Source organism: Pedobacter mendelii (assembly GCF_014635725.1).
Classification (GTDB): Bacteria; Bacteroidota; Bacteroidia; order Sphingobacteriales; family Sphingobacteriaceae; genus Pedobacter; species Pedobacter mendelii.
Genome location: NZ_BMDJ01000012.1, coordinates 57,672 through 115,342 on the forward strand (window position 1 = coordinate 57,672; position 57,671 = coordinate 115,342).

Annotated in this window: 57 protein-coding genes (2 of these 57 cut by a window edge); 40 read left to right on the forward strand and 17 right to left on the reverse strand. The window is 34.3% G+C overall.

Going from position 1 to position 57,671, the window contains the following annotated elements; all coding sequences use genetic code 11:
* Positions 1 to 867: the 3' portion of a DNA replication/repair protein RecF gene (recF, locus tag IEV50_RS17430; protein ID WP_188416812.1), read on the forward strand. It extends 237 nt beyond the left edge of the window; 867 of the gene's 1,104 nt are visible here — the last part of the coding sequence; its start codon lies beyond the left edge, outside the window; it ends in the stop codon at positions 865 to 867.
* Positions 860 to 1,150: a DciA family protein gene (locus tag IEV50_RS17435; RefSeq protein ID WP_188416814.1), complete on the forward strand. Its 291-nt coding sequence runs from the start codon at positions 860 to 862 to the stop codon at positions 1,148 to 1,150. The genes recF and IEV50_RS17435 overlap by 8 nt, the downstream gene beginning before the upstream one ends.
* A 61-nt stretch (positions 1,151 to 1,211) precedes the next feature.
* On the opposite strand, the gene IEV50_RS17440 is transcribed toward IEV50_RS17435, so the two are convergent.
* The 3 genes from IEV50_RS17440 to IEV50_RS17450 all read right to left on the reverse strand — a co-directional run bounded on the left by IEV50_RS17440 (position 1,212) and on the right by IEV50_RS17450 (position 2,725).
* The gene (locus IEV50_RS17440) at positions 1,212 to 1,391 is read right to left on the reverse strand and encodes a hypothetical protein (RefSeq protein ID WP_188416816.1); all 180 of its coding nucleotides are present in this window, start codon (positions 1,389 to 1,391) and stop codon (positions 1,212 to 1,214) included.
* 57 nt (positions 1,392 to 1,448) lie between these two features.
* Positions 1,449 to 2,177, reverse strand: coding sequence for a BamJ family beta-barrel-assembly machinery protein (gene bamJ, locus IEV50_RS17445; protein ID WP_188416817.1), 729 nt, complete (start codon positions 2,175 to 2,177; stop codon positions 1,449 to 1,451).
* Between the two features lie 128 nt (positions 2,178 to 2,305).
* The gene (locus tag IEV50_RS17450) at positions 2,306 to 2,725 is read right to left on the reverse strand and encodes a nucleoside-diphosphate kinase (RefSeq protein WP_188416819.1); all 420 of its coding nucleotides are present in this window, start codon (positions 2,723 to 2,725) and stop codon (positions 2,306 to 2,308) included.
* A 281-nt stretch (positions 2,726 to 3,006) separates the two neighbouring features.
* Here IEV50_RS17450 and IEV50_RS17455 point away from each other — a divergent pair, with 281 nt between their 5' ends.
* From IEV50_RS17455 to IEV50_RS17485, 7 genes are all read left to right on the forward strand, one after another.
* The gene (locus tag IEV50_RS17455; protein WP_188416821.1) at positions 3,007 to 5,403 is read left to right on the forward strand and encodes a TonB-dependent receptor; all 2,397 of its coding nucleotides are present in this window, start codon (positions 3,007 to 3,009) and stop codon (positions 5,401 to 5,403) included.
* Positions 5,404 to 5,552: 149 nt separating this feature from the next.
* Positions 5,553 to 6,563, forward strand: a complete 1,011-nt coding sequence (locus IEV50_RS17460) for a DHH family phosphoesterase (RefSeq protein ID WP_188416823.1) — start codon at positions 5,553 to 5,555, stop codon at positions 6,561 to 6,563.
* A gap of 58 nt (positions 6,564 to 6,621) precedes the next feature.
* On the forward strand, positions 6,622 to 7,617 hold the full coding sequence (locus IEV50_RS17465; RefSeq protein WP_188416825.1) for an FKBP-type peptidyl-prolyl cis-trans isomerase: 996 nt from the start codon (positions 6,622 to 6,624) through the stop codon (positions 7,615 to 7,617).
* Between the two features lie 101 nt (positions 7,618 to 7,718).
* Positions 7,719 to 8,486 carry a TatD family hydrolase gene (locus IEV50_RS17470; RefSeq protein WP_188416828.1) on the forward strand — a complete coding sequence of 256 codons (768 nt, stop codon included), beginning with the start codon at positions 7,719 to 7,721 and terminating at the stop codon, positions 8,484 to 8,486.
* Positions 8,487 to 8,584: 98 nt separating this feature from the next.
* Positions 8,585 to 9,610 carry an asparaginase gene (locus IEV50_RS17475; RefSeq protein WP_188416830.1) on the forward strand — a complete coding sequence of 342 codons (1,026 nt, stop codon included), beginning with the start codon at positions 8,585 to 8,587 and terminating at the stop codon, positions 9,608 to 9,610.
* Positions 9,611 to 9,776: 166 nt separating this feature from the next.
* Entirely contained in the window at positions 9,777 to 11,189 is a 1,413-nt protein-coding gene (locus IEV50_RS17480; RefSeq protein WP_188416832.1) for an MBL fold metallo-hydrolase, read from the forward strand.
* Between the two features lie 79 nt (positions 11,190 to 11,268).
* Complete coding sequence (locus IEV50_RS17485; protein ID WP_188416834.1) at positions 11,269 to 12,234, forward strand: YpdA family putative bacillithiol disulfide reductase; 966 nt, start codon at positions 11,269 to 11,271, stop codon at positions 12,232 to 12,234.
* A gap of 51 nt (positions 12,235 to 12,285) precedes the next feature.
* Here IEV50_RS17485 and IEV50_RS17490 read toward each other — a convergent pair whose 3' ends face one another.
* Together IEV50_RS17490 and IEV50_RS17495 are read right to left on the reverse strand one after the other, a co-directional pair.
* Positions 12,286 to 13,107 (reverse strand): alpha/beta hydrolase, encoded by an 822-nt coding sequence (locus IEV50_RS17490; protein WP_188416836.1) that lies wholly within the window; start codon positions 13,105 to 13,107, stop codon positions 12,286 to 12,288.
* 59 nt (positions 13,108 to 13,166) lie between these two features.
* Complete coding sequence (locus IEV50_RS17495; protein WP_188416837.1) at positions 13,167 to 14,162, reverse strand: alpha/beta hydrolase; 996 nt, start codon at positions 14,160 to 14,162, stop codon at positions 13,167 to 13,169.
* Positions 14,163 to 14,234: 72 nt separating this feature from the next.
* On the opposite strand from IEV50_RS17495, the gene IEV50_RS17500 reads away from it, so the two are divergent.
* From IEV50_RS17500 to IEV50_RS17510, 3 genes are all read left to right on the forward strand, one after another.
* Positions 14,235 to 15,206, forward strand: a complete 972-nt coding sequence (locus tag IEV50_RS17500; protein WP_188416840.1) for a polyprenyl synthetase family protein — start codon at positions 14,235 to 14,237, stop codon at positions 15,204 to 15,206.
* Positions 15,206 to 16,261, forward strand: a complete 1,056-nt coding sequence (locus tag IEV50_RS17505) for a TerC/Alx family metal homeostasis membrane protein (RefSeq protein ID WP_188416845.1) — start codon at positions 15,206 to 15,208, stop codon at positions 16,259 to 16,261. The genes IEV50_RS17500 and IEV50_RS17505 overlap by 1 nt, the downstream gene beginning before the upstream one ends.
* A 251-nt stretch (positions 16,262 to 16,512) precedes the next feature.
* Positions 16,513 to 17,961 carry a M20/M25/M40 family metallo-hydrolase gene (locus IEV50_RS17510; protein ID WP_188416846.1) on the forward strand — a complete coding sequence of 483 codons (1,449 nt, stop codon included), beginning with the start codon at positions 16,513 to 16,515 and terminating at the stop codon, positions 17,959 to 17,961.
* A gap of 174 nt (positions 17,962 to 18,135) precedes the next feature.
* Here IEV50_RS17510 and IEV50_RS17515 read toward each other — a convergent pair whose 3' ends face one another.
* Complete coding sequence (locus IEV50_RS17515; protein ID WP_188416847.1) at positions 18,136 to 18,564, reverse strand: CBS domain-containing protein; 429 nt, start codon at positions 18,562 to 18,564, stop codon at positions 18,136 to 18,138.
* Between the two features lie 341 nt (positions 18,565 to 18,905).
* Between IEV50_RS17515 and ahcY the strand changes: the two genes are divergently transcribed.
* Positions 18,906 to 20,222 carry an adenosylhomocysteinase gene (gene ahcY, locus IEV50_RS17520; RefSeq protein ID WP_188416848.1) on the forward strand — a complete coding sequence of 439 codons (1,317 nt, stop codon included), beginning with the start codon at positions 18,906 to 18,908 and terminating at the stop codon, positions 20,220 to 20,222.
* 326 nt (positions 20,223 to 20,548) lie between these two features.
* Complete coding sequence (locus IEV50_RS17525) at positions 20,549 to 20,890, forward strand: DUF6370 family protein (protein WP_188416850.1); 342 nt, start codon at positions 20,549 to 20,551, stop codon at positions 20,888 to 20,890.
* 314 nt (positions 20,891 to 21,204) lie between these two features.
* Here IEV50_RS17525 and IEV50_RS17530 read toward each other — a convergent pair whose 3' ends face one another.
* Positions 21,205 to 21,591: a GtrA family protein gene (locus IEV50_RS17530; protein WP_188416852.1), complete on the reverse strand. Its 387-nt coding sequence runs from the start codon at positions 21,589 to 21,591 to the stop codon at positions 21,205 to 21,207.
* Between the two features lie 4 nt (positions 21,592 to 21,595).
* Positions 21,596 to 23,236, reverse strand: a complete 1,641-nt coding sequence (locus IEV50_RS17535) for an ArnT family glycosyltransferase (protein ID WP_188416854.1) — start codon at positions 23,234 to 23,236, stop codon at positions 21,596 to 21,598.
* Positions 23,237 to 23,319: 83 nt separating this feature from the next.
* Between IEV50_RS17535 and IEV50_RS17540 the strand changes: the two genes are divergently transcribed.
* The 3 genes from IEV50_RS17540 (at position 23,320) to IEV50_RS17550 (ending at position 25,916) form a co-directional block, all read left to right on the forward strand.
* A complete protein-coding gene (locus IEV50_RS17540; protein WP_123206577.1) occupies positions 23,320 to 24,036 on the forward strand; it encodes a pyridoxine 5'-phosphate synthase in 717 nt (238 codons plus the stop codon).
* Between the two features lie 126 nt (positions 24,037 to 24,162).
* Positions 24,163 to 25,059, forward strand: a complete 897-nt coding sequence (locus IEV50_RS17545) for an EamA family transporter (RefSeq protein WP_188416856.1) — start codon at positions 24,163 to 24,165, stop codon at positions 25,057 to 25,059.
* A gap of 293 nt (positions 25,060 to 25,352) precedes the next feature.
* On the forward strand, positions 25,353 to 25,916 hold the full coding sequence (locus IEV50_RS17550) for a hypothetical protein (RefSeq protein ID WP_188416858.1): 564 nt from the start codon (positions 25,353 to 25,355) through the stop codon (positions 25,914 to 25,916).
* Between the two features lie 38 nt (positions 25,917 to 25,954).
* On the opposite strand, the gene IEV50_RS17555 is transcribed toward IEV50_RS17550, so the two are convergent.
* A complete protein-coding gene (locus IEV50_RS17555) occupies positions 25,955 to 26,806 on the reverse strand; it encodes a hypothetical protein (protein ID WP_188416860.1) in 852 nt (283 codons plus the stop codon).
* Between the two features lie 344 nt (positions 26,807 to 27,150).
* Between IEV50_RS17555 and gcvP the strand changes: the two genes are divergently transcribed.
* Both gcvP and IEV50_RS17565 read left to right on the forward strand, forming a co-directional pair.
* A complete protein-coding gene (gene gcvP / locus IEV50_RS17560) occupies positions 27,151 to 30,027 on the forward strand; it encodes an aminomethyl-transferring glycine dehydrogenase (protein WP_188416863.1) in 2,877 nt (958 codons plus the stop codon).
* A 125-nt stretch (positions 30,028 to 30,152) separates the two neighbouring features.
* Positions 30,153 to 30,800 carry a carboxypeptidase-like regulatory domain-containing protein gene (locus IEV50_RS17565; protein ID WP_188416865.1) on the forward strand — a complete coding sequence of 216 codons (648 nt, stop codon included), beginning with the start codon at positions 30,153 to 30,155 and terminating at the stop codon, positions 30,798 to 30,800.
* Between the two features lie 644 nt (positions 30,801 to 31,444).
* Here IEV50_RS17565 and IEV50_RS17570 read toward each other — a convergent pair.
* Complete coding sequence (locus IEV50_RS17570) at positions 31,445 to 31,804, reverse strand: VOC family protein (protein WP_188416867.1); 360 nt, start codon at positions 31,802 to 31,804, stop codon at positions 31,445 to 31,447.
* A gap of 371 nt (positions 31,805 to 32,175) precedes the next feature.
* On the opposite strand from IEV50_RS17570, the gene IEV50_RS17575 reads away from it, so the two are divergent.
* Positions 32,176 to 32,760: a YceI family protein gene (locus IEV50_RS17575; protein ID WP_188416868.1), complete on the forward strand. Its 585-nt coding sequence runs from the start codon at positions 32,176 to 32,178 to the stop codon at positions 32,758 to 32,760.
* A gap of 434 nt (positions 32,761 to 33,194) precedes the next feature.
* Here the strand turns inward: IEV50_RS17575 and IEV50_RS17580 are convergent, their stop codons facing one another.
* The gene (locus tag IEV50_RS17580; protein ID WP_188416870.1) at positions 33,195 to 33,959 is read right to left on the reverse strand and encodes an MBL fold metallo-hydrolase; all 765 of its coding nucleotides are present in this window, start codon (positions 33,957 to 33,959) and stop codon (positions 33,195 to 33,197) included.
* Between the two features lie 241 nt (positions 33,960 to 34,200).
* Here IEV50_RS17580 and recJ point away from each other — a divergent pair, with 241 nt between their 5' ends.
* The 7 genes from recJ to IEV50_RS17615 all read left to right on the forward strand — a co-directional run bounded on the left by recJ (position 34,201) and on the right by IEV50_RS17615 (position 40,044).
* Positions 34,201 to 35,901: a single-stranded-DNA-specific exonuclease RecJ gene (gene recJ / locus IEV50_RS17585; protein WP_188416872.1), complete on the forward strand. Its 1,701-nt coding sequence runs from the start codon at positions 34,201 to 34,203 to the stop codon at positions 35,899 to 35,901.
* Between the two features lie 120 nt (positions 35,902 to 36,021).
* Entirely contained in the window at positions 36,022 to 36,762 is a 741-nt protein-coding gene (gene lptB, locus IEV50_RS17590; protein WP_188416874.1) for an LPS export ABC transporter ATP-binding protein, read from the forward strand.
* A 9-nt stretch (positions 36,763 to 36,771) separates the two neighbouring features.
* Positions 36,772 to 38,292, forward strand: coding sequence for a GH3 auxin-responsive promoter family protein (locus IEV50_RS17595; protein ID WP_188416876.1), 1,521 nt, complete (start codon positions 36,772 to 36,774; stop codon positions 38,290 to 38,292).
* Positions 38,293 to 38,335: 43 nt separating this feature from the next.
* Positions 38,336 to 38,767 carry a YkvA family protein gene (locus tag IEV50_RS17600; protein ID WP_188416878.1) on the forward strand — a complete coding sequence of 144 codons (432 nt, stop codon included), beginning with the start codon at positions 38,336 to 38,338 and terminating at the stop codon, positions 38,765 to 38,767.
* On the forward strand, positions 38,745 to 39,071 hold the full coding sequence (locus tag IEV50_RS17605; RefSeq protein ID WP_188416880.1) for a DUF2752 domain-containing protein: 327 nt from the start codon (positions 38,745 to 38,747) through the stop codon (positions 39,069 to 39,071). Before IEV50_RS17600 ends, IEV50_RS17605 begins: the two co-directional genes overlap by 23 nt.
* A 10-nt stretch (positions 39,072 to 39,081) precedes the next feature.
* A complete protein-coding gene (locus IEV50_RS17610; RefSeq protein ID WP_229746785.1) occupies positions 39,082 to 39,531 on the forward strand; it encodes a CCC motif membrane protein in 450 nt (149 codons plus the stop codon).
* 102 nt (positions 39,532 to 39,633) lie between these two features.
* Positions 39,634 to 40,044: a BrxA/BrxB family bacilliredoxin gene (locus IEV50_RS17615; protein WP_056088318.1), complete on the forward strand. Its 411-nt coding sequence runs from the start codon at positions 39,634 to 39,636 to the stop codon at positions 40,042 to 40,044.
* Between the two features lie 54 nt (positions 40,045 to 40,098).
* On the opposite strand, the gene cdaA is transcribed toward IEV50_RS17615, so the two are convergent.
* The gene (gene cdaA, locus IEV50_RS17620; RefSeq protein WP_188416882.1) at positions 40,099 to 40,890 is read right to left on the reverse strand and encodes a diadenylate cyclase CdaA; all 792 of its coding nucleotides are present in this window, start codon (positions 40,888 to 40,890) and stop codon (positions 40,099 to 40,101) included.
* A 723-nt stretch (positions 40,891 to 41,613) separates the two neighbouring features.
* On the reverse strand, positions 41,614 to 42,468 hold the full coding sequence (folP, locus tag IEV50_RS17630; protein ID WP_188416884.1) for a dihydropteroate synthase: 855 nt from the start codon (positions 42,466 to 42,468) through the stop codon (positions 41,614 to 41,616).
* A 98-nt stretch (positions 42,469 to 42,566) separates the two neighbouring features.
* Here folP and IEV50_RS17635 point away from each other — a divergent pair, with 98 nt between their 5' ends.
* From IEV50_RS17635 to IEV50_RS17650, 4 genes are read left to right on the forward strand one after another with little or no spacing between them, the layout of a single operon-like run.
* Positions 42,567 to 43,112, forward strand: coding sequence for a DUF1599 domain-containing protein (locus IEV50_RS17635; RefSeq protein WP_188416886.1), 546 nt, complete (start codon positions 42,567 to 42,569; stop codon positions 43,110 to 43,112).
* Entirely contained in the window at positions 43,113 to 44,264 is a 1,152-nt protein-coding gene (locus IEV50_RS17640; RefSeq protein WP_188416888.1) for a BT_3928 family protein, read from the forward strand.
* 1 nt (position 44,265) lies between these two features.
* Positions 44,266 to 45,321, forward strand: coding sequence for an ABC transporter permease (locus IEV50_RS17645; protein WP_188416890.1), 1,056 nt, complete (start codon positions 44,266 to 44,268; stop codon positions 45,319 to 45,321).
* Between the two features lie 49 nt (positions 45,322 to 45,370).
* Positions 45,371 to 45,868 carry a shikimate kinase gene (locus IEV50_RS17650; protein ID WP_188416892.1) on the forward strand — a complete coding sequence of 166 codons (498 nt, stop codon included), beginning with the start codon at positions 45,371 to 45,373 and terminating at the stop codon, positions 45,866 to 45,868.
* Here IEV50_RS17650 and IEV50_RS17655 read toward each other — a convergent pair.
* From IEV50_RS17655 to IEV50_RS17665, 3 genes are all read right to left on the reverse strand, one after another.
* On the reverse strand, positions 45,865 to 46,272 hold the full coding sequence (locus IEV50_RS17655; protein ID WP_188416895.1) for an acyl-CoA thioesterase: 408 nt from the start codon (positions 46,270 to 46,272) through the stop codon (positions 45,865 to 45,867). The two genes, IEV50_RS17650 and IEV50_RS17655, sit on opposite strands and share 4 nt — an antisense overlap.
* A gap of 82 nt (positions 46,273 to 46,354) precedes the next feature.
* On the reverse strand, positions 46,355 to 47,842 hold the full coding sequence (crtD, locus tag IEV50_RS17660; protein ID WP_188416897.1) for a 1-hydroxycarotenoid 3,4-desaturase CrtD: 1,488 nt from the start codon (positions 47,840 to 47,842) through the stop codon (positions 46,355 to 46,357).
* 5 nt (positions 47,843 to 47,847) lie between these two features.
* Positions 47,848 to 49,551, reverse strand: a complete 1,704-nt coding sequence (locus IEV50_RS17665; protein WP_188416899.1) for a M28 family peptidase — start codon at positions 49,549 to 49,551, stop codon at positions 47,848 to 47,850.
* Positions 49,552 to 50,156: 605 nt separating this feature from the next.
* On the opposite strand from IEV50_RS17665, the gene IEV50_RS17670 reads away from it, so the two are divergent.
* The 3 genes from IEV50_RS17670 (at position 50,157) to IEV50_RS17680 (ending at position 52,359) form a co-directional block, all read left to right on the forward strand.
* A complete protein-coding gene (locus IEV50_RS17670; RefSeq protein WP_090502133.1) occupies positions 50,157 to 50,267 on the forward strand; it encodes a phenylalanyl-tRNA synthetase subunit alpha in 111 nt (36 codons plus the stop codon).
* A gap of 190 nt (positions 50,268 to 50,457) precedes the next feature.
* Positions 50,458 to 51,867 carry a 23S rRNA (uracil(1939)-C(5))-methyltransferase RlmD gene (gene rlmD / locus IEV50_RS17675; protein ID WP_188416901.1) on the forward strand — a complete coding sequence of 470 codons (1,410 nt, stop codon included), beginning with the start codon at positions 50,458 to 50,460 and terminating at the stop codon, positions 51,865 to 51,867.
* Positions 51,868 to 51,954: 87 nt separating this feature from the next.
* Positions 51,955 to 52,359 (forward strand): hypothetical protein, encoded by a 405-nt coding sequence (locus IEV50_RS17680; protein ID WP_188416903.1) that lies wholly within the window; start codon positions 51,955 to 51,957, stop codon positions 52,357 to 52,359.
* Between the two features lie 106 nt (positions 52,360 to 52,465).
* Here IEV50_RS17680 and IEV50_RS17685 read toward each other — a convergent pair whose 3' ends face one another.
* On the reverse strand, positions 52,466 to 53,173 hold the full coding sequence (locus IEV50_RS17685) for a head GIN domain-containing protein (protein WP_188416905.1): 708 nt from the start codon (positions 53,171 to 53,173) through the stop codon (positions 52,466 to 52,468).
* Positions 53,174 to 53,353: 180 nt separating this feature from the next.
* Between IEV50_RS17685 and IEV50_RS17690 the strand changes: the two genes are divergently transcribed.
* The 6 genes from IEV50_RS17690 to IEV50_RS17715 all read left to right on the forward strand — a co-directional run.
* Positions 53,354 to 53,863, forward strand: coding sequence for a phosphoribosyltransferase family protein (locus tag IEV50_RS17690; RefSeq protein WP_188416907.1), 510 nt, complete (start codon positions 53,354 to 53,356; stop codon positions 53,861 to 53,863).
* Between the two features lie 250 nt (positions 53,864 to 54,113).
* A complete protein-coding gene (locus tag IEV50_RS17695; RefSeq protein WP_188416913.1) occupies positions 54,114 to 54,737 on the forward strand; it encodes a 1-acyl-sn-glycerol-3-phosphate acyltransferase in 624 nt (207 codons plus the stop codon).
* The gene (locus IEV50_RS17700; protein WP_188416914.1) at positions 54,734 to 55,831 is read left to right on the forward strand and encodes a glycosyltransferase family 2 protein; all 1,098 of its coding nucleotides are present in this window, start codon (positions 54,734 to 54,736) and stop codon (positions 55,829 to 55,831) included. The genes IEV50_RS17695 and IEV50_RS17700 overlap by 4 nt, the downstream gene beginning before the upstream one ends.
* Entirely contained in the window at positions 55,801 to 56,457 is a 657-nt protein-coding gene (locus tag IEV50_RS17705) for a carotenoid biosynthesis protein (protein ID WP_188416916.1), read from the forward strand. The genes IEV50_RS17700 and IEV50_RS17705 overlap by 31 nt, the downstream gene beginning before the upstream one ends.
* A 30-nt stretch (positions 56,458 to 56,487) precedes the next feature.
* Positions 56,488 to 57,336: a 4-hydroxy-3-methylbut-2-enyl diphosphate reductase gene (locus IEV50_RS17710; RefSeq protein ID WP_188416918.1), complete on the forward strand. Its 849-nt coding sequence runs from the start codon at positions 56,488 to 56,490 to the stop codon at positions 57,334 to 57,336.
* Between the two features lie 54 nt (positions 57,337 to 57,390).
* Positions 57,391 to 57,671, forward strand: partial view of a fatty acid desaturase gene (locus IEV50_RS17715; RefSeq protein WP_188416920.1) — the start only. Its footprint extends 394 nt past the window's final position; 281 of the gene's 675 nt are visible here — the first part of the coding sequence; it begins with the start codon at positions 57,391 to 57,393; the stop codon falls past the right edge of the window.

Genomic DNA, 57,671 nt, shown 5'->3' on the forward strand with positions numbered 1-57,671 from the left:
AACGAAAAAATTAGCTGTGGTGTAAAGCGAAATCAGAAAAAGCAGTTTAAAAGAAATAAAAAAGAATACGATAAACTTGCTGATCATATTGGCTTATTTCCTGTTGTTATGGTTTCGCCTTATGATGTAAATCTGATTATGGAAGGAAGTGAAGAACGAAGGAAATTTATTGATAATGTTATCTCTCAAACAGATGCTCATTACTTAGATCAGCTGATTGTTTATAACCGTATTTTGGCTAATAGAAATGCTTTTTTAAAGCAAATTGCAATAACTAGAAGATATGATGCAACGCTGCTTCAAATTTTGGATGAGCAGCTAATTGCTTCTGGTAATAAAATATTTACCATTCGCAAGGCATTTATGGATGAGTTTATTCCATTATTCAACCAATATTATAGCTACATTACCGACAATGGGGAAACAGTTGAACTGAACTATCAATCTCAGTTGAGTGAAATACCATTTGAAGATTTGCTTCAAAAATCTGTTGAAAAAGACAGGATTTTAGAACGAACAACAGCTGGAATACATAAAGATGAACTTGCATTTGTGATAAGCAAAATGCCCTTGAAAAAATTTGGGTCTCAAGGTCAGCAAAAGTCTTTTTTAATTGCTCTTAAACTTGCACAATACGCGTATCTTGCAAAAAATAAGGGCTTTAAGCCTTTGCTCCTGCTAGATGATATTTTTGATAAACTGGATGATAATCGGGTGCAAAAGTTAATGCAAATGGTGTCGCACCACGATTTTGGGCAAATATTTATAACAGATACCGGAATAGAAAGAGTAAAATCGATTTTTAAAAATATAGAAGTTGACGTAACTTTATTTGAAGTAGATAGCGGACGAATACAATATGCGTAAACCTAATGATGTTACCCTTAAAGATGCCATAAGTAAAATGCTTGATGTGTATCGGTTGCGCCGTAAATTCGACGAAACCGCTATATTGGCAATTTGGCCAGAAATAATGGGTACAGCGATTGCCAATAGAACCAAACAAATTTACATTCACGATAAAAAACTATTTATCAGGATAGAATCATCCGTTATAAAAAATGAATTAGTAATGGTTAGGGAGGGAATTATACAAAAACTGAACGCTCACGCAGGTAGCCAGGTAATTACCGAAATGATTTTTTTATAGCATAAAAAAAGGTTGAAGATTTTGTTCTTCAACCTGATATTAATTTGTAGAATAAAATAATTTATCCCTTGCTCCCGCCACCAAATACTTTGGCTAAAATCCATATTAGCAGCGCTACAACAACAACTATAACAATTACGCCTGTCCAAACGCCAGCTTTAAATATACCTCCTATAAGTTCACAACTGCTAAGGGTACTGCATAAAAATGCAATTAGTACTAAGGGGAAAGTTCTTCTCATGATGTTAATTTTTGTTTTACCTAACATCAAAAAGCGAAATAATGTTTTACGATGTTGTTATTTACCATTAATTTTTAATAATTCTATATCAAAAATTAAAGTGCTGTATGGTGGAATATCAGGGCCGTAACCACGTTCGCCATAAGCTAAATTGTATGGAACAAATAATTTATATTTAGAACCTGTATTCATCAATTGTAACCCTTCAGTCCATCCTTTTATTACCTGGTTTAAGGTTAAGGTAATAGGTTCGCCACGGTCGTAAGAACTATCGAACTGTTTACCACTCAATAAAGTTCCTTTGTAATGCACTAAAACTGAATCTGTAACTGCAGTTGGTTTAGCGCCGTTTCCCTGAGTTAAAACTTCATACTGTAAACCACTTTCGGTTGTTTTTACACCCGCTCGTTTTTTATTCTGCTCTAAAAATGTTTTTCCTTCAGTAATATTACCTGTAAACTTACTTTTGTTGGCACCTGATAAAGCTTCGCTAATGCATTGCTGAGCCTGTTGTTGATCTAAAATTAATTTGTTTCCTGTAAAAGCATCTTTCAAGCCTTTTAATAAAACTTCGTAGTTCATTGTTGATAAGCCTGTTGTTTTTAAGCTTGAACCAATTGATGAGCCAAAAGCGTAGCTTACAGAATCTAGTGCAGATTTTAAATTAACCGGCGCTACTGCTTTTTTAGTTGGTGCAACAGTTTTTTTAGCGATAGGTTTTTTAGTTTGTGCAAAAGATGCAATAGCGATACCTGAAATAAATATTGTTAAGAAAACTTTTTTCATTTATTTAATTTTGATTGTTTTTAAATTTTTAAGATATGGTTATTAATAAGGAGCGAAAGATACAAAACTTATAAAACAATAAAACCCCGAAAATTCGAGGTTTTAATAAAAAATGTTGTCATTAAGATTTAGAAACGCTCATCTGCTTTGAAGAAGAAGTTACCCTCAATTTCTGCATTCTCATCAGAATCTGAACCGTGAACTGCATTGGCATCGATAGATTTAGCATATTTCTGACGGATTGTACCTTCTGCCGCTTCAGCAGGATTAGTTGCACCAATTAACTTTCTGAAATCTTCAATCGCATTATCTTTTTCTAAAATAGCTGCAACAATTGGTCCTGAAGACATAAAGCCAACTAAATCTTTATAGAAAGGACGTTCAGCGTGTACTGCGTAAAACTGACCAGCAGTTTCTTCAGTTAGCTTAGTATATTTTAATGCTATGATTTTGAATCCTGCATTGGTGATATCATTTAAGATTGATCCGATGTGGCCATTTGCAACTGCATCTGGCTTAATCATGGTAAAAGTTCTGTTAGTGCTCATTGTGCTTTAATATCAAATTTTTGTGCAAAAGTACGTTTTAATTAATGAAAGAGAAATGATTATTAATTCTTTAAACAGGGTAGTTAATTACGCATTGAACTTAATATTTGCAAAATAATAATTAGCGATTCTTAACCAAATTATATAATAATTCAAAAATAAACCCAATTTAATATGCTTTAAGGCAAGATTAAATTATTATTTAAATTAAGTCTAAATAAATTTTGTATTTTAAATTCTGACTGTATCTTTGCGGCTGTTTAGAATCAATCCAAATAATTATGACTAAAAAATTTATTATACTTTTGAATCTTATTGCTTTATCACTGTTTTTCTCCATAAATCTGAATGCCCAAACAAAAACAGGCAGTATAAATGGCCAAGTAAAAACCAGCGATGGTAAACCAGCAACTTATGTTAGTGTTGGTTTAAAAAATTCAAATAAAACAACGCAAACAGATGAGTTGGGTAATTTCATTGTTAAAAATGTAACAGCAGGGAATTACATCATTAAAATCTCGGCAGTTGGCATTAAAGTACAAGAAAAACAAATCTCTGTTGCAGAAGGTGAAACAACTGCAGTAACATTTTCAATTGCTGAGTCTGCATCTCAACTAGATGAGGTTTCAGTTAATGGCTACAAAACGCCAAATAAGAAACCGGTTAATTTAGGAAAGATAGCAATCGCACCTAAAGACCTGCCACAATCAGTTCAGATTGTTGGAGCGCAGGTAATCAGAGATCAGCAAGCAAATACTTTAGGAGATGTAATGAAAAACATAAATGGTGTTGCTTTGGGAGCAAACAGAGGTTCTGTAGGTGAAAACTTTTTCGCCAGAGGTTACAGTTTAGGTGCAAATAATGTATTTAAAAATGGTGCAAGAACAACTATCGGCGGAAGCCCGGAAGCAAGTACATTAGAATCTGTTGAAGTTTTAAAAGGTAGTGCTGCATTATTGTATGGAGGTGTTAGCGGCGGTGCGGTTGTTAACATGGTTACTAAAAAGCCAAAATTCGAATACGGTGGCGAGGTATCAATGCGTGTTGGTAGTTACGATTTGTATAAGCCTATTGTAGATTTTTACGGACCGATTTCTAAAAAACTTGCTTTCAGAGTAATTGGCACTTATGAATCAGCTGGAAGTTACAGAGATAATGTTGAGTCGAAAAGATTTTATATAAATCCATCTTTGCTTTATAAAATAAATGATAATACTGAAATCATTCTTCAGGGAGATTATTTAAAAAGCGACTTTACTCCGGATTTTGGTATCGGTACCGTTGGTAATAAACTATCACCACTTGGCAGAAATGTTTTTGTAAATACAAACTGGGCCTATAATAAAACAAATACATCGACAGCTCAAGCCGTTTTAAACCATAAGTTTAATGATGACTGGAAATTGAATGTAATTGCTGCTGTGCAATCTTATAATAGAGATTATTTTTCAGCAGAGCGACCTGCAGCTAATCCAGCTGGTATATGGAATAGGGCATTAACGCGTTCTGATATCGAGGAGTTTACTTTTAACCAACAGCTTAATTTAACTGGTAATTTTAACACAGTAGGCATTAAACATACTTTATTGGTTGGCGCAGATGCAGATCAGGCTAAAACTAAAACTGGTGGATTTGCATCAACAAACGTTTTACCAACAACAACACCTACATATTACGACAGCGTAAACTTATTAGACCCATCATCATTTAATAAACCAAGTAATTTTAACATGCCAATAACCACCTTACTTACAAATACAGATGCAACAGTATTTAGGATGGGCGGTTTTATACAGGATTTAGTATCCATAACAGAACAATTTAAAGTATTAGCAGGCGTTCGATGGTCTTTCCAGAAAACACCAACAACAACTATTAATACTGTTGCCAGTGGCATAGAAACTAAAGGTACAGCTGTAGATAAAATAGATAAAGCGTTTTCACCAAAATTTGGTTTGATTTATCAACCAATTCCTACAACCTCAATTTATGCAAGTTATTCTAATAATTTTACATCCAACTCAGGCATTGATATAGCAACAAATGGCCCAATGGGTCCATCTATAATCGACCAATACGAAGCTGGTGTTAAAAATGATTTCATAAAAGGTAAGCTAACAGCAAACTTAACGGTATATAAAATTAAAAATGATAAGTTTGCTCAAACTGCTTTGGCAGATCCAACAAAGCGGGAATTTTCTGGAGCAACTGCCAGTGATGGACTAGAAATTGACTTATCAGGTGCTATTGTACCTGGTTTAAATTTTATAGCTGGATATTCTTATAACTATATGCGTTACACATCTACATTAGCAGTTACCGGAATTGTAGAAGGAGAGCGTGTTGTAGGTACAACTAAAAATACTGCAAATGGTACATTATTTTATACTTTTCAGGATGGCAGCATTAAAGGATTAAAATTAGGCACCTCGGTTTTTTATACAGGAGATAGAAATGGTGGAAGAAATACGACTAAAAACAATTCATCAACAGGTATTATTCCATTAACTGCATTTACAACAGTAGATTTTTCTGCTGGTTATACCTGGAAGAAGTTATCTTTATTAGCAAAGCTATCTAACATTACAAATGAGTTGAACTATTTTGTTCACGAAAACTATAGCGTAAACCCAATTCCTCCACGCCAGTTTGTTACCACTTTGGCATATAAGTTCTAGTAACTCTTAAAAAAATGGGAATGAGGTTAGTCTGTAAGCAGGCTAACCTTTTTTATTTATAAAAATTACGTGTTTTAGCCTGTTACGATTAAAGCATTAAATAAGAGCAACTAATAGTAAAATTCCTTAGCTTTGCAGCGCAAAAAAATATGCTTACATTAACAGAATTAAAATCTTTACTGGTCACACCCCAAAAAATTGTTATTACCACGCATCATAAACCAGATGGTGATGCGATGGGTTCGTCTTTAGGGTTATATGGGTATTTAGTTCAAAAGGGACATCATGTTAAAGTGATTACCCCAACCGATTACCCAAGTTTTCTGCATTGGATGCCAAATAATGGTGATGTTTTAATTTTTACCGATGAGAAAGAGAACGCAGCCAAATTAGTTGAAGAGGCTTCATTAATATTTTGTTGTGACTTCAATACCTTAAGTCGTATTAACGAATTGGGTGAATTGGTTAGAGCGGCAAATGCAAAAAAAATAATGATAGATCATCATCTTGACCCTGAAGATTTTGATGATTACAGACATTGGGATATTAATGCATGTGCTGCAGCTCAATTGGTTTACGATTTTATTGTAAATCAACTCGAAGATGGAAAAGGAATAAATAAAGATGTTGCCACTTGTTTATATACAGGTATCATGACAGATTCAGCATCTTTTCGTTTTCCTTTAGCAACGTCAAATGTTTATCGTATTGCGGCAAACTTGATTGATTTGGGTGCCGAACACTGGAAAATTCATCAGTTGGTGTATGATAACGCAAGTGAAGATCGTTTGCGTTTCCTTGGCTACTGTTTATCAAACAAGCTGGAAGTTTTACACGAATTTAATACAGCAGTTATTACAGTTACTAAAGAAGAACTTGCAAAATATCATAGTACTACCGGAGATACAGAAGGCGTTGTTAATTATGCTTTATCAATAAATGGAATCCGTTTAGCGGCATTAATTATCGAAAGAACAGATAAGGTTAAGCTTTCTTTACGTTCTACTGGCGATTTTCCGGCAAATGAAATTTGTAAAAAATATTTTAGTGGTGGCGGACATCGAAATGCAGCTGGTGGCGCATCAGACAAATCATTAACTGAAGTGATAAGTGAGTTTAAATCTATCTTACCAGAATATAAAAGTCAATTAATCGTATAAATAAATAATGAAACCTGCAAAGCAAGCTTCATAACCGATAAAAATCAATAAATAAATAATGAAAAAAGGAATTATTATTCTGTTTGCAGCAACATTAGGCTTAGCTGCTTGTAACAATTACAAAAAAGGTGAAGGAGATTTGCAATACAAAATCCTGAAAGATGAAGGAAAAGAAAAAATCAAAGAAGGTGATTTTGTTAAATTAAACGGTATTCAAACTGTTGAAGGTAGCACTAATGCAGATTCTACATTGGTAAATACTTATGATAACGAGCGTCCTGCTTTTTTCCCGATTAGCAAATCGATGTTTAAAGGTGATTTAGTTGCTGCGTTGAAAATGTTAGGTGAAGGCGATAGCGCATCATTCAAATTGAATTTAGATTCAATGGCTAAATATTCTGGTCAGCCAAAACCTGCAGGTTTAAAAACCAACTATGCAACTTTCACTGTAAAAATCGAAAAAGTATTGCATAAAGTTGCTAACGAAGCTGATTCTACTTTTGAGAAAAAGAAAAGAGAATTCTTTGAAGCAGAATACAAAGGTTTAATTGCAAAAAACAAAGCAAATGAAGCTGCTAAAATCAAAAAATATATTGACGATAATAAGTTAGAAGTTAAATCTACAGCTTCTGGTTTACAATATATTATTGAAAAACCAGGAAATGCAGAAAGAGCTGCTTTAACCGATACAGTAATGGTTGATTATACTGGTCAGTTTACAAATAAAAAAGGTAATGGAACGATTAATGTTTTCGATACATCAAACGAAAAAATTGCTAAAGAAGCCGGCATTCATTCTCCAATGGCTCAATATGCTGCTCGTCCATTAGTTTTAAATCAATTGGCTCCTGGTTTCATTGAAGGTGTTCAATTAATTGGTGTTGGTGGTAAGGTTAAAATCATCATTCCTTCTAAATTAGGTTATGGAGAAAATGGTGGTGGTCCGATAAACCCTTTTACTCCATTAGTTTTTGATATCGAAATCAAATCAATTAAAAAAGGAAGTGCAGCACCTGTTGCAGCTCAACCAATGATGCCAACTCCGGCTCAATAATAAAAAGCTTATATAAATTAGAAAGCCTCGAAATTTTTAAGTTTCGAGGCTTTGTATTTTCAAGGCTTTCGGCTTTAGCCTTTCTTGTTTATCTTTGTAAAATGATTTTTACAGATACCCACACCCATATATATTACGAACAGGATGCAGAAAAACAAGAACTATTGATTCAGCGTTGCTTCGAAAATGATGTTAATCGATTGTTTTTGCCAAACGTAGATGTGGCTTCAATTGCAATGATAAATGATTTAGTGGCAAAATATCCTGATAATTGTTTCGCTATGGCAGGGTTGCATCCCTGTGATGTTAAAGAAGATTATCAGCATCAATTGGACATCATTCACAAAAGTATTTCTGGCAGAAAGATTTGTGCAATCGGCGAGATAGGTATCGATTTATATTGGGATAAAACAACTTTGGCAATTCAGCAAGAGGCTTTTCGTAAACAGATAAATTGGGCAAAAGAATTAAGCTTGCCTATTGTTATACACTGTCGTGAGGCTTTTGATGAAGTTTTCGAAGTTTTGGAACAAGAAAGGGATGAAAAATTGAGAGGCATTTTTCATTGCTTTACAGGGAACGAAGCGCAGGCAAAACAAGCCATTGATTTAAATTTCTATTTAGGAATTGGAGGTGTTGTAACATATAAAAAAGCTGGTTTAGATGTGGTTTTAAGTCAAATCTCTTTATCTAATTTAGTTTTGGAAACTGATTCTCCTTATTTAGCACCAGTTCCGTTTAGAGGTAAACCTAACGAAAGCAGTTATTTGATTTATATCGCTCAAAAGCTAGCCGATATTTATGATGTTTCTGTGGAAGAGATTGCAAGTATAACCACCGAAAACTCAAAGAAAATTTTTGGTGTTTAAGTTTTTCCAATTATTAACTCTTTTTATTTCGTAATAAAACAACCTTTAAAATAGAATCTTTTTACGTTCTTTTGCGGTGAGCAACTTTACCAAACCAAATGAATAAAATTCTTATAATTTACACCGGTGGAACAATCGGGATGATTAACGACCCTGATAATGGCATGCTGGTTCCTTTTAATTTCGAGCAAATTAAAGAAAATGTGCCTGAGTTAAATCGTTTAAATTATCATTTGGATGTGCATTCCTTTAATCCAGTTTTAGATTCATCAAACATGGATCCTGAGATTTGGAAAACATTGGCAGAGCTTGTTTATAAAAATTACGATTTGTATGATGGCTTTGTAATTCTTCATGGTTCAGATACTATGGCATTTACGGCTTCTGCTTTAAGTTTTATGCTAGAAAATTTAAGTAAACCTGTTGTCTTAACGGGTTCGCAGTTGCCAATTGGCGAAATTAGAACAGATGCTAAAGAAAATTTAATTACTGCACTTGAAATTGCTGCAACTAAAGAAGATGGCAAAGCTTTGGTTCCTGAAGTTTGTATTTATTTCGATTCGCAGTTATTCAGAGGAAACCGTTCAATTAAATATAATAGCGAAAAATTTGAAGCCTTTCGCTCTCCAAATTATCCTATTTTAGCCGAAGCAGGTGTTCATCTCCAGTTTTACAAAAACTATATCTTAGAAGCGCATGAAAAAGAATTGATTTTGAGAACAAATTTCAATTCAAATATTGGTGTTTTAAAACTTTATCCTGGAATTACACCTCAAGCTGTTCAAGCCATTACAGATTCTAAAGTTGATGCAATTATTTTGGAAACCTTTGGTTCGGGCAATACCACAACCGCTCAATGGTTTTTAGATAGTTTACGCCAGGCCATTTTAAATGGTAAAATCATCATTGATATTTCTCAGTGCAAAAAGGGTTCTGTGCAGTTAGGTCGTTATGAAACCAGTCGTGAATTGCAAAAAATGGGTATTTTAAGTGGTTATGATCTTACCTTCGAGGCTACCGTTACTAAGCTGATGTTTGTTATGGGCTTGGGTTTACCTGTAACTGAAAGTCGAGTTTTAATGGAAGAGTCTATCCGTGGCGAATTAACTAACGAAATGGCTTAATTTGGCATTATTAACCACATCGATAAAAGTAAAACTTCTGCAATTATGACTCTCATCATTTCGGTTATAATTAATTAGCTCTATTTTTGTTTATAAGGTTAAAGTAATAGTTAAAGGCAGCGGGTTTGTCTTGATACTTTAAACTAAATTCCTGATACTTATAAACATGAAAATAGAACAGATATATACCGGTTGTTTAGCTGAAGCTGCATATTACATCGAAAGTAATGGCGAAGCTGCAATCATCGATCCGCTCAGAGAAGTTTCAACGTATTTAAAAAAAGCAGAAAAAGCAGGTGCAAAAATTAAGTACATCTTTGAAACTCACTTTCATGCAGATTTTGTATCAGGTCATGTAGATTTGGCTGAAAAATCTGGTGCTGAAATTATTTATGGTCCTACGGCTAAAACAGAATTCAAATCGCACATTGCTAAAGATGGTGAACAATTTAAAATTGGTGCATTAACCATTACGGCATTACATACTCCAGGGCATACATTAGAATCTACAACCTATTTGTTAACTGATGAAAATGGTAAAGATTACTGTATTTTTAGCGGTGATACACTTTTTATAGGCGATGTCGGTCGCCCAGATTTGGCCCAGAAAGGGCAACTTACTATGGAGGATTTAGCAGGGATGCTTTACGATTCTTTAAACGAAAAGATTAAGCCTTTGGCTGATGATGTTATTGTTTATCCTGCTCATGGTGCGGGCTCTGCCTGTGGAAAAAGTATGAGCAAGGAAACTTTTGATACTCTAGGGCACCAAAAGGAAGTTAATTATGCTTTAAAAGCGCAAACTAAAGAACAATTTATAACTGAAGTTACGGATGGGATTTTGCCTCCACCACAATATTTTGCTAAAAATGCTGCTATCAACAAAGGCGGTATAGAAAGTATTGATGAGGTATATGAGAAAGGCTTAATTGCGCTAACGCCTCAAGAATTTGAGCATCTGGCAAATCAAACCGGCGCAGTTATGTTGGATACCAGGGACCCTCAAGTTTTCGCAAAAGGTTTTATTCCGAACTCAATTAATATTGGTTTAAATGGACAATTTGCACCTTGGGTTGGGGCTTTAATCACTGATTTAAAACAACCAATCTTGCTAATAACTGACGAAGGCAAAGAGCAGGAAACCATTACCAGATTAACCCGTGTAGGTTATGATAGTTCAATAGGTTATCTCAATGGTGGTTTCCAGCGATGGACTGATGCAGGAAACGAAATTGATACCATAGAATCTATCTCTGCTGAAGACTTTGAAAAAGCATCAAATGAAAATGATATTATAGCCATTGATGTTCGTAAACCTGGGGAATATGAATCTGAGCATTTGGATTTTACTTTAAGCCGTCCGTTAGATTTTATTAACGATTGGACCAGCGAAATCGATCCAAAATCAACTTATTATATCCATTGTGCTGGTGGTTATCGTTCGATGATTGCCGCTTCAATTTTGAAATCAAGAGGGGCAGAGCACGTAATCGATGTTGCGGGTGGTTATGCTGCAATTAAAAACACGGGTTTAAAAACCACCGATTTTGCCTGCCCAAGTAAAGCAATGAAAGTATAAGAGAATGGCCTGTCACATTGAGCCTGTCGAAATTTACAAGTTCTTCGACAAGCTCAGAATGACAACTAAATAAAAACTATTGGCAAATCAAAATCATTACGACGTATTAATTATAGGTGCTGGTCCAATCGGTATGGCTTGTGCCATCGAAGCCAAAAAGGCCAATTTAAGCTATGTCATAATAGAAAAGGGTACTTTGGTAAACAGCCTTTTTAACTACCCAGTGTTTATGACATTCTTTTCCACCTCTCAAAAATTAGAAATTGGTGGGCTGCCTTTCGTAACCATTAATCCTAAGCCTAACAGAAATGAAGCGGTTGAATATTATCGCCGTGTTGCAGAGAAATTTGCTTTAAATATACATCTTTTCGAAAGTGTATTGCAGGTTGTAAAAAATGAGCAAAATGTTTTTGAAATCAATACTTCAAAAACAAATTATACTGCAGCGAATATAGTAGTGGCTACAGGTTTTTACGATATACCACTTTTAATGAATGTACCTGGAGAAGATTTACCAAAGGTTACGCATTATTACAAAGATCCTCATTTGTATGCGTTTCAAAATGTTGTGGTGGTTGGAGCAAACAATTCTGGAGTTGATGCCGCTTTAGAAACTTACCGAAAAGGGGCAAATGTTACCATGGTGATTCGAAGTGGTGAACTTGGCCCACATGTTAAATATTGGGTTCGCCCGGATATTCAAAACCGTATAAAAGAAGGCGAAGTAAAAGCACTTTTCGATTCGGAACTGGTAGAAATTAGGGAAGGTGAAGTTGATATTAAAACGCCCGAAGGAAAAAAAACTATTCCTAACGATTTTGTTATTGCTATGACTGGATATCAGCCAGATTTTTCTATGTTGAAGAAATTTGGTATTGATCTACCAGAGAGTCTTTGCCCATTTTATAACGAAGAAACTATGGAAACGAATGTAAAAGGTTTATATCTGGCAGGCGTTGTTTGCGGTGGATTAGATACACACAAGCTTTTTATAGAGAACTCCCGTGTTCATGCAGAAATGATTGTGAAGAATATAGTTGGGTAATTGATTTGCTAGAAACTTCGAAAGTCTAAATAGATGTTTTGTAGTATAGTCTTATTTCTTCTCCGGATATAAAATTCCAAAACCCTTATACAAACCATTATGCAAAATCGTTAAATGATTTTCTTCAGGAAGCGGGGCAAAGTAAATCTTCAGGTTTTTATGACTTTGCAGAATCTCAGCAAACTTTTTTGCATCATTTTCCATCTGCTTACCTTCTGTGCCAACTGTAATGTAAACATTTGTTTCTTTGGTTAAAGTATTTTCTAAATACTTAGTTGCTTCACTCAGAAGCGATTCGTTATTCCACCATAAACTCGGACTAACAATCATATAATTTGTAAAAAGCTGCGGTTTCTTTAACAGAATTTCTGTTGCCAATAAACCACCAAGCGATTGCCCAATAATGGTGTTGGAAGCATTTGTTCTGTACTTCTTTTGAATAAAAGGTTGTAATTCTTGTTCAATAAATGAAATGAAATTCTCTGATTTTCCTGTTGTTGGGAAATCTTTTAAATCTGCTTTAACAGAAGTTGGAAAAGTAAAGTCTCTTTTTCTGTCAACATTTGCAATGCCGACCAAAATGGATTTAGGCATGGCATCAATCATGGTAAGAAACTGAACTAAGCCAGCAACATGTATGAAATCTTCATTTGCAGAACCATCTAAAAGATAGATTACCGGATAAGTTTTGGAAGAATCAGGCGTGTAACCTTCAGGTAAATAGATGTTAAGTGCTCTGGTTTCTTTTAAAACTTTGGATTCAATGGTTTCAATTTGGCCAATTATAAAGGGTTTTAAAGAATTTTGCTTCTGTGCAAAAGAATTAAAGTTTAAAAAAATTAAAGCGCAAATTAGTATATAATTAAACTTCATTAGTATTTGTTGATTTTGTTAGGCCTTGAAAATACAACTTCCAATTGAGTTTGTTATTTTTATTTCATTGGTATTTTAAGTGTATTTCCAATAAAACTTTCAATCGCCGTTTCTACACTTGGTAAATCTTTTGATGTAATGTAAGAACCTAAAACATGGTTTCTTCCGTTTGGAATGGCAATTTTCTTTTTTAATTCAGGTGCTGTTCCAAGTTGATCAAACATTTTAAGCATGGCATCGATGCGAACAACAGGATCTTGCTCCAAGTCATTTTTGAAATAGTACAGCATTAAAACAGGTTGTTTTACCTTTTGAAAAACATCTTTAGTCATGGTGCTTTCTATAAATTCCTGTAGCTGTACTAAAGACTCTAAGCGATAATTGGTATACCAATATTTCTTGTATTCATCACTTCGTTCATCTAAAACTCTTCTTTCATCGCCGCCTACAACTTTTCTGGCAATTTGCAATCCCCATGGGTCGTTTAGCAACCATGCATTTTTATCATTTATAGCCACATTTGGCGAAATTAAAATCAGGCTGTTAATTTCAGGATAAACGGTTGCAAGTTTTAGTGCCGCCGTTCCACCGGTTGAAGTGCCAACAACGATAACTTTTTTACCTAATTTTTTGCCAATGGCATAAGCCTGCTTACTCGTTTCCCAAAGTTTATCAGCTGTAAAATACTGCATCGGCGCAATAGTATCAATACCGTGATCTGTAAGGCGTGGAAGGTATATGTTTGCCTTTAACTTTTTTGCCAGGTTCAAATGAACCGGGTTTCCTTCCATTTTAGAAGCAGAAAAACCATGCAGGTAAAAAATTGCATATTCGGTTTGCTTATGGGTAGAATCTGCCCAAACAATTTCCGCCTCGTTTCCTAGTTTTATGTGGTGTTTACTTTCTATCGTTTTAATATAATTATCTAGTTCTCCAATATCTGGAACTTTAGTTAATTCTTCGTTATAGAGTGGCTTTTTTGGCTTCGGACCAGCAAAATATGTGCCGACCAGCAAGACTGATAAGCCCAATAAGATTTTGTAGCGTTTTTTCAATGCAATGTTTTTATTAAATGTAAACTTTTATAGGAAATTAACCTAAGTTTGCAATCAAAATTTTTCGACTTAATGCCGGGAATCGAACTGATAAAAAAACCTATAGCAGCTGATATTAAAGCGTTTGAAAAAACCTTTAAAGATTCTATGCACAGCGATGCACCATTGCTTGATAGGATTACCCATTATATTGTAAAACAAAAAGGAAAACAAATGCGGCCGATGTTCGTGTTTTTTGCTGCGAAATTATGCGGTGGAATAACAGAATCAACACATCGTGGCGCAGCTTTGGTAGAACTTTTACATACCGCAACCTTGGTGCATGATGATGTTGTAGATAACGCATATGAACGACGTGGTTTTTTCTCCATCAACGCTTTATGGAAAAATAAAATAGCTGTTTTGGTTGGCGATTACTTGCTTGCGAAAGGTTTATTATTATCGGTAAACAATAATGAACATCGATTGTTACAAATTGTATCAGAAGCGGTAAAGCAAATGAGCGAAGGCGAGTTATTGCAGATTGAAAAGGTTAGGAAGATGGATATTTCTGAAGATTTATATTTTGATGTTATCCGTCAGAAAACAGCCTCTTTAATTGCCTCGTGCTGCGCCGCGGGTGCTGCATCGGCTGGTGCCGATGATGAAACAATTGAGAAAATGCGTTTGTTTGGCGAAAAAGTAGGCATTGCTTTTCAGATAAAAGATGATACATTCGATTTCGGAACAGATGACGTTGGTAAGCCATTAGGCATTGATATCAAAGAGAAAAAAGTAACCTTGCCATTAATTTACGCTTTAAATAAAGCAGAAAAAGCTGAACGTAAAAGAATTATTAATCTGGTTAAAAATCACCAGGATGATTCGATTAAAATTCAGGAAATTATAGATTTTGTGAATGCTAGGGAAGGTGTTTTTTATGCAAATCAAAAAATGCAGGAATATCAAAATGAAGCATTTAATATTTTACATCAATTTGAAGCAGGTGAAGCGAGAACAGGTTTAGAACAACTTGTTTTATATACCACCGAACGTAAAAAATAATGAGCAACGAGTTACTTTTTAGCATAGGTTTTCTTTTATTTATCATACTTATCCTTGCGCTGGATTTAGGTCTTTTTAGCAGAAAAGAGCATGTTGTTAGCTTAAAGCAAGCAGGTATAATGAGTTTAATCATGGTTGCTTTTGCAATAGGCTTCTATTTTATTCTAATCACCGAAGGTCATTTATTACATGGGATTAAAGATTTTGCTCATTTAAAGGAAATCGTAGCTAGGCATCAGCACCACATAACACTTATTCCTGATAATTTTGAGCAAAGCTTAGCTGTTTATAAGCAAAATCTCGGACTCGAATTTTTAACTGGTTACGTTATCGAATATGCCCTTTCGGTTGATAATATTTTTGTTATCGTTTTAATATTCTCTGCATTTGCGGTAGAAGAAAAATATTATCACCGTGTGTTATTTTGGGGTATTCTGGGTGCAATCATTATGCGTTTCATTTTCATTTTTGTTGGTGCAGCATTGATAACAAAATTTGCCTGGATATTGTATGTTTTTGGAGCTTTCCTTGTTTTTACAGGCATAAAAATGTTTTTTAGCAAAGATGAGGATGATAAAATTGATCCTGAAAACCATCCTGTAGTTAAGTGGGCATCAAAAATTTTCGCCATTCATCCAAAATACGAGGGTAAAAACTTTTTCGTAAAAATTAATGCGAAGCGAATGGTTACACCATTATTTTTAGTTTTACTAATTGTAGAATTTACCGATTTGCTTTTTGCAGTCGATTCTATCCCTGCAATTTTTGCGGTAACTAAAGATCCATATATAGTATTTTTTTCTAACATTTTCGCCATCATGGGATTACGTTCCATGTTTTTCTTGTTGGTAAATATCATTCATAAATTTCATTACCTAAAAACTGGTTTAGCTTTTCTATTAACCTTTATAGGTGTCAAAATGCTCGCCCACGTTTACCTAGAGAAATGGGGCTTTACAACGGAGCATTCATTGATTGTTATTTTGGCTATTTTAGTAATTAGTGTTGTCGCCTCGTTAATCTTTCCAAAGAAAAAAGTGCATAAAGTAATATAATTTTTTGAGCCACCTGATTTTTATAAGGTGTTTTCTTGAAAAGCAAAACCTGTGTTTCATTTTATCGTTCATCCTGCTTTTCGTTTTACTCCATTTCATTTCGTGTTCACTTCAAAGGAGGTTTTAAGCTAATCTTTTCTTCGACTTTTTTAACGGTTGCAAAATGCCTAAGCAAAATATACGTTACAGCACCTTCTATCGCTTAATATTTTGTATTTTCAACGAATAAATCAACAACCAAACTTCTATTCATGAAATACCTTTTTGCATCTGCATTACTTTGCACTTCTTTTCTCGTTCAGGCTCAGGATAACTTCGGCGATGTTTTTAACAAAATAAATACTGATGTTCAGCAAAACTCTAAAGCTTATCAAACGCTTAAGTATGAAACAGAAACTATAGGTCATCGTTTAACAGGTTCGACAAATGGAGCAAAGGCGGAGCAATATGCTTTTGATTTATTAAAATCGTATGGTTGTGAAGTTAAGTTTCAACCTTTTGAAGTAGAAAGCTGGGCAAGAAAAACCATTAATTTAGAAATTGGTGCAGATAAAAGTAGTCTTGCCAAAATGAAAGCCGTTACCTTGGCGCACTCACCTGTAAGCTCTGACATAACTGGCGACGTAGTTGATGCTGGCAATGGTTTAGAAGCAGATTACCAATCAAATCCTGATAAGTTTAAAGGAAAAATTGCATTGATTTATCTTGGTGTTTTACCTGGCTCGGCAGCGGGCACAAAATCGCTGCACCGTTCAGAAAAAACAGCTATCGCAACAAAATATGGTGCTAATGGTGTAATTATAATCAATACAGTAAAAGATGGTGTTTTGTTAACTGGTACGGCTTCAGTTACAGGTAAGCTCATACCAATTCCTGCAGTTTGCATTGGCTTGGAAGATGGGATGGCTTTAAAAGAAAAGCTGAAAACACAAGCTCAGGTTGCGCACATTAACATGACTAATTTCTCTGGTTTAATTAAAGCCAGAAACGTGATTGCAACTTTTAAAGGAACTGAAATGCCGAAAGATAAAATCGTTGTTGGCGGCCATTTGGATAGTTGGGACTTGGCGACTGGAGCAATAGACAATGGCATTGGTTCTTTCGCAATTATGGATATGGCCCGTACATTTAAAAAACTAAATTTAAAAACCAAGCGAACAGTAGAATTTGTTTTGTTTATGGGTGAGGAGCAAGGTTTACTAGGTTCTAAAGCGTATGTAGAACAAGCGAAGAAAGCCGGGAATATTGGTCAGGTTAAATTTATGTTAAACTACGATATGACTAACGACCCAAAAGGATTTTCAACCTCAAGAGCGGAGATGAAGGAATTATTTACAGCATGGGGCGCAGATATTGTTAAAATTGATACCGGATTTAAAAATTTATTTAACGCGGGTGCAGGTTTGCACAGCGATCACCAGCCATTCATGTTAGCCGGAATACCTACAGGTGGTGGAGCAGGTGGAAAATTACCAAACAATTCTGGTCCGTTTTACCACTCAGATGGCGACAGCTTTAAACTTGTTGATGAACAAGGCCTAAAAAATACAGTTCGTTACAGTGCCATGTTAACGTACGCATTGGCAAATACACCCAAAATACCAGTAGGTGTACAAGGCGAAGAAGAATTAAGAGCATTCTTAGAAGCTCAAAATTTAAAAGAACCATTGACGATTGCTGGAGAATGGCGTTGGAAATAGATCTTGAAAGATTTATTGACTTTTCCTTCGGGTTGATTCCACAGATTTAGGGATTGCACTGATATTTTGCAATATTTCGAAACGGTATTGCATTGGATCTGTTTTCCCTAAACCCTAAACCCTAAACCCTAAACCCTAAACCCTAAACCCTAAACCCTAAACCCTAAACCCTAATTACCCACTAATATAGCTCTCCAATTGCGAAATGGTTTGTTTCTGATCGGCAATGATATATTTTACCAAATCGCCAATAGAAATCATTCCTTTTACTTCATCATTTTCTACGATTGGTAAGTGACGAATGTGCTTTTCAGTCATTATTTCCATGCATTTGTCGATCGTATCGCTTAATGTAATGGAAATAGGATTAGGTGTCATGACTTCTTCGATCATTGTATCTTTGGATGATTTACCTTGAAGGATGATTTTTCGAGCATAATCTCGTTCAGTAAAAATGCCCGACAGTTTCGCCTCGTCCATAACAAGCACAGCGCTAATGTTCTTATCAGTCATAACTTTTAATGCATCTAAAACTGAAATATTTTTACCAACGGAAATAATGCGGACTTGTTTGGTATCCAGCAGGTGTTTAACTGATTTCATAATTTTGTTTATTTGGTTATAACAATTTATGAAATAATTTCCTGTAAATCAATATTTTATTTTAGAGTAATGAACTTTCATAGAAATTCAATAGGGAGTTATTTAAACCTGATGGTACGAAAAGCCACTAATTTTTTCTATTGGTGCTTGTAGGGACAGCAGGACTGGAATAACATAAGCAGCACGGGTATTGCTTTTCTAAAATATAAAGAAAGAAATTACTCCATAATGTTGTTAATTTATTAGCTATTTTACAATTCACAAACCAGCTTGCGCTGTCATTTATTTGGGTTTCACAAAGCTATGTGGTAACTTTGTATCACATTTAAAAACAATAAATTATGTCATCAGTAGAGACAACTTACATCCCTTACAAAGTTAAGGACATTTCACTGGCAGAATGGGGCCGTAAAGAAATCGAATTAGCCGAAGCAGAAATGCCAGGTTTAATGAGTTTACGTAAAGAATTCGGTCCATCGCAACCGTTAAAAGGTGCTCGTATTGCAGGCTGTCTGCATATGACTATCCAAACAGCGGTATTAATCGAAACATTAACTGCATTAGGTGCCGAAGTTACCTGGTCATCTTGCAATATTTTCTCAACACAAGATCATGCTGCGGCTGCAATTGCTGCTGCTGGTATTCAGGTTTACGCCTGGAAAGGTTTAAACGAGGAAGAATTTGATTGGTGTATCGAACAAACACTTCATTTTGGACCTGAGCAACAACCATTAAACATGATTTTGGATGATGGTGGCGATTTAACCAATATGGTTTTTGATAAATATCCTGAGCTAATTGCAGCTATCAAAGGTTTATCAGAAGAAACTACAACTGGTGTTCACCGTTTGTACGAAAGAATGAAAAACGGAACATTGCACACACCAGCAATCAATGTTAATGATTCGGTAACAAAATCTAAATTTGATAACAAATACGGATGTCGCGAATCTTTAGTAGATGCAATTCGTCGTGCTACTGACATTATGATGGCTGGTAAAGTAGCTGTTGTATGTGGTTATGGCGATGTTGGTAAAGGTTCTGCAGAATCATTAAGCTCACAAGGCGTACGTGTTATTGTAACAGAAATCGACCCAATTTGTGCTTTACAAGCTGCAATGGAAGGTTACGAAGTTAAAAAATTAGCAAATGCTATTAAAGAAGCAGATATTGTTGTAACCACAACTGGTAACTGTAACATCGTTCGCGAAGAACACTTCAGAGCGTTAAAAGATAAAGCGATTGTTTGTAATATCGGTCACTTCGATAACGAAATTGATATGGCTTGGTTAAACGGAAACTACGGCGATACTAAAATCGAAATTAAACCACAGGTTGATAAATATACAATCGAAGGTAAAGATGTTATTGTTTTAGCCGAAGGTCGTTTAGTAAATCTAGGTTGTGCAACTGGTCACCCAAGTTTTGTAATGAGTGCCTCGTTTACAAACCAAACTTTAGCTCAATTAGAACTTTGGACAAACACTGCTGCTTACGAAAACAAAGTTTACGTTTTACCTAAGCATTTAGATGAAAAAGTTGCTCGTTTACACTTAGAAAAAATTGGTGTAGAGTTAGATGTTTTAGATCAATACCAAGCTGATTATATCGGTGTACCGGTAGAAGGTCCTTTTAAAGCAGATACTTACAGATACTAAAACCAAACCCCATGGGGGGCTTATAATTTTATAAAGGGATTTGCATTTTTGCATATCCCTTTTTTATTTTTTAGCCATGAAGATATCTAGCAACATTTGAGCTTATATTTTCTAATATGCCTTATATGGTTGATTTTTTTTGAAAACGATAGTAAAGTAATCCTTTGGGTAAAGCAGTCCTGCTAACCATTTCAATCTTTTTGGCAATGTCAGTGTGAGCTTAATGAAAATCTGCAACAAAAAGTATTTTCATTTTTATCAGGTTTAATTAAGTCATTACAGTAATTCTTTTGTAGATAAAACTTAGATTTGAAAAAAAGACATCAATGAAAAATTTAATATTTTCTTTCCTAATCGGCATGTGTGCAATAGGTGGATTTGCGCAAACAGTTCCAAATCAAAAAGCTTCTTCGAAATTAATTTCCACGCAAATTGTAGAAATTGCCTGTGGCGAGTGTCAGTTCAAAATGAAAGGAAAAGATTGCGAACTAGCTGTTAAAATTGATGGTAAGCCATACTTTGTTGATGGAAAAGGTATTGATGATTTTGGTGACGCGCATGGCGAACATGGTTTTTGTAATGCTGTAAGCAAGGCAGAAGTAACAGGAGAAATTGTTAACAATCGTTTTAAAGCAAAAGAAATAAAGTTATTGCCTACGAAGAAATAACTTATTAAAAAGTTTATAATCTTCTTATAAGTAGGTAAATCTACCTCTCGATAATTAACACATTAGCTAAAAATGTTCTTAAATGTCTTAGGTGGTAAAATTCGTTTGTAACGTATACATATTATCATTCATCAAAAAATCAAACACTTATTAAAACTTTTCTAGTTTAGTTCAAATCCGTTATCTTTACTGTAACGCAATGAACAAAGAAAAGCTAAAATTTTGGTTTAAGCGGGTGGGGTTAGTCGGGTTTTTATTCTTCCTTATTAAAGGATTAGTATGGCTTGTTGTGTTTTATTTTATTGGCAAAAACGTTACTTAAACGTAAACAACATATTCGCCAAAAAATTCCACACAAAAACAATAACAATTGCAAAAAACTTCGCTACATAAAAATTTGTTCCATTTTTACGCTGGTGAAATAGATAAATTATCAGCGTATTTAAAGCCAATCCAATTAAACTCACTGCCAGAAATTTACTAAATTCAGTTCCCCAGTGTGCATTGGTGCTTTGGAAAGTCCATATACGGTTAATTAAGTAGTTGTTAGTTACAGCTAATATAAACCCAATCGCATTAGAAACATATTTATTAATCTTAATCTTTTCTTTGCATAACCATGTTGCTCCAAAATCAATTGCCATTCCGAGCAAACCTGTTAAGCCAAACTTTATAATGCGAAAAAATAAATCCGTATTCATACCGCTAATGTATTTTAACCAAATAAAAATGCTCCAGAACCTGTGGGCGTGTTTTTGAATTTAAAAATTTCCCAGTTAGTTTAGTAATGTGGAAGTAGTTAAACGATTTCAAAACTTCCGCATGGTACTCCTTTTTTAGTTTCGATAACTCTGCTTCGGGTACATAAATTACCAAATCTTTTATAGCCTTATTTTTATCTAAATCTCCATAATTATAAAAGTATTTTACTTCCCCGGGAGCATAAAAATCAAAAGAAAAAGCATCAATATAATTTAAAACAGCAGGTTTTGCCGTAGGATAATTTTCTTTTAACCAGTTTCCTGCATGCATGCCTGATTGATATTTCAAAATTGCAGGGTAGAAGAACACAAAAAGAAATATCATTAAGCCAACAGATAAAAGTGCGCTTCTGGCGATGATGGTTTCGAGCTTTACACCTTTGAAAACTAGAAATGCAGTGGCTAAAGCGATCAGTAAAATACCAATGATTAGATAAGGATTTTCAAATCCGTAGAAATAAGCCAATGTAGAAAGTAAAGCTATTACCAGAATGAAAATTAAATTCTGAATAATGAAGAATGTTTTTAAGCCTTTGCCTTCGAGTTTTCTTAAGTATAAGGCCGTAATAATGGAAAACTGAGGAAAAATAATTAGTATGTAATGTGGCAATTGAAATTTAGAAAGCGAAAAGATTAAAAAGGTAACTGCTGCACTTGCCCAAATCATAATGCTTTCAGGTGCTAAATTTTCTCTGTTTTTATTTTTAAAAAGATTTACAACTGCTGTATAAAATAATATCGACCAAGGCAAGAAAGCCCAAAGCGTGGTATGCAAAAAGAAGGAAATATCGCCTTTACCTTTAATAGGTCCGTTGTTAAAAAATCGACCGAATTGACTATCCCAAAAGAAAAATTTTAATCCAGAAACCCCAGTTCTGTTGAAAACAACTTTCTCGGGATGCATATCAAACTGTGTATAAAGTGCATATAATTCTGGGGTAATAAAAACCAAAATTAGCAATATGGCGATGTACCATTTCGGATTTATCAACTGCTTATACTGTTTGGTAAATAGCCAGTAAATGATAAAGCCTGCAAAAACAGGTATTAGTACAAAAATTCCCTTTATAAGTATTGCACAAGCGGCAAAAAAAGAACCTGCAACAACATGCCAAAAAGAATACTTATGTGCTTTGTAAAAGTGATAAATCGAAGCAAGAGTAAAAGTAGTGATATAAATTTCTGCCCTTACATCAAATGTAGACGTGATAATATGAAGCGCACTTAGAAAAATCAAAGCACTAATAAGTGCGATTTTTTCATCATAAATACCTCTCGCCAATTTATATAAATACCAGGCACCAAGTAATCCAAAAAGAAATGAGGGTAGCTTGAAAGCGAATGATGAAATACCGAAAATTTTAAAAGATACTGCACTAATCCAAAACGTTAAATGTGGCTTGTCTAACCAATCTGCCCCGCGACCATAAAGATTAAACCAATCGTGATGTAGTATGATGTTTTTAGACATGGATGCATAAAGCGCACCATCAGGCTCCATAACACCGCTAAATAGTGCAGGAATACTCGCTAAGGCAAGTAAAACAATTAAAAGTTTATATAAAAAGGTGTCTTTTATCTTCATTTGCTGCAAACAAATATGAGCAAAAAAAAGTCAAATTTATTTAACGTTCCGTATTAATAAAGGCAAAGCCATATCTTTGCGGCATGACAAAGTTATCGGTTAACATCAATAAAATTGCCACATTACGTAACAGTCGTGGCGGCAATAATCCTGATTTAGTTAAAGTTGCGCTGGATTGTGAGGCTTTTGGTGCGCAGGGAATTACGGTACATCCACGTCCCGATGAACGTCACATCCGCTACCAGGATGTTTACGATTTAAAAGCTGCCATTGCTACTGAATTTAATATTGAAGGCAATTGCAAAGAGGATAAATTTGTTGATTTGGTGCTTGCAAATAAACCGGCTCAGGTTACATTGGTCCCCGATGCTGAAGGTCAAATCACATCAAATCACGGTTGGGATACGATTAAACATAAAGATTATTTAAAGGAAATGGTTGCCGTTTTCCAAAAGGAAGGTATTCGGGTTTCTATTTTTGTTGACCCGGTTGTAGAAATGGTAGAAGGTGCCGCCGAAACAGGAACGGATAGAATTGAGTTATACACCGAGGCTTATGCGCATAATTATTTTGGTGATAGAGAAAAGGCTATTGTAAATTACATTGCTGCAGCTCACCATGCAAATCATTTAAATTTAGGTATTAATGCTGGGCATGATTTGGACTTACATAACCTTCATTACTTTGCTCAAAGCATTCCGGGTTTGCTAGAAGTTTCTATTGGACATGCTTTAATCAGCGATGCGCTTTATTTGGGACTTGAAACCACTATTCAAAAATATTTACAACAACTAGTTTAGTTTTTAACCGCAAAGACCGCAAAGGATTGTGACGCAAAGTAACGCAAAGTTAGGTGCTCGGTTGTATTTCAGCTTTGCCTTACTTTCGGGTTAACCTAGTGGTCTTTGCGGTTAATTCTTTAATATATGCTAAAAGGAATTCTCCTTGTTTTTTTTGGTGCCTGCAGTTTCGGCATCCTTTCTACTTTTGTTAAACTTGCTTACCGCGATGGTTATACACTTGGCGATGTTACCGGTGCTCAGGCTTTTTTTGGTGCAGTAATTTTGTGGGTTTTATTTTTCTTTCAAACCAAAACATCAGTTTATAAATCAAGAGAGATTAAAATAAAAACCCCTTGGTGGAAAATGATTTTAGCCGGAACTTGTACTGGGTTAGTCAGTATTTTTTATTACCAGTGTGTAAAGCTGGTTCCCAATTCTGTTGCTATAATATTATTGATGCAATTTATCTGGATGAGTATTTTGATGGAGTATGTCATATTCAAAAAGAAACCAACGGTTATACAATTACTTTCGATTCTTTTAGTTTTAGGTGGAACGGTTTTAGCCAGCGGAATGATAGAAACCAGTATTGAAAGTTTAAATTTAACAGGAATAGGATTTGGCTTGTTGGCTGCAATAGCTTACGCAGGATTTTTAATGTTAAGTGGTAAAATTGGGAATGAATATCCGCCTTTGCAGAAAAGTGCTTTAATGATAACGGGAGCCTGTATCTTAATCTTCATAATTTTCCCTCCAGCATTTCTTTTTAATGGAGCACTAAATGGAAGTTTATTAAAATGGGGATTAATAATTTCAGTTTTTGGAACAGTAATTCCACCATTATTTTATGCTGAAGGTGTTCCTCGTATTGGTACAGCATTAAGTTCTATCTTAAGTGCAGCAGAATTGCCTGTGGCCGTAATGATGGCGGGTTTTGTGCTGCAAGAGCAGGTTTCTTTTTTACGGTGGGTTGGCGTATGTGTGATTTTATCGGCAATGGTTATCCCAAATCTGAAGTATTTAAGGAAGAAAAATATTTAACCGCAAAGTTCGCAAAGTTGAAAGCGCAAAGTTGATTGCTTAATGAGCAACCACAAAAAACACCGAGTAAAGGCACAAAGCGCATGAATTTTTGTACCAATATGCAATGTATTTAATAATTATTAAAATAATCTGCGAATCTGTGGCAAAGACTAAATTAATTACTTTTTGTCTCAGTAAAAATCTCTATGGCCTCGGTGGTAAAAATAATCGTTTTTTCCTTTGCGAAAAACTTAGCGTTCTTTGCGGTTGAAATAAAAATTAAATACCTTTAAAACACAAAACATACACAAATGAAAAAACTTACTTTTTATATTTTATCTATACTTATTATCGGCTTTGCTGGATGTACAACTAAAACCACTATTAACCAGGATGAGGCCGGTTCTGTGATAACAGATTATTTAAAAGCAAACCCTGAATATAAAACGACAAGGTTTAATTTTGGTGAAATAAAATTTAGTAGTAAAAGCGATAAAGCAGATTTAGCAAAATATAAAACTTTAGAAAGTAAAGGAATGGTAACGCTTAGTTTAAAAGAAGCGAATAAGAAATTTTTATCAAAAGATAGTAGTTTCGTTTATCAGATAACTTTAACTGAAAAAGCAAGTCCGTTGGTTTTGAAACAGGATGAGGATAAAGCAACTGTAAAAGTTGTAGAATATGTTTTAGCTGATGAAAAGCCTGTCGATTTTTCTCAGGTTAATTCAAGTACATCGAAAGTAACGGTTTCACTAAAAAAAGTAAATACAGATTTTGCTCCATTTGATAAGGATGCGAGTGAAAACAGCAACTTTATTACTAAAACTTATAAGCTTAAGTTGAGTAAAGATGAGGGTTGGAAAGTTCAAAAATAGTTATTGAGCATTAAGGCTATAATAAAAACAATGCTTTTTTAGCCTTTCTTTTTGGTAAACCAATTTTTAAACTTTTTAAAAATATCTTCTTTTTTAGCTTTTGGCTTTCCATCATGCGTTAAATTATTATCGTAATGGTCTTGCAATTCAGTAGCATATTTTTTGTGTTCCGCTTTTCCCTTATTAAGCAATTTAACGTAGTCTAGAACATTAAAATTTAATGTGCTATTAAACGAAACTGCATGATACTCACTTCGTTTTACGGGCTGATTGTTTACATTAATTTCTGCAGAACCGTTTTCTGAGAAGTAATCAATATGAAAAATTTGTGGATTAAGCTTTTTTAAACGCTTTGTTGCTCTTCTTTCGTTTCTCCATGGATGTTCGTTTTTATAAAGTTGAGCCAATAAATAATCTTTTCTCCAAAGCGTAACCTGGTGCGACATTAAAAAATCAGATTTCCGATTGTCCACTTCAGAAACATTAAATCCTTCAATATAATTGTCGATTGGTTTAGTTTTATAAACATCAGAACTATGCAGTTTCACATGCTTCCAATCGTTTTTAATAGCCTGGTCAAATAGCTCTGTAAAAAATTTCCGATTTACAGGCTTACTTAACCACATATCTTCTTGAAAATAAAGAATGTAATCTTCTTCTATTTTATTTTTTAATAAGAAAGCTAGTCGGTCTGCCCATGCTCCACTGCCCGATTTAATATTCTCAAAGCCATTAATTTTAACATCCAACGCTTCGGTTGCGAAATAATAATTGCCAGGAATTTTAAAATCCCAATGTGCTGAAAAAAAGTAATCAAAGCCTTGGAACAGAAATTCATACCTGTCGCAAGCATGAACTAAAATAGCAACATTGGTTTTTTTTGAACTCATAGAACTTTATGACTCTGATATTTTTCAAAGGTAATAAAACTGCGTTTACAACGCATTCGAATATTACAACATTAGTTCTTTTAAATTAACAATTTTTAAACATAAAAAGAGTGAGTGTATTTGATTTTCTGCATCAAAGTATTAAAGAGGGTTTGAAACTATTTACTACCTTTTAAAACCACACATTTAAAAAGTATTTAAAACAATCGTTTGCTTTAAACAATTATAATTTTGAAGTAAAATCATATCAATTGACCCCTCTCCATAGATGATTTTTACATAGCGTTATGACTTAAAACCATAACGAAATTCCTACCTTTGCGGCATCTTATTATTCACATAGCATGAGCTTAAACATCCACTACAAAGAAGAGTTTCAGAATCGACATATTGCGCCAAATCAAGAAGATACTGAAGCAATGTTGCATACCGTTGGCGTAAATTCGATTGATGAATTGATTGACCAAACTGTTCCGGCAACAATTAGATTGAAGCAGCCGTTGAATTTGCCTGCTGCAAAATCGGAAACTGAATATCTTAGTGCTTTAAAACAAACTTCGTTGTTAAATAAAGTTTTTAAAAGCTTTATCGGGCAAGGTTATTACGATACGATTACTCCAGGTGTAATTTTGCGTAATGTTTTCGAAAATCCGGGATGGTACACTCAATATACGCCTTACCAGGCAGAAATTGCCCAAGGTCGTTTGCAGGCATTATTAAATTTCCAAACGATGGTTATCGATTTAACTGGAATGGAAATTGCCAATGCATCACTTTTAGATGAAGGTACAGCTGCGGCTGAGGCAATGTTTATGCAATATAGTTTGCGTAAAAACCAGGCTGCGAAAAAGTACTTCGTTTCAGAATTGGTTTTTCCACAAACGATAGATATTTTAAAAACCCGTGCTAACCCTTACAGCATTGAACTGGTCATCGGAAGTCATTTGGATTTCATTGCTACTGAAGATTTCTTCGGGGCGATTGTTCAATATCCGGCAGGAAATGGCGAGGTTTTCGATTATAAAAATTTTGCTTCAGAATTACACAATCAAAATATTAAATTAACAGTTGCAGCTGATATTTTAAGTCTAACATTATTAACTCCCCCAGGTGAATGGGGTGCTGATGTTGTTGTAGGTACTACTCAACGTTTTGGTATCCCTATGGGATTTGGTGGTCCTCATGCTGCATTTTTTGCTACTAAAGAAGAATACAAACGTAATATTCCAGGTCGTATTATCGGTGTAACCATTGATAGCCATGGTGATTATGCTTTACGTATGGCTTTGCAAACCCGCGAGCAACACATCCGTAGAGATAAAGCAACATCAAACATTTGTACTGCTCAAGCATTATTGGCCATTATGGCTGGTTTTTATGCTGCTTATCATGGTCCGAAAGGTTTAAAAGCCATTGCAGAACGTACGCATGGTTTGGCCATCAGCTTAGCATCAACCATTAAAAATTTAGGTTATGAGCAATTAAGTTCTGTTTATTTCGATACCATTCGTTTCGAATTAGGCGATTTAAAAGCTGGTATTCAATCGGGTTGTATTGATAACGAAATCAATTTAAATTATTCGGGTAGTGTAGTCAGCATTTCTGTTGATGAAACCACCACCTTTGAAGACGTTGCTTTAATTGCTAAAATATTTGCTAAAGTTAAAGCTATAGCCGCTGATGAAGTTGAGGTTGTAGAAAATGTAGAAACTGTTATTCCGACTGAGTTACAACGTACTTCTGCCTATTTAGCACATCCGGTTTTCAATTCGCACCATTCTGAACATGAAATGTTGCGATATATAAAATCGTTAGAGGGGAAAGATTTATCGCTTTGCCATTCGATGATTGCTTTAGGTAGCTGCACTATGAAATTAAATGCAACTGCAGAAATGATTCCGGTTACCTGGTCTCATTTCGGTCGCATCCATCCATTTGCTCCTGCCGACCAAGTATTAGGTTATTATTCCGTTTTTAACGAATTGGATAAGTGGTTAAGCGAAATTACAGGTTTTGCGGCCATGAGTTTGCAACCAAATGCAGGTGCTCAGGGCGAATACGCTGGTTTAATGGTTATCCGTGCTTATCACCACGATAGAGGCGATTTCCATCGTAACGTAGCTTTAATTCCTGCATCAGCTCATGGTACAAATCCTGCATCTGCAGCAATGGCCGATATGAAAATTGTTGTCGTAAAATCTTTAGAAAACGGCAATATAGATGTTGAAGATTTAAAAGCAAAAGCAGAATTACATAAAGAAAACTTATCCTGTTTGATGGTAACTTATCCATCAACTCACGGGGTATTCGAAGAAAGTATTATCGAAATTTGCGAAACCATTCACGCTAATGGCGGCCAAGTTTACATGGATGGTGCGAACATGAATGCACAAGTTGGTTTAACCAGCCCGGCTAATATTGGCGCCGATGTTTGCCATTTAAATTTGCACAAAACTTTCTGTATTCCTCACGGTGGTGGTGGTCCTGGTATGGGTCCAATCGGCGTGGCTAAACATTTGGTTCCTTATCTTCCTGGTCACACCGTGGTTGATATCGATAAAGGAAAATCCATTTCTGCGGTTTCTTCTGCTCCCTGGGGTTCTGCATCAATTTTGATAATTTCTCATGCTTACATCGCTATGATGGGGGCAGAGGGATTAACCAATGCAACCAAATACGCAATTTTAAATGCAAACTACATGAAAGCCCGTTTGGAGCATCACTATCCGGTGTTGTATTCTGGTGCTCAGGGACGTTGTGCACACGAAATGATTTTAGATTGCCGCTCATTCAAAGCTTTTGGAATCGAAGTTACGGATATCGCTAAGCGTTTAATGGATTATGGTTTCCATGCACCTACGGTTTCATTCCCGGTTGCAGGAACTTTAATGGTTGAGCCTACAGAATCTGAACCTAAACATGAGTTAGATCGTTTCTGTGATGCCTTAATCGCGATTAAAAAAGAAGTAGATGAAGTAGAAAACGGAACTTTCGATAAGATAGACAACCCATTAAAAAATGCACCTCATACAGTTTCAGTAATTACAGCAAACGATTGGGAGCATGCATATAGCCGACAAACAGCAGCTTTTCCATTGCCTTATGTGTTAGAGCGTAAGTTCTGGCCATCAGTTGGTCGTGTTAACGATAGCCACGGCGATAGGTCACTGATTTGTGCTTGTCCGCCGGTAGAAAGTTATTTGGAAGAAATAGTACCTTAGTATAATAGATTCATTCAGAGAGTTTTAATTCTTGGTTGTTCCTTTTTAGGGTTTGCCAAGAATTAAAAATCTTTCTGGCAGTTGGCATTGTTTTTGCATTTATCATCCAATAAAATATATTGATAATGAAAAAGATAATTTGCCTGATTGCATTGAGTGCAAGTTGTTATACAGCTCTAGCACAGTATGTAGAGCCTGAAAAAGCAGAAAAAGATGAGATAAAAAGAAAAGCTAGTGAAGTTATAACTTACCCTTCAATAAAATTCGATTCATTACAAACTAAAAATGCATTGATAGAAGGAAAGGGAAAAATAACTGGGGTTGCTTTTACACGTCCGAGGAGTACTTATGGGGCAAATAATCCCCCAAGAAAAATTTTAGCGACAAAAGTTAAAATTCGACTCTATCCTGTAACACCTTATTTTGAAGAATATTATAAGCTATGGAAAGACAAAAGCAAAAATAATCCCAAGAAAAATAAATATGTATTAATGGCTGATAAAGCTTTACGTTTACGATTAGAAGCAATAACCAATAGTTCAGGCGAATTTACTTTTCCCAATATGAAGCCAGGTAAATATTATTTATGTACAAACGTTGAATATTCTCTTGATTACAGTGTTAAAGAATATGCAGGAAGTGGTTATGGTACCTACGGAACAATAGATTATTATAAGTCAGAAAATTATGGCAAAGGCTACAATGATTTTTTAGAGGGGTTTGTTGAGGTAAACGCAGATGGTCAAACTGCGATGATAAATTTGAAAAATTAAAATTTATAGAAAAATATTAAATCAATAAAAATTAATTTATCTGCAAGTTTTGTAAATTCATTTTCATAAAGCTTGCAGATTTTTTATTTAAGCGGTTTACTATCCCCTCTGGAGGTGGCAAGGGGGAGGAGTTTAAACATTAGGTTGGTGTCTTCACGAATCAATCATCTGCAAGTTCTATGAATTCATTTTTATAGAACTTGCAGATTTTTTTTTGGAAATGAATGTTCTGTTTTTTATCGGGAATCGCAGTCCCGCCATTCACTATAATTCCCGAAGAAAACTCGGGGCTGCCGCTACTGTCAGGTTTAAAAACAAAGGTTGGTTAATAGCCTAAACATTAACTATACATTGCAATACTGATCTTTTCTTGCAAATCGCTATCTGCACCATGTATCCCCCTCTGGAGGGGGCAGGGGGAGGATTTTATTTAATATTCTTTTAAATATTATACCTCAAAGATTTTAGAATTTAAGCTTACAGTTTTTGGAAATGAACGTTCAGTATTTTATCGGGATCTGCAGTCCTGCCATTCGCTGTAGCCCTCATTGAAAAAATTCGGGGCTGTCCGCTTCTGTCAGGTTTAAAAACAACGGTAATAGCCTAAACTATAACAATTAATTATTGATAGGAAAATCAGAGCCTTATTTAAACTCTCCAAAATGCCATAAATTGCCAGCTGGGTCATGCAAGAAACACTCATTACCCCAATCTTCATATTTGATTGGCGATAGTTTAACCTTATATTTAGTTGTTAAATCCAAAGCCGATAATTCATTGTAAAATCGATTCACATCATCAACTTCCATAAATATCATGGTATTTTCAATCCAATCTTTTACATAGGCATCTTGCAAATAGAAAGCCATATTCCTAGTTTTAAAAACCGACATTTGGTTGCCTAAGGTAACTTCTTCAAAACCTAAGTCACGGTAGAAATTTCTTGATGTTTCAAAGTCTTTAGCGCCTATAAAAGGCCGTATTGATTTTGCGTTGTGGTTCATTCTTGACTAAATTATACAACTAAGATAGGCGGTTTTTTTTGCATCTTAAAACTCGAAATAGCAGCACAACATTAATTTTTTAAACGGGATTGAAATGGTATCATTTTTTGTTACTAATTTTAAAGTTTTCAATAATGTCGTTAACAAAAAATATTAAATGTAAAGCCCGACTACCGACAATTTAATTTGTGAATTTGCTTTCCAGAAACTCCGTAACAAATTTATATTTAAATACATTAAACCTTATTGCTATAAACACAGTCAATTAGATTTAAACAAAATCCGACTATTTTTGAAAAAGTTAACATAGGTCAATAAGAGAATGTCGGTTGTTAATCTATATTTGTATCACAAAATTAAAAAACCAGAAAATGAAATTAAAAATCTCTTCAATCTTTTTATTAGTTGCAGTTGTGTCTTTATCAGCTTTTACGACTATTAAACCAGTTGCTTACACAGTAGATGCAGCAAAATCAACCATTACCTGGATTGGTAAAAAAGTAACTGGTTCTCATAATGGAACAATTGCTTTACAGTCAGGAACTTTAAACGTTGATGGTAAAAAAGTAACAGGCGGTACTTTCACTATTGATATGGCCTCTCTTAAAGATGCTGATGGTAGTGCTAAATTAGAAGGACATTTAAAAGCAGATGATTTCTTCGGTGTTGCTAAATTCCCTACTTCAACTTTCGTAATTACTAAAGTTGCAGGCTCAGGTACTAATCTAACAGTAACAGGAAATTTAACAATCAAAGGTATATCTAAACCATTAAGCTTCCCTGCAACCGTTGCAGTAAATGCTGATGGTACAGTTTCTGCATTAGCGGGTAAAATTACTGTAGATAGAACTAAATATGATATTCGTTACGGTTCAAAATCTTTCTTCGATAGCATTGGCGACAAAGCAATTGACGATAACTTCGAATTAGCTGTTAAATTAGTAGCTAAAAAATAATTTTCCACGTCTCGGAAAAATGTTAAAGGTCTCGATGGAAATCGGGACCTTTTGTTGTTATATATTTTTTATCATGTAAGAAATTTGAGCTTCATGTAAGCTTACATTATCTTAAATCTTATATGGTTATAATTTTTTAAACTTTAACATTTTCGAAAAGCAGTTGCAGTATAATTATGCAAGGCTGTTCCTGCACTCCGCTAAATCTTTTAGCCGCTCATTCCTTACCCTCAAAAAAAGCAAAGCTAAAAGGATACCACTGCGTTCGGGTTTAGGAATCGACAAAACTGCAACAAACTCAGATTGAAAATTTGTCTAACCCCTTAGCGCTTTATATATTTCCGTGAGCTAAAGCTAGACGGCAATGAAATTAAAATACGATTGATTTTTCTGCTTTGGTCTTTAGTCTTCCATCTTTGGTCTTTCCCTTTTACCTATCTAATTCTAAACCCGCCATCAACCTCATCAACAAAACCTGTTGCTTGCTCTTTGCTATGGTAAAACAAACATTCCCAGTTTTCGGCTGCGGCTCTTCTGCCAAATTCTTTACGTAACTCCATCGCTTTACGACCGTCGAAATCGTATTTGGCGATAAAGTTTTTAATTAATTCGCTTGGTTCTGGCAAAACATCGCCACCAAAAAATACTTTTTGATTGTCTTCTGTTAAAATAAAAACCTGGTGGTTTGGACAATGTGCTCCGGTAAATTCAAAAGCAATTGTTTCGTTTAAATTCCCATCTCCTTCAACAAACTTCAATTGTGCATTGCGTTGTAAAAACTCAAAAATACCAGTGTGGTAAGATGAAGAAGAGCTACTAAAAGCAGTTTCCCATTCCCCGCGATTGATGATATACTCTGCGTCGGGGAAACTTAGTTCCGTTTTATCAGCCATTTTATGAATCATTCCGCCAGAATGGTCGTAATGTAGATGCGACATTAAAACTTTGGTTACATCACTCGGGTCGAAACCAGCATTTCGAATGTTTTTGTGCAAAATTAATTCGCCGTGGTCATCACTAAAACCTAATCCTGTATCAAAAAGAAACAGATCGTTTTCTAGTTCTACCAAAAATGGCTGAACATTAATAAATAAGGATGCAGGTCTATCTTTAAAATTATGAATAGCAGAATCAAAAGGAATAAATTTTTTTGTAGCATCAACAGAATAGGTTCCTTCAAATAGGGTGTGAACTTGCAAAATGTAAAGATTTAATTTGTTATGCAAAGTTAACAATCTATTTGTTTATTCGTTTTGGCATAAGTATTCTAATCTCCTTTTTACTTATTGATGATTTCAATATGGCGGTATTCTGTATTGTAGTAATGAAATTACGAATACAATTTAACCCGCTGATGCAAAGTCTTTCAAGTGTCTTGCATTTATTTTGCTTAAATCGTCTGCATTTAAAATGTATATTTACTGTTCGGAGATAGAATAAATGGGAAAAAGATGGGTTAAAGCATCAGATTGTAGTGATGAAACCATAGCTAAAATTACAGAACAACTTAATATAGATCGCTCGCTTGCTCAAATATTGGTTCAAAGGAATATTTGTGATTATAATTCGGCAAAAGATTTTTTCAGACCTGATTTAGATCATCTTCATAATCCATTTTTAATGAGGGATATGGATGTAGCCATTGAAAGAATAGAAAAAGCTCTTGCTACGCACGAAAAAATTCTGATTTACGGAGATTATGATGTTGATGGAACGACTTCTGTTGCATTGGCCTATAGTTTCTTCTCTCAACTCACACAAAACATAGAATATTATATTCCAGATAGGTATTTAGAAGGTTACGGAATTTCTACTGCAGGAATAGATTACGCAAGTGAAAATGGTTTTACGCTCATTATTGCCTTAGATTGCGGTATAAAATCCATCGATAAAATTGATTACGCAAATGGTCTGAGAATAGATTTTATCATTTGCGATCACCATATACCTGGTGATGAACTTCCAAAAGCAGTTGCGATTTTAGACCCAAAACGTAGCGATTGCGAATACCCGTTTAAAGAACTTGCCGGCTGTGGAATTGGTTTTAAACTGGCGCAGGCTTATGCGCAAAAGCATAATTTACCTAAAGAAACTTATTTGCAATATCTCGATCTGGTAATGGTTAGCATTGCTGCCGATATTGTACCAGTTGTTGGCGAAAATAGAATTTTGGCTTATTACGGCATTCGAAAACTCAATACAAATCCTTGCGAAGGCTTGCGGGCATTAATGGAAGTTTCTGGTAAAACCGAAAATTACACTATTACTGACGTGGTATTTACTTTAGGTCCACGGATTAATGCCGCCGGTAGAATCGACCATGCCAAACACGCCGTTGCCATGCTGCTGTGTCAGATAGATGGAAATTCTCTGGAACAAAGTGTAGAAATTAATCTTAAAAATATCCAGCGTAAAACTTACGACCAGGATATTACCCGAGAAGCATTAGCATTGATTGGTGATAGCGAGATTCTAATCAACAAGAAAACAACTGTTGTTTTTAACGAAAACTGGCATAAGGGTGTAATTGGTATTGTCGCTTCTCGTTTAACCGAAAAATATTATCGCCCAACAATTGTGCTTACAAAGTCTAATGGGCTTGTTGCAGGTTCTTGTCGTTCGGTTGCTGGTTTCGATTTATATGAAGCATTAAGTGGTTGCGCAGATTTATTGGATCAGTATGGCGGGCATAAATTTGCAGCAGGTTTAACCATGCAGCAACATAATGTAGATGCTTTTGCTGATAAATTTGAGCAGATTGTTTCGGCATCGATAACCGAAGAACTTTTAACGCCAATGATTAAAATTGATGCAGAAATTGAACTATCTCAAATTGATGGAAAATTTTATCGTGTTTTGGCACAAATGGGGCCATTCGGTCCAGAAAATATGGCATCTATTTTCGTCACACATAATGTTTATCTTACCCAAAGTGCTATGGCAGTAGGTGGGAATCATTTAAAAATTAATATAAAACAACAAAATTCGAGTATTTTTGAATGCATTGGGTTTGGATTAGCGGATTATCAAAATCTTTTACAACCAAAAGTTCCTTTTTCTGTTTGTTATACGATAGAAGAAAACATTTGGCGTGATAAGAAACGCTTGCAGTTGAATATTAAAGGAATTAAAGTTAATTAACAAAATTCTAATGTCATCCTGAGCCTGTCGAAGGGCATTTCGAAAGGCTCAATGTGACAAGCAGATTTAAAAATACAAGATTTGAATTGCTAAATCTCAAATCAAAAATCGTAAAAATGAATGATATTAAGAGCCGAAAATCTGGTTAAAAAATATAAGCAACGTACTGTTGTTAATGATGTTTCTTTTAATGTAAGCCAGGGAGAAATTGTTGGTTTGCTTGGTCCAAACGGTGCCGGAAAAACAACTTCTTTCTATATGATAGTTGGTTTAATTAAGCCAAATGGAGGTAGAATATTTTTGGAAGATGAAGATATTACCGAAGATGCAATGTATCGTCGTGCGCAAAAAGGCATTGGTTATTTAGCGCAGGAGGCTTCAGTTTTCAGGAAACTAACAGTTGAAGAGAATATTCTTGCCATTTTGGAGATGAGCAAAATGAGTAAGGAGGAACAGAAAGATAAGCTAGAGGAGTTGATTAATGAATTCAGTTTGCACAAGGTTCGTAAAAACCGCGGAGATTTATTGTCAGGTGGTGAGCGCCGCCGTACAGAAATAGCCCGTGCTTTAGCAGCTAATCCTAATTTTATTTTATTGGATGAACCTTTTGCAGGTGTAGACCCGATTGCAGTTGAAGAAATTCAAAGCATTGTAGCAAAACTTAAACACAAAAATATTGGCATCCTGATTACCGACCACAATGTACAGGAAACACTTTCCATTACAGATAGAGCTTATTTACTTTTCGAAGGGAAAATTTTAGAACAAGGTGTGCCTGAAGTTTTAGCTGAAAATGAAATGGTTAGAAAAGTTTATTTAGGCTCTAACTTTGTATTGAAGCGTAAAACATTTGATGTTTAAATTGAAAGTATGGCAATCGTAAACTCAATTTTTACCTGGTTAATGAAAAAGCGAATTCATCAGATTGAGCTTTTTATGAAATATCCTTATGATGTCCAGGAAGAATGGTTTCATAACTTAATTGATAGTGCTGAAAATACTGAATGGGGCAGGAAATATGATTATAAAACCATTCTAACAACACATCAATATCAGGAAAGGGTTCCGATTCAAAATTACGATACACTAAAGCCATATATAGAGCGTATGCTTAATGGCGAACAAAATATTCTATGGCCATCAGATATAAAGTGGTTTGCAAAATCATCAGGAACCACCAGCGATAGAAGTAAATTTATTCCTGTATCAGAAGAATCTTTAGAGGAATGCCATTTCAAAGGTGGTAAAGATATGCTTTCTATTTATTGTAATAACAGGCCTGATAACCAAATGTTTACAGGAAAAGGTTTAGTTTTAGGTGGCAGCCATCAGGTTAATCAACTAAACGAAGATTGCTTTTATGGTGATTTATCGGCTGTACTAATAAAAAATCTTCCTATCTGGGCCGAATATTACCGAACTCCTGATATGGCTATTGCATTAATGGATAATTATGAAGTTAAGATGGATAGAATGGCCGAAGCAACAATCCAGGAAAATGTTACCAGTATTTCTGGCGTACCAACATGGACCATTGTATTGGCAAAAAAGGTACTGCAATTAACAGGTAAAAGCAATTTATTAGAGGTTTGGCCAAATCTTGAATTATATGTTCATGGTGCGGTAAACTTTGCGCCATACCGAGAACAGTTTAAACAACTTATTCCATCAGATGACATGTATTATTTGGAAACTTATAATGCATCCGAAGGTTTTTTCGGTATTCAGGATCAGGATAATTCTGAAGAAATGCTCTTGATGCTCGATTATGGTATCTTCTATGAATTTATCCCAATGGAAAATATTGGTGATGAAAATCCTAAAGCATTATTATTAGGCGAAGTCGAATTAAATAAAAACTATGCAATTGTAATTTCTACAAATGGTGGTTTGTGGAGATATATGATTGGAGATACCATTCAATTTACTTCATTATCGCCTTATAGGATAAAAATAACAGGCCGAACGAAACACTTTATAAATGCCTTTGGCGAGGAGGTAATTATTGATAACGCAGAGCAGGCACTTACAAAAGCATGTTACGCTACGGGTGCCGAAATTAAAGATTATACCGCCGGACCAATTTATTTTAAAGACGGAAAAGCAGGTGGCCACGAATGGATTATTGAGTTTGATAAGCAACCTGATAATTTCGAAAAATTTATTGATGTAATGGATAAAACGTTACGGGAAATAAATTCTGATTATGATTCAAAGCGATTCAAGGATATGGCTCTATGCCGCCCAAAAGTTCATAATGCGCCTGCAAATACATTTTACGATTGGTTAAAAGCTAAAGATAAGTTGGGTGGACAACACAAAGTTCCACGGCTGGCGAATGAAAGAAAATATCTTGATGATATTTTGAAGATGATGAAATCAAAGGTTTAGGTGTTTATCACAAATTAAATCGTTAAGGTATAAATTGCTGAACATGAAATTAAACAGACAGAAAATATTGGATTTCTTTAAAAAATCGGAAAGTAAAGCATCTGTGATAATTAAAGATAAAGCTCAAGCAAGCCAAACGATTAAAGAGGCATTGGGTAAAGCGGTTACAAATAAGAGTGATCTTGATGGCGTGTGGTCAAAAATGGTTTTACTCTTCGCTGTTGCCAAAGATTATGTTAATGGCGATTATACCGAACTTCCTAAGCGCTCAATTATAGCTATTCTCGGTGGATTGATATATTTTCTTTCTCCTATTGATGTAGTACCAGATTTTATTCCAGTGCTAGGGTTTGTTGATGATATTTTTATATTAAATCTTGTTTATAAGCAAGTACTTAAAGATTTGGAGAAATATAAAATCTGGAAAGATGCTCAAACTAATTTTATAGAAGATGTTGAAAGAAGAGGAATTTAGCTTGTTCGAGTGGTTAAATCAACATCTTTTAACCTGCCCATTTAAATCTCACTTTGGAATCGATTGTCCAGGCTGTGGCTTTCAACGTTCGGCTATAGCTTTAGTAAAAGGCAATTTTATAGATTCTCTCAAATTTTATCCTGCAACATTTCCTTTAATTTTTCTTATTGTTTTTACATTAATTCACATTAAGATCGATTTTAAGTTTGGTGCACAGTTTATAAAAATCCTGTTTATAGGTATTGTGGTAATTATCTTAATCAATTACATTTACAAAATATACAATCATCAACTATTAAACTAAATCTAAATTTATGTCTGAAGAACAAGGAACACCACAAGAAAATCAACCAATAGAGCCAGTAAATATACCTCCTGTTACACCACCACCATTTCAACAACAACCACCTTTTGGTCAGTTTGGCGGAGGAATGGGTTACCAAAACCTACCAAATTCTACAATTGTTCTGGTTTTAGGCATTCTGTCTATAGCATTTTGCTGTTGTTATGGTATTTTAGGCTTAGTTCCTGCTATAATTGCTTTAGTTTTAAGTAAAAAAGATAAAAATCTATATTTAGCAAATCCATCAATTTATAGTTTAAGTTCATATAAAAATTTAAACGCTGGTAGAATATGTGCAATTATTGGTTTAATTCTTAATATACTTTCTCTTATTTATTATGCTGTAATTTTAATTTTATTCGGTACTGGTATGATGAGTGATCCACAGAAAATGCAAGAATTTTTAAAAGGACTTCAATAAAAGCTTAATTTAATTTTACCTTAAAAATATAAATCGAATGGCTCATGCTGTTCGATTTTCTTATTTTTGTAGTCTGAAATTGTAAATAAAAAACTAACGATAATGTATCCAGAATATTTAGTAGAGCCAATGCGTAAGGAATTAACTAACGTAGGTTTTGAAGAGTTAAAGAATGCACAAGAGGTTGATCAAGCTATTAAGGGCGAAGGAACTGTATTGGTTGTTGTAAATTCTGTATGTGGCTGTGCTGCAGCAAATGCTCGCCCGGCGGCAAGAGCAGCAGCAGCACACGAAAAGCACCCTGATAAATTAGTAACTGTTTTCGCAGGTATGGAAAAAGAAGCTGTAGATCAGGCTAGAAACTATATGATGCCTTTCCCTCCATCTTCGCCTGCAATGGCATTATTTAAAGATGGTAAATTAGTTCACATGATTGAGCGTCATCAGATTGAAGGTCGCCCTGCACAAATGATCGCTGATAATTTAATTGGCGCTTTTGAGCAGTATTGCTAACACATATTAAAATGATTACACAGATTTAGCACCTCTAATCTGTGTAATCGTTTTCTAAAAATCTTTATTGAGTAACTTTTCCAACTCACCAAAAGAAACATTCATTCTTACTCTGCCTTGTTTAGCATAAGATATTTCTCCTGTTTCTTCCGATATAATTACAGCTACAGCATCAGTAGTTTCCGAAACACCAATCCCTGCCCTGTGTCTTAAACCGAATTGCGATGGCAACTGATCATTATCTGTTAGTGGCAAAATACAGCTCGCACTTTTTATTTTATTTTCTGAAATAACTACGGCACCGTCATGCAACGGACTATATTTTTGAAATATGCTTTCGAGCAGTCTTTTGGATATTTTAGCATCAACAAGTTCACAGCTATTGGCAAAAAATTGTTCATCATAAAACTTCACAAAAACAATTAATGCCCCTGTACGGGTTTTTTTCATGGTTTTGCAGGCATCAATTATAGGTTTTATCCGGGTTAAATTATTTCTTTCTATTTCTTTTCTACCAAATAAATAACCCCACCAAGCTTTGTTTTTCTGTAAAAAAGCATTCTTGCCAATGAGTAATAAAAAACGCCTGATTTCGGGGTGGAAAATAACAATCAGTGCAATAATGCCCACACTCATAAATTTCTCAATGATTGTTGTTAGTAAATCCATATTCAAGGCTTTCACAATCCAGTAAAAAACCGTGATGATGAACATACCCACTAATAAATTTACAGCGAGAGTATTGCGAATAAGTGTATAAACATAATAGATTAATATTGCCACAAGAACAATATCAACGACATCAGTTACAGATATTTTAAGAAAATCGAAGTCAAAACCTTTCATTATGGGCAAGATAGCAAATGTTTGATAATGGTTAATTGTTTGAACTGTAAAAATTGGTTAATTGATACAGTTAAATACTTATTTATTTTTGAGAATTGAATTGCGCAAAGCATTAAGTTTATTTGTTAATTAATCAAGCTTGAGTCTAAAATAAACATATTCTTCGTCATTTATATATTCAAGTTCTAAAGCTCCGATAGTGTGATTAACCGTTTCGATTGCACTTGAATAAGAAATCGTATAAAATGAGCTTTTTCTTTTTTTGTAATTCTGGCAGAACCTTCAGCTAAGCAATCACCGATGCTACTAGCCGCTCTTTTTGGCTGAACTTGATAATCCAAAAATTTCTTCTTTCGGAAATTTTCGAACTAAAACATAAATTTCTTTTCGAAACATTCTGGCTTTTTGCCAGGTAACTGGTTTTTCAAATGAACATGCATCATAATTAAGTTTAAATCATTAGATGTAAGTTTACAATGGGGATGTTTAATGTGAATTTAAAAAATTAATTCTTAGAGCCTGTTTAAAATTTATCTAATAATTTATTTATGCTTCTTTTCGGCTGCAACATCGTTAAATATTTCGAGATAAGCTGGCTATCTCTACAACATTTGCCTTGTTTCGCTCAAAAAATAAGCGATAAACATTTTCACAATATAAATTCAAATAGGTTCTAAGTTAATTAAACAAATCAACAATTAATCAGTTCAAACGATTAACCAATTACGCATTTAATCTTTCAACCAGTTTCACACATTCTATCGCCTCCTTAACATCATGAACACGTAGTATTTTGGCGCCTTTTTGTAAAGCTATTGTGTTTAAAACAGTTGTTCCGTTTAAAGCTTCAGCGGTAGAATTTTCCAAAACTTTATGAATCATTCCTTTTCTTGAAAAACCGACTAATACAGGTAATTTGAAAACTTTAAAATCTTGCATCTGGTTTAAAAGTTTATAGTTATGGTCGATGGTTTTCCCAAAGCCGAAGCCAGGGTCAATAATCACATCATGAATTTTTAGTGCTTTTATAACTGCAATTTTTTTAGCTAAATAATCAATAATATCAAGCAGTACATTTTTATAAATAGGATTTTGCTGCATGTTTTGCGGTGTTCCTTGCATGTGCATCATAATGTAAGGAACCTGTAATTTAGCTATAGTTTCGAACATCTTCTCATCCATGCTGCCTGCTGAAATATCATTAATAATGTGAGCGCCAGCCGAAATTGTTTCTTCAGCAACTTTTGCTCTAAAAGTATCAATAGAAATAATAGCTTCGGGCATCTGCTTGTTTAAGGCCTCTACAATTGGTATCAGCCTTGCAAGTTCTTCGTTTTCAGAAACATCATTTGCACCTGGTCTTGAAGAATAACCGCCGATATCAATAAAAGAAGCACCCTCATTTAAAAATTGTTCCGTTTTTTTTAATGCTTCATTAATAGAATTCGTTCTGCTGTTGCTATAGAAGGAATCTGGTGTTATATTTAGTATACCCATCACTTTTGGCCTACTCAAATCAAAAATTTTTCCTTTTATATTCAGGCTTTGCTTTGCTTCAAAAAAGTTTTTTTCTGCCATATTAAACCCTTTCGGGATTTGGTTTTCGCTTTAAAAATGTATCTTTAGCTTTTGTTTTTTCGATACAAAAATACATTAAAACTAAATAATTATTGGCCTTGACACAAACAAATACCGCTACCGAATTTGATGATGTGATTGCAGTTTGCAGATCCTTATTCTTAAAAAAAACTAAAGATTATGGTACCGCATGGCGCATTTTAAGGCCAAGTTCCATTACCGATCAAATTTTTATTAAAGCACAACGCATCCGCACCTTAGAAGAGAAAAAAGTGAGCTTGGTGGGTGAAGGGATTACTTCCGAATATATTGGTATTGTAAACTACTGTGTTATCGCAATGATACAGCTAGAGCTAACTGAAAAAGACCCGAATGAATTATCTTTCGATTTCGTTAAACCTTTATTTGATGCCAAAATTCAGGAAACAAAAGATTTAATGTTTGCTAAAAATCATGATTACGGAGAAGCTTGGAGAGATATGCGTATTAGTTCATTAACGGATTTAATTTTAATGAAAATTTTCCGTGTTAAACAAATTGAAGATAACGAAGGACAAACATTAGCTTCGGAAGGCGTAAATGCAAACTACCAGGATATGTTAAATTATTCGGTTTTTGCATTAATTAAATTAGGCATAAAATAGATGAAAAATATAGCATTAACCTTTTCGCGGATTTTTGTAGGTGTATTATTCATGTTTTCAGGATTGATAAAAGCAAACGATCCTTTAGGTTTTGGGTACAAACTACAGGAGTATTTCGAAGTTTTTCATATGGACTTTTTAGGCCCTTTTTCAACAGGAATTGCTATCTTGCTTTGCACACTCGAAATCGTTTTAGGTGCAATGCTCTTATTTGGCTTTTGGGGTAAAAAAGTTTCATGGGGATTATTGTTGTTAATCATTTTCTTTACTTTATTAACTTTCGTTTCTGCCTTTTTTAAAGTAGTAACCAGTTGTGGTTGTTTTGGCGATGCCATTCCATTAACACCTTGGCAGTCTTTTAGTAAAGACTTGGTTTTATTGGTACTCATCTTATATATTTTTCTCAATAAAAACTTGATTCAACCTGTTTTCAAAACGGCCCAAGCGCAGCGAAATATATCGATGGCTGTTATCGTAATATCTCTGTTGTTCGGTTTATATACGTACAATTTTTTGCCTGTTATAGATTTTCTCCCATATAAAGTTGGGGCACACATTCCTTCCTTAATGGTTATACCTCCGGGAGAAAAACCTGATGAGTTTCAAATTATATATCATTTAAAAAATAAAGCTACAAAAGCTGAAAAAGATTTAAGTGATAAAGAATACCTTAAAACAGAAATATGGAAAGATAATAATTGGGAAATTATTGGAGACCCTACAAAAACGCTTATTAAAAAAGGTTACGATCCTAAAATTAAAGATTTAATCATAACCGACGCTTCAGGAACGGATTACACCAAAGAACTAATTGAAAATCCATATTACAGTTTGGTTTTTGTTGCGTACAACCTAAAAGATGCAAACACAAAAGCAATCGGAGATTTAAATGCATTAGCTTTAAATGCTACACAGCAATTTAATATTCGAAGTGTTTTACTTACCTCAAATTCTGCAAGTGATGCTGAGAAATTTATAAAAAAAAATAACCTGTTCTCAGAAATTTTTTATGCTGATGCCGTTCCTTTAAAAAGTATGGTTAGAGCAAATCCAGGTGTAATGCTTTTAAAAAATGGAGTAATTATAAATAAGTGGCATTTTCATAATGTACCAAACTTTGAACAGTTAAGTAGCAAATACTTCAGTAAATAAAATGTTGGGTTACGCAATAAAAAAACTCTTGTACGGATTGCTGGTTATGGCCGGTGTGGTATTGGTTGTTTTCTTGTTATTTAATATTTTGCCAGGCGACCCTGCCAGAATGACGATGGGTCAGCGAGCCGATGTTCAATCGCTGGAAGCTGTTAGAAAGGAGTTTGGTTTAGATAGGTCAAAGCCAATGCAATTTGTATTATATGTAAATGATTTATCGCCAATAAGCATTCTGGATAATGATAGTACTACACAAAAAAAGTATCACTACTCAAAACTTTTGGGTTTTAATAAAGAAGTATTGGTTTTAAAATGGCCATATCTTAGAAGTTCTTATCAAACGAAACGAGATGTTACGGCAATACTTTCAGAAACAGTTCCAAATACGTTTATTTTAGCACTTACCGCAATGATATTTGCGACAATTATTGGTGTATTTTTAGGTGTAATGTCTGCGGTTTTTAAGGATTCTTGGATAGATAAATCAGCAAATGCTTTTGCAATTCTTGGAATTTCGGCACCGTCGTTTTTCGCCGGAATTATTATTGCCTGGTTTTTCGGCTTTGTGCTGAGTAATTATACCGGACTAAGAATGAGTGGGAGTCTTTATAGTTACGATCCTTTTAATGGTGAAATATTAACATTGAGAAATTTATGGTTGCCAATGATAACTTTAGGTTTAAGGCCTTTGGCAATTATTGTGCAATTAACCAGAAGTGCAATGTTAGATGTTTTGGCACAGGATTATATACGAACTGCTCGTGCCAAAGGATTAGGAAGGAATGCTATAATTTATAAACATGCTTTAAAAAATGCAATGAATCCTGTTATTACAGCTATTTCTGGCTGGTTTGCATCTTTACTGGCTGGTTCATTTTTTGTAGAATATATTTTTGGTTATAATGGTTTAGGCCGAACAACTGTTACCGCTTTAGAAATGTCCGATTTCCCAGTAGTAATGGGTTCTATTTTATTTATTGCTTTTGTTTTTGTAGTGATAAATATTTTAGTTGATATTCTTTACGCTTACATAGATCCAAGAGTGAAGTTGATATAGATATAACCCACTTGAAAAAAACAATTTATCAATTGAACACTATTTGAATATGATTATCTTTTTAATTGGATACATGGGCTGTGGTAAAAGCACTAAAGCGAAGCAACTGGCACATAGACTAGATTGTCCTGTTGTAGATTTAGATTCAGAAATTGTAAATAAATCCGGTAAAACCATTGCTGAATTTTTCGATGCTTTTGGCGAGAATGGTTTCAGGAACTACGAAAGTGAAATGCTAAAAACCTATAATTATCCTGAAAACTGTGTTGTTGCCACGGGTGGTGGTTTGCCATGTTTCTTTGATAATATGGAATGGATGAATGAAAAAGGAGTAACTATCTATTTGCAAATGGATGCACCCCAATTGGTTTCAAGGTTGCATAATCGGCAGAAACGACCATTAATTAAAGATTTAGATGATGAGCAATTGCTTGAATTTATTAGGGTAAAACTTGAAGAACGCAACCCATTTTATACGAAAGCAAAAATAATTATAAATGCATTTGATTTAGATGTTGAAAAATTAGTAGAAGTGTTAAAAGCTTAAACTATTTTTTCATCTTCCTGCGCAAACTGTTCTTCGATGTATTTAATTTTTGTTTTTCCATGAGGTGTTGGCTCACCGTAGTCATTAATATTAACGAAAACAATCTTATCAATTGTAAGTATGCTTTTACGGGTAATTTTGTTTCTTACTTCGCAGCACATTGTTAGAGAGGTTGTTCCGAAGTTAGTTGCGGTAATGCCCATTTCAATAATATCGCCTAATTTTCCTGAGCTAACAAAGTTAATTTCCGACATATATTTCGTAACTACCTTCGGGTTTTCCAATTGAACAATAGCATAAATTGCGGCTTCTTCATCAATCCATTTTAACAGGCTTCCACCAAATAATCCGCCGTTTGGGTTTAAATCTTCGGGTTTTATCCATTTACGTGTATGAAAATTCATCTTTAAATTGCTAAGTTCATAATGTAAGCTTTTTGCTTAAATGTAACTTTTTTTAGCTGATGTTTATTCAGGGAAGCGTCAATTAAAACGCTAAATTATCAATCTCATTATCAATAATTTTTGCTGATAATAAAGCTAAAGGAATTCCTCCTCCCGGATGTACACTTCCTCCGCAGAAATACAAACTTTCTATTTTCGAACTGAAGTTCGGGTGTCTTAAAAAAGCTGCAAATTGATTATTAGAACTATTTCCATATAGCGAACCCTGATAAGAACCCGTTTTACTTTCAATGCTCCTAGGATCCAGAACATGTTCGTAAACAATATCCTTTTCAATATTTCTATTTAATATCCTGCTTATCTTTCTAATAATATTTGCTCTTGCTTCTTTTATTAGTAGCTCCCAGTTTTGACCGTTATTTGCAGGTACATTAATCATTACGAACCAATTTTCGCTATCAACAGGTGCATCACCTCTAATGTATTTTGAGGTAATATTAATGTAAACTGTTGGGTCGTTGCTAATGGTCTTATCTTTCCAAATAGCACTAAACTCCTTTTGGTAATCCTCAGTAAAAAGGATATTGTGTAACCCCAAATCACTATAATTCCCATCCATGCCCCAGTAAAAAATCAAAGCAGAACTACTTCGCTCCTGGTTTAATAGTTTTTTAGGTTGAGGTATGTTTTTAAGCAGATTTTTATAAGTGAACCAAATATCTAGGTTAGAAATAATTACATCAGCTTTATGAATTATATTGTTAACCTTTAAACCTTTTACTTTAGGTTTTCGTTCATCAGAATATAAAATTTCTTCACCTTTTTGATTATAATGAAATCTCACGCCTAATTCTTTTGCTAATTCTACCAAAGAATTGACAATGCTATACATTCCTTTTTTTGGAAGGAAAGCCCCGTAATGGTATTCGAAATGTGGGATAACATTCAGGGTAGCAGGTGCCTGGTAGGGATTGGAGCCATTATAAGTAGCATAGCGATTAAACAACTGCGCTACTCTTCTGTCTTTGAAAAAGGATTTATTTGCCTTGGCTTGTGTTCTAAATGCGTCTATCTGGCCAAAACGAAATACTGATTTTAAGGTATCCCAATGCAGGTAGCTTTTAAGTTTATGCAAGCTACGTTCTAAAAATACACGGTGGGTAACTTCATAAATGGTTTCGCTCTTTTTTAAATATCGCTCAACCTCTTCGGCAGTTGATTCGGTTTTTTCTTCTATTTCCTTTGCAAACTTATCTAGATTAGCCGTGGCGTTTAACCTTAAACCATCTTCGTAAAAATAACGGCAAACCTCCTTCAGTTTGATGTAATCAAAGTAATCCTCAGGTTTTTTACCTGCGAGTTTGAAAAGTTCTTCAACGTACTCTGGCATTGTGAAGAGACTTGGTCCAGCATCAAACCTAAAGCCATTCATTTTTATTTCTGCAAGCTTACCCCCAGCGTTAGAATTTGCTTCAAATACATCAACTTCATAGCCTTTTACTGCCATTCGTATTGCTGATGCTATTCCTGCAATTCCTGCACCGATAACTATTGCTTTTGGTTTAGACATAAAATCTACCTCAACACCTCCAAATAAACTTTTGTTTGTTTTTCAATCGCTAAGGTTGCAATTTTAATTGATGAGCCAACTTGCGTGGTTTCTGATTTTACAGGCATTTTATTTATAGTAGCTAATGCATCAATATACCATTTGCTCCAAACTTCGATGATGTGTTTTTCATCTGCAACAGATTTACCATCAGCAATTGCTTTTTTGCTTAGTTCAAATTCTGTTTTTAATCTTGTCAAAGCATTATTTTTAACCTGCATAACAGTAGTAATTGCCATATTTTCATCTGCCGATGTTAAAGAATATGCAGCCGTTAACGCACTAATACCAACGTTTTTCATTTCTACTGCAGAAACTTTGTCAATCCTATCGTTATCTGTATGATAAAAAACATCTGTAAAATGCCACATCAATAACCCAGGAATTTTATTTTGCAGAAAGGGTGTGTGGTCACTTCCGCCCTCGAATGGATTGTAATTTACCGTCCAGTTTGCAAACTTGCCTTGGGCTTTACATATATCGAAAATAAAATCATTAAAATAATGTGGAAAAAGATCTTTCTCCTTAACATCTCCAGCGCCCCATTCCGTGTGCTTATCATTACCTCTTGTCCATATTGCCGATGGGTCGGGCATTTTTTCAATCAAAAAGGAACCCCCTGTTTTCTGCGTATCTTCGCCAACCATATCCAAACTCATACCCCATAAAATACCTTTTGCCCGAGTGGTATCTTCTACAATATATCTTTTAGTTGATACAATTTCATCACCCCATAAAAATGTTAGCGTACGTTTTGGATTAATTTTCTTTGCCTGGTAAAGTTCAGCAGTTAATCTTGCCATTTCAGCAAGTGTACCTACACCACTTGCATTGTCGTTTGCACCTGGTTCCTGAACGTGAGCACTAAAAACAAATCGTTCGTTTGGTTTTTCACTCCCTTTTAAATTTGCAACAATAGTTAATTCCTCTGCTTCATAGATTTTAGTTTCAATATTAACTTTGAGCTTAGTTACCCCTTTTAAGCAAGCTGACTTAAGTTTTTCTTTTGTGCCAAAAGACAATAACAAGCTCCAAACTTCGCTGTTTGCTTTCATGCTGCCAAACTGGATGGAAGTTTGGTGTATTTCTGGCTTTGTATATGCCGGCATAGAATAACCTAAAACACCAATTGCACCGGCTTTGGCTGCTATGGCTAATAATCTTGACGGATTTGTTTCTGAAAACAAAATTTTTCCTTTCAAATCCATTTTGTCAATTTCTGCCTGAACCACTTTTTGAATGTAAATAACTTCTGCAGTAACACCTTCAGCGGGCGTAGATAGACAATTAATAGGAATCATATTTCGATTCGTTTTAAAAGAAATTAAGGGTAGAGTTTCTCCAATAATATCAATATTCGCGTTAACAGGTTCCCAGGTTTTATTTTTCATAGCCCGTTTTTCAATGCGATAAGTTAGGGGCGATTCAGATTCATTTAGTTTTTGTTCAACAAAACCAGCTTTTTTTAAAATATCTTCTACGTGATGAATGCTTGCATTAAAACCTGTGTTGCCAGGTACTCGAAAATATTTTTCTACAAATGCAGTGGTGTTAAAGGCATTCTTTTCTTTGAAATCTGTTCTTGTTAATTTAAAATATTGGTCGGTCGAGTTTTGAGCATAACTTGCAAACCCCAAGAATATCAGTACCAAGAGTATCTTTATTTTCATGAATCTATTAAAAGTGAAAGATACTAAGAATAGTTTATGGATGCAGATTTTTTGTTAATCGTAACGCTTAACTTTTTTATTTTTCAAACCTTCATTAACAGATAATAGACCAGAACCAATTACCAAAAATAAAGTGAGTAAAAAAAGTACCAGAATTGAAAGCCACATTTCAGAGTTTGGCTTATAAAACCCTTGAGTAAAATTTACAAAAATACAGCTAAAAGTAGAATTAGTATTTGAATAACAACAGCAAATCTTGTTACCAAACTTAAAGTTATTAAAATACCTCCAACTAAATGCTCAAATGCGACCAAGCGAATAACAAGGCTAATCAGTACTCCAGAAAACCCAAATACATTGTTTTCGGTAATTAGATTTTTGAGTATGGTTTTATCACATGGCGAACCTCCTTTTTATGTGATATGATTTTTCAATTTGCTAATTTGCTTTGGTTAAAGCAATAGTTGTTAGAAAAATTGAATCAAGATTTTTAGCTAGAAAGTTAATTTAATAGTTTCATGTAAACTTAACACAAATTTAATTTGAACCGTTTTGGTTTTTGGTCTAAATTTTGTATCATTGCTTAAATAGATAGGCTTTTTATCATGAGCAAAGAAATATTAGAGTTTTCTGTACAAGTAGATGAAAAATTTGACCTAAAATTTAATTGGCTGGATGGTTTCTGGGGTGTTGCATTTAAATTTTTTGGAAAATAATTTTTAAAATCGAATTTTTACTAACGAGCATTTCCCGTTCGAATAAAAATATATTGATCAATCTTTCTTAATTATCTAAAGTTCCTAGTTTCAATTTTCAGCCTGTTTTCTCTTCAGGTTTATTTGTATTTATTCTGACATTAGCTTTCCGCTTTAGTCTTTCAGCTTTTACACTTATCTTTGCGGCATAATGAGTAGAAGAAAACCAGGTACGGTAACTATAATCCCAAACGTACATATAATTGATATTGCTGAAGAAGGAAAAGGTGTTGGTAAAGCCGATGAATTAGTAATTTTTGTTGATAAAGCTGTTCCTGGCGATGTTGTGGATGTTCGCCTGATTAAAAAGAAAAAGAATTTTGCAGAGGCAATTATAGAGCAATTGCATGAAAAATCAGCCTTGCGTACTGAACCATTTTGTAAGCATTTTGGTACTTGTGGCGGTTGTAAATGGCAACACATGGGTTATGATGCTCAACTAAAATTTAAGCAAAAAAACGTTGAAGCGGCATTGCAGCGCCTAGGTAAAATAGATACTTCTTGTGCAGAACCAATTTTAGGTTCTGTAAAAAATAGATACTACCGTAATAAGTTAGAATTTACTTTCTCTAACAAACGCTGGTTGGAAAAAGTTGATGTAGACCGTGATGAAGAATTTGATATGAATGCATTGGGTTTCCATGTACCACTACGTTTTGATAAAATTTTAGATATTGAACATTGCTATTTGCAGGATGATCCCTCAAATCAAATCAGAAATGCAGTTCGTGAATTTTCTTTAGAGCATGGGTTGTCATTTTATGATTTAAGGAACCATGAAGGTGCTTTACGTAATCTGATTGTTAGAACATCAAGCACAGGCGAAATAATGGTTGCCGTAATTTTTGCTTACCCTGAAGAGGAGCAAGTAGATTCACTAATGAATTTTCTTAAATCAGAATTTCCTCAAATTACTTCTTTGCTTTACATCATTAACCAAAAGAAAAACGATACCATTTTCGATCAGGAAGTTAATACCTTTGCTGGTCGCGATCATATTTTTGAAGAAATGGATGGCATTCGTTTTAAAATAGGTGTTAAATCTTTTTACCAAACCAATTCAGAGCAAGCATTTGAATTGTATAAAATAACCAAAGAGTTTGCAGGGTTTAAAGGCGATGAACTGGTTTACGATTTATATACCGGAGCTGGAACGATTGCAAATTTTATAGCAAAAAATGTAAGACAGGTTGTTGGCGTAGAATACGTACCAACTGCAATTGAAGATGCAAAGTTTAATTCTGAATTGAACGGGATTAATAACACCATCTTTTACGCTGGTGATATGAAAGATATTTTAACGGGCCATTTTATTGCTGAGCATGGTAAACCAGATGTGGTAATTACCGACCCACCAAGAGCTGGTATGCACGCAGATGTAGTGCAAAGGCTATTGGAAATGGAAGCTGAAAAAATTGTTTATGTAAGTTGCAACGCGGCAACCCAGGCAAGAGATTTAGAATTATTAAAAGATAAATACGATGTTGTTAGAATTAAGCCGGTAGATATGTTTCCGCATACGCAACACGTAGAAAATGTAGTTTTGTTAAGATTAAAATGAGGGAATTTTGAATGATTGACTGGATGAATACAGCAAAATGTTTATTAAACATTTAATCATTCACTCATTCAAAATTCAGTAATTAATATGGATAGAGAAGAATTATTAAACGCAACGCCAGAAGATAGCGGCGAACCGAAAAAACAAAAGAGTCCGCTTGTAAGTCTGGAAAAGGATTTAGAATTTTATGCTGATGCGATAAAAGAGGTTGCTATAGAAATTATGGTTGAGGGGATATCTGCTTATCCGATTTTTATTGCACATCAGCACGAAGTTAAACTCGGGGAGATAATCTTGAACAAAGAAGACTTAAATACGGAGTGGACCATTCAGGCTTCGACTTTAGAAGAATTTGTTGAAAAGGGAATAATCAACAAAGAGAAAAAAGAACAATTCTTAAAAGTTTACAAAAAACCTGAAAACTTTATGTGTGTTTTTGTAATCGTTCCGGAAGGGGCAAATTTTATTTATTATCCTTATAAAGGAAGGTAAAAGCTTAAAGTCTAAAGCAAAAAATCTAATTTCTTTGAAATCATTATAAAAAAAAATCCCTGCTTTGCATTCGCAAAGCAGGGATAGTAAAATTAATTAAACCTAACTAATTAACTTTTGTTACATCACCACTTTTAGATGATGATGTTTTCTTTAAAGAAGCATTTCCCTTGTAATGAACATCACTTCCACCTGAAGCACCTGCTTCTAAGCCTTTGCTAACATTTATATTTGCATCAGAGCCACCCGATGCTGTTACTTTAGCATAATTAACTATAAAATCATAAGCATCAACATCGCTGCCTCCACTAGTTTGCAATACCATATTTTCTGCTTTTCCAGTTAAAGTAACATCGCTGCCACCACTGGTTTGCAATTCCAAATCGGTGCAAACTAAATTTAGTTTTACATCCGATCCGCCTGATGAACGTAGGGCGAATTTAACAGCTTTAATTTGGCCTTGAGAAAAAACATCACTTCCACCAGATGCAGTGAGTGCTGCTAATGTTTTAAAGTTTACATAAGCTTTAACGGTTTGATTTCTAAACATCGAACCCCAGTTCAGCCCTTCTTTCATTTTAATTGTAAGGTTGCCGCCATTCTGTTCAACAACGACATTTTTTAGTAATTCTGAACTTGCTTTAATATTCAGACTTTCGCCTCCATTTTGAGTTAAATATAAATCTATACCACTGCTTATTGTAATACTGCTCAAATTTTTGATTGAAACATTTTTAGTTTCCTGAGCTTTAGCGATATATGTACCAATAACTATAAATAATAGTGTGGCAGATGTTTTTAAAGAGTTTTTCATAATGTTGTTTGTCTAAAAGATTTTGCATTTAACCTTAATCACATAAGGCTACAAATTTGCGTTTTGGTTAAAGATTAGACGCTGAGATGTTTAAAACGTTGCAGGCAATTCAAATTATTTTTAAAATAGTTTGAATTTCATCCTTAAAATCGTTCTTTTTGTATTCAATCCAGTATACAAATGGCCGCATCGCAATTACTCATTCTTAACAAAAAGCAAATCCAACAAAAAATAGATCGTATTGCTTATCAAATTTTAGAAGATAACCTAAACGAAAAAGAAATTGTACTTGCAGGGATTTGGGATCGTGGATATAAACTAGCATTGCGATTAGAAAAGGTTCTGAAAAAAATAAGTGCTTTAAAAATTACGCTGCTCAGAATTGATCTTGAAAGAGAGAGTAGCAAACTTATTGCATCAACCGATTTGGATGAAAGCCATTGGAAAAACAAGGTAATAATTATTGTAGATGATGTATTGAATAGTGGGAAAACTCTTGCCTACGGTTTAGGTGTTTTCTTAAATACACCTCACAAAAAAATCAGGACTGTTGTACTTGTAGATAGAAGTCATAAAATTTTTCCCATCGCAACTGATTTTGTAGGATTAGAACTTGCAACAGTTTTAAAAGAACATGTAGATGTAGTTATGGACGTCAAGGGTGAGGAAGATAGAGTTTATTTGAGTTAAACTAAGGGCTTGTTTAAAATTTATCTAATAACTTGTTTATGCTTCTTTTCGGCTGCAACATCATCAAATATTTCGAGATAGGCTGGCTATCTCTACAACATTTGTCTTGTTTCGCTCAAAAAATAAGCGATAAACATTTTCACAATATAAATTTAAACAGGCTCTAGGTAATTGCAGAATTCCACATTATCTTATTTAGCATTTGTAATGCATATTTGCAATTAACCTCTTTTTTTTGCAATTTTCCACAATGTACTATCCCCGAAAAAATACAATCATATATAAATTTTTTTCCTGGTATATTCATTTCATTATTAATAAAGATTTTGCTGCTTTCAAATTTGATAGCCTGGATGTTAAACCAAACTCATCGGTTTTGATTTTAGCAAACCATTTCAGTTGGTGGGATGGTTTTTTAATATTCTACATTAACAAAAAAGTATTCAATAAAAAGTTTCATGTTTTGGTAAATGCTGAAAACTACAAAAAGGTTAGTTTTCTGAAATATCTTGGCGCTTTTGCAGCCGAAAACAGTGGTAAGGATGTATTAGAAACATTAAATTATGCGGGTAAATTACTTGATAGTGCTGATAATTTGGTTCTGGTTTTTCCACAAGGTAAATTATTTTCCAATCACCTTAAAAGCATAAACTTCGAAAAAGGAGTAATGCAGATGATTAATTCAAGCCAGAAAAAAATAAATATAGTTTTTGCTGCCACTTTCATCGATTTTTTTGCAAAGCGCAAGTCATCAGCATATACATATCTTCAAAACTGGGAAACCGAAGAATATATAAGTCTTCAGGTATTAAAAAGTGCTTATAATAAACACTACGATAATTCTGTTGTTAAACAAATACAAATTACAGAATGACGATTTTTATTTACGCAACGCTTATTTTCCTTGTAATCAGGTTTTCCGTAACCGTTTTTAACTTTCTTTCCAATCCAAAACTATCAAGGGCATTTAAATATTATCAAGACAAGGTTTCTATTCTTATTCCTGCCAGAAATGAATCTGAAAACATTATTCAATTGCTGCAGTCTATAAAAGAACAGGATTATACCAATTATGAAGTACTTGTTTTAGATGATAACAGCAGCGATAACACATTTGAACTAGTACAACTTTTTTCGAAAGAAAACCAGCAGTTTAAAGTTGTTAAAGGAAAAGCACTACCTGCAGATTGGCTTGGTAAAAATTATGCTTGCCACCAACTATCCGAAATAGCAACAGGTAAATATTTTTTATTTTTAGATGCTGATGAAGTTATAAAAAGGGGTTTAATTAACAGCCTTATTTTTAGGATGGAAACTGAAAACTTAAGTCTATTAAGCTTATTTACTAATCAAATAACGTTGAGCTTTGGTGAGCAGCTAACTGTTCCGTTAATGCATTTTATTTTACTCAATTTGCTGCCTTTGCGCTTGGTTAAGCTATCGAAAAATCCTGCTTTTGCTGCTGCAAGTGGACAATGTATGTTTTTTAACGCTAGTAATTACAGAGAAAGATTATGGCATCAACATGTAAAACATAAGGTAGTAGAAGATGTTGAGATAATGAAACTTGTAAAAAACGATGGTTTTAAGGGCGAAGCTTTATTAGCTAATGGATTAATTTACTGCCGCATGTATAAAAATATTAACGAAAGTGTTAATGGTTTTAGTAAAAATTTACTTGCCGGTTTTGGTAATAACATTATAATATTATTACTTTACCAGCTTTTGGTAATTGTTGGGCCAGTAGTTTTAGCTGTAAACTTTAATATTAGCTTACTTATATTGCCTATAACCTTAATTGTTTTAAGCAGAGTAATGATATCATTTTTATCAGGACAAAGTGCGATGTTAAATTTAATATTGCATCCTTTACAAATGTTATTGTTTCTGCTAATTTCAATTGTATCAATAAAAAAGTATTTATTTAAAACAGGAACATGGAAGGGCAGATTGATAAAGCCGATTTAAAAATAAAAAAGGTGGCTGTAGCCATTATTGTCATTTTTCATTTGGTTGGTTTGCTTGGGTTTTTAATTCCTACAGCACAGCCATATTTTATTAGAATGGTGCCATTTCATCTGCTGCTGATGTTTTTTGTAATTATATTCTCTTATAATGGAGATATAAAAAGGCTTTTACTTTTTGTTTCAGGTGTATTTATTTGCGGTTTTTTAGTTGAGGTTTTAGGCGTAAAAACTGGTAAAATTTTCGGCAGTTATTATTACGGTACAACATTAGGATTTAAAATAGCCACAGTTCCTTTACTTATGGGAGTAAATTGGGTACTCTTAATTTTTAGTGCCGGGCAAATGATAAAAAGTTTAAAAATTCGCAATGGTATAGTTGCTTCCCTATTGGGTGGATTGTGTTTAATTACATTTGATTTCTTTTTGGAGCCAATTGCAATGAAATTTGACTACTGGCATTGGGATTGGCATGAAATTCCCCTACAAAATTATGTGGCCTGGTTTATTGTCTCGGTAATTTTATTAAAATTTTATTATGCACTTGGCCTAAAACAGCAAAAGTATATTGGTACCACAATGTATGTTTCTCAACTAATATTTTTTGTTGTCTTGTACATGACAAGATGATAGAATATTTTTGTTTAATTTTGTAATGCAATGAGTTATAATTTACAAGTTACCATAGATAAATCATCGGGCTTTTGCTTTGGCGTAGTTTACGCTATAGAAATGGCTGAAGATATTTTAGATGGCGAGGGCTATCTGTATTGTCTTGGCGATATTGTTCATAATGATGAAGAAGTTGAGCGTTTAACAAAGATGGGGCTCAAAATTATAGACCATGAATTTTTAAAAACTCTTAAAAATGAAAAGGTTTTAATAAGGGCACATGGAGAAGCGCCATCAACATATCAACTTGCTTTAGAAAATAATTTAACACTTATTGATGCTTCTTGCCCTGTGGTTTTAAAACTGCAGAATAGAATTAAAAGTTCTTATGATGATAATGAGCAAATCCTTATTTTTGGTAAGCACGGGCATGCAGAGGTTATTGGCTTACAAGGCCAGACGGATGGAAAGGCTATTGTTTTTCAGGATTTGGCTGAACTGGATAATGTAGAGCTGCCTTCTAAGTTTACTTTATATAGCCAAACAACCAAGAGTACTGATAAATTTTATCATATAAAAGATCAACTGTTATCTCGTGGTTACGAAGTTAAAGCGAACGATACAATTTGCCGGCAAGTATCCAACCGTTATCAGGAACTGGAAGAATTTGTAAGTTATTACAATAAAATCATTTTTGTTTCAGGCAAAAAATCATCAAATGGAAAGGTTCTTTACGATGTTTGTAAAAAATATAATGATAATTCCTATTTCATATCTAATGTAGAAGAATTGCATACTACTTGGTTTAATGAAAATGATAAAGTAGGTATTTGTGGTGCCACATCAACACCCATGTGGTTGATGGAAAATGTAAAAGCAGCACTAGAACATTATTAATCTTTCAGCAAGCAAATCAATTTCCTGTTAAAACTGTTATTAAGAAAAAGCTAATTGATAAATATTCAATCATATAGAGGCATCTTTGTTGCATTAGCAGTTATTGTTTGCTGGTTCGCATTAATATTTTCTCTTTTGAGTTGGGATTTCGAATGGAATAATGCCCTAGTTTACCTGATGGTTTTTGTTCAGATGCATTTATATACAGGATTATTTATCACAGCTCATGATGCCATGCATGGAACAGTTTCATCAAATAAAAAGTTAAACAATTTTTTCGGGTATCTTTCCGTATTTCTATACGCAGGATTTTTCTATAATAAGCTTTACGATAA

Bases quoted from the DNA above. Each gene is read 5' to 3' on its own strand.
- IEV50_RS17595 (WP_188416876.1), top strand. From the start codon at position 36,772: ATGGCAATCGTAAACTCAATTTTTACCTGGTTAATGAAAAAGCGAATT.
- IEV50_RS17475 (WP_188416830.1), top strand. From the start codon at position 8,585: ATGAATAAAATTCTTATAATTTACACCGGTGGAACAATCGGGATGATT.
- IEV50_RS17465 (WP_188416825.1), top strand. From the start codon at position 6,622: ATGAAAAAAGGAATTATTATTCTGTTTGCAGCAACATTAGGCTTAGCT.
- IEV50_RS17610 (WP_229746785.1), top strand. From the start codon at position 39,082: ATGTCTGAAGAACAAGGAACACCACAAGAAAATCAACCAATAGAGCCA.
- crtD (WP_188416897.1), bottom strand. From the start codon at position 47,842: ATGTCTAAACCAAAAGCAATAGTTATCGGTGCAGGAATTGCAGGAATA.
- IEV50_RS17680 (WP_188416903.1), top strand. From the start codon at position 51,955: ATGGATAGAGAAGAATTATTAAACGCAACGCCAGAAGATAGCGGCGAA.
- IEV50_RS17690 (WP_188416907.1), top strand. From the start codon at position 53,354: ATGGCCGCATCGCAATTACTCATTCTTAACAAAAAGCAAATCCAACAA.
- IEV50_RS17710 (WP_188416918.1), top strand. From the start codon at position 56,488: ATGAGTTATAATTTACAAGTTACCATAGATAAATCATCGGGCTTTTGC.
- IEV50_RS17650 (WP_188416892.1), top strand. From the start codon at position 45,371: ATGATTATCTTTTTAATTGGATACATGGGCTGTGGTAAAAGCACTAAA.
- IEV50_RS17450 (WP_188416819.1), bottom strand. From the start codon at position 2,725: ATGAGCACTAACAGAACTTTTACCATGATTAAGCCAGATGCAGTTGCA.
- IEV50_RS17565 (WP_188416865.1), top strand. From the start codon at position 30,153: ATGAAAAAGATAATTTGCCTGATTGCATTGAGTGCAAGTTGTTATACA.
- IEV50_RS17615 (WP_056088318.1), top strand. From the start codon at position 39,634: ATGTATCCAGAATATTTAGTAGAGCCAATGCGTAAGGAATTAACTAAC.
- lptB (WP_188416874.1), top strand. From the start codon at position 36,022: ATGATATTAAGAGCCGAAAATCTGGTTAAAAAATATAAGCAACGTACT.
- IEV50_RS17440 (WP_188416816.1), bottom strand. From the start codon at position 1,391: ATGAGAAGAACTTTCCCCTTAGTACTAATTGCATTTTTATGCAGTACC.
- ahcY (WP_188416848.1), top strand. From the start codon at position 18,906: ATGTCATCAGTAGAGACAACTTACATCCCTTACAAAGTTAAGGACATT.
- IEV50_RS17605 (WP_188416880.1), top strand. From the start codon at position 38,745: ATGTTGAAAGAAGAGGAATTTAGCTTGTTCGAGTGGTTAAATCAACAT.
- bamJ (WP_188416817.1), bottom strand. From the start codon at position 2,177: ATGAAAAAAGTTTTCTTAACAATATTTATTTCAGGTATCGCTATTGCA.
- IEV50_RS17500 (WP_188416840.1), top strand. From the start codon at position 14,235: ATGCCGGGAATCGAACTGATAAAAAAACCTATAGCAGCTGATATTAAA.
- IEV50_RS17535 (WP_188416854.1), bottom strand. From the start codon at position 23,236: ATGAAGATAAAAGACACCTTTTTATATAAACTTTTAATTGTTTTACTT.
- IEV50_RS17545 (WP_188416856.1), top strand. From the start codon at position 24,163: ATGCTAAAAGGAATTCTCCTTGTTTTTTTTGGTGCCTGCAGTTTCGGC.
- IEV50_RS17665 (WP_188416899.1), bottom strand. From the start codon at position 49,551: ATGAAAATAAAGATACTCTTGGTACTGATATTCTTGGGGTTTGCAAGT.
- IEV50_RS17455 (WP_188416821.1), top strand. From the start codon at position 3,007: ATGACTAAAAAATTTATTATACTTTTGAATCTTATTGCTTTATCACTG.
- IEV50_RS17540 (WP_123206577.1), top strand. From the start codon at position 23,320: ATGACAAAGTTATCGGTTAACATCAATAAAATTGCCACATTACGTAAC.
- IEV50_RS17460 (WP_188416823.1), top strand. From the start codon at position 5,553: ATGCTTACATTAACAGAATTAAAATCTTTACTGGTCACACCCCAAAAA.
- IEV50_RS17670 (WP_090502133.1), top strand. From the start codon at position 50,157: ATGAGCAAAGAAATATTAGAGTTTTCTGTACAAGTAGATGAAAAATTT.
- IEV50_RS17570 (WP_188416867.1), bottom strand. From the start codon at position 31,804: ATGAACCACAACGCAAAATCAATACGGCCTTTTATAGGCGCTAAAGAC.
- folP (WP_188416884.1), bottom strand. From the start codon at position 42,468: ATGGCAGAAAAAAACTTTTTTGAAGCAAAGCAAAGCCTGAATATAAAA.
- IEV50_RS17575 (WP_188416868.1), top strand. From the start codon at position 32,176: ATGAAATTAAAAATCTCTTCAATCTTTTTATTAGTTGCAGTTGTGTCT.
- IEV50_RS17510 (WP_188416846.1), top strand. From the start codon at position 16,513: ATGAAATACCTTTTTGCATCTGCATTACTTTGCACTTCTTTTCTCGTT.
- IEV50_RS17480 (WP_188416832.1), top strand. From the start codon at position 9,777: ATGAAAATAGAACAGATATATACCGGTTGTTTAGCTGAAGCTGCATAT.
- recJ (WP_188416872.1), top strand. From the start codon at position 34,201: ATGGGAAAAAGATGGGTTAAAGCATCAGATTGTAGTGATGAAACCATA.
- IEV50_RS17600 (WP_188416878.1), top strand. From the start codon at position 38,336: ATGAAATTAAACAGACAGAAAATATTGGATTTCTTTAAAAAATCGGAA.
- IEV50_RS17695 (WP_188416913.1), top strand. From the start codon at position 54,114: ATGTACTATCCCCGAAAAAATACAATCATATATAAATTTTTTTCCTGG.
- IEV50_RS17515 (WP_188416847.1), bottom strand. From the start codon at position 18,564: ATGAAATCAGTTAAACACCTGCTGGATACCAAACAAGTCCGCATTATT.
- IEV50_RS17530 (WP_188416852.1), bottom strand. From the start codon at position 21,591: ATGAATACGGATTTATTTTTTCGCATTATAAAGTTTGGCTTAACAGGT.
- IEV50_RS17555 (WP_188416860.1), bottom strand. From the start codon at position 26,806: ATGAGTTCAAAAAAAACCAATGTTGCTATTTTAGTTCATGCTTGCGAC.
- IEV50_RS17470 (WP_188416828.1), top strand. From the start codon at position 7,719: ATGATTTTTACAGATACCCACACCCATATATATTACGAACAGGATGCA.
- IEV50_RS17490 (WP_188416836.1), bottom strand. From the start codon at position 13,107: ATGAAGTTTAATTATATACTAATTTGCGCTTTAATTTTTTTAAACTTT.
- IEV50_RS17550 (WP_188416858.1), top strand. From the start codon at position 25,353: ATGAAAAAACTTACTTTTTATATTTTATCTATACTTATTATCGGCTTT.
- IEV50_RS17700 (WP_188416914.1), top strand. From the start codon at position 54,734: ATGACGATTTTTATTTACGCAACGCTTATTTTCCTTGTAATCAGGTTT.
- IEV50_RS17705 (WP_188416916.1), top strand. From the start codon at position 55,801: ATGGAAGGGCAGATTGATAAAGCCGATTTAAAAATAAAAAAGGTGGCT.
- IEV50_RS17685 (WP_188416905.1), bottom strand. From the start codon at position 53,173: ATGAAAAACTCTTTAAAAACATCTGCCACACTATTATTTATAGTTATT.
- IEV50_RS17645 (WP_188416890.1), top strand. From the start codon at position 44,266: ATGTTGGGTTACGCAATAAAAAAACTCTTGTACGGATTGCTGGTTATG.
- IEV50_RS17435 (WP_188416814.1), top strand. From the start codon at position 860: ATGCGTAAACCTAATGATGTTACCCTTAAAGATGCCATAAGTAAAATG.
- IEV50_RS17525 (WP_188416850.1), top strand. From the start codon at position 20,549: ATGAAAAATTTAATATTTTCTTTCCTAATCGGCATGTGTGCAATAGGT.
- cdaA (WP_188416882.1), bottom strand. From the start codon at position 40,890: ATGAAAGGTTTTGACTTCGATTTTCTTAAAATATCTGTAACTGATGTC.
- rlmD (WP_188416901.1), top strand. From the start codon at position 50,458: ATGAGTAGAAGAAAACCAGGTACGGTAACTATAATCCCAAACGTACAT.
- IEV50_RS17505 (WP_188416845.1), top strand. From the start codon at position 15,206: ATGAGCAACGAGTTACTTTTTAGCATAGGTTTTCTTTTATTTATCATA.
- IEV50_RS17655 (WP_188416895.1), bottom strand. From the start codon at position 46,272: ATGAATTTTCATACACGTAAATGGATAAAACCCGAAGATTTAAACCCA.
- gcvP (WP_188416863.1), top strand. From the start codon at position 27,151: ATGAGCTTAAACATCCACTACAAAGAAGAGTTTCAGAATCGACATATT.
- IEV50_RS17640 (WP_188416888.1), top strand. From the start codon at position 43,113: ATGAAAAATATAGCATTAACCTTTTCGCGGATTTTTGTAGGTGTATTA.